The following is a 54371-nucleotide window of genomic DNA, read 5'->3' as shown; positions in this document are numbered from 1 at the left end:
GTCGGTTGGGTCGGTCGGTTGGGTCGGTCGGTTGGGTCGGTCGGTTGGGTCGGTCGGTTGGGTCGGTCGGTTGGGTCGGTCGGTTGGGTCGGTCGGTTGGGTCGGTCGGATGGTCGATGGACGGGAAGGGTCCTCGGTCAGGGCGGGTCAGCCCGCGTCGCGCGGGTCCTTCGGCACCAGGGCGTCGTTGAGCAGCTCGGCGATGCGCCGGGCGCAGCGACGGGCCTCCAGGTGGAGCCGGCCGACGTTGACGTCCGGGAGCGCCAGCAGGGTCAGCACGCAGCTGCCGCCGGCCGCGTAGGTGGCGACGTAGCCGTGTTCGCCGCGCACCACCGACTCGCGGAACTCGCCCTGGCCGGTGGTGTCCGCCAGCCGCTGGGCCAGCGAGAGCGAGGCCGCCGTCATCGCGGCCAGACCGGTGGGTTCCGTCCCGTGGGTGTCGTGCGCGACCAGCAGGCCGTCCACGCTGGCCACCAGGCCGCCCGCGAGGTGCGGGACGCGGCGTTTGACGGCGCGGAGTTCGGCGAGCAGCTCGGTCTCCAAGGCGATCAGTTGTCTCCTTCCGACACGCTGCTTGAGCGCCCGCCTCATGGCCGGGACGGCGGGGTCGCGGGCGGAGAGTGGCTCAAAGTCGGGCCTCCAGAAGGTCTCGGACCCGGGTCAGCAGCGCGATGTCCGGGTCGGGGACGGTCAGCGGGTGGGCCGCTGCCGGGGTGGGTGGTCGGTCGGAGCGCGTGGGGGCGGGCGCGGGGGCTGCGGGGCCGGGGGGCGGGGAGCTGGTGACCGGGGGGCTGGTGGCCGGGGTGCCGCGGAGGGTCGCGCCGGGGACCCTGCGGTGCAGTCCGCCGCCGGGGCGGACGGGGGCGGCGGACGGGCGGGCGGGGGCGGCTCCGGGTTGTCCGGGTGCGGCCGGACCGGGGGCGGCGGCCGGGGGCGTGGCGGCCGGCGCGGCGTGGCGGGGGGCGTCGAGCAGTCCCGCGGCGGCCAGCCGGCGGACGTCCGCCGTCACACCGAAGCCGGAGCGGCCGAGCAGCCGGGCCAGGTCCGCCGGGGTTCTTCGGCCGTCGGCGTGGTCAAGCAGGTCGCGTCGGCGTCGGCCGGGCGGGCGGTGCGAGGGGCGTCGGCCGTGCTCGACCGGACGCACCGGCGCGGTGTCGAGCTGCGGCCAGGGCCAGATCCGGTCGAGGAGCTGGCGACGGCGCTCGACCTCGCGGCCGAGCCGCGCCGGGTCGACCAGTGCCACCGGGCCGAGCCAGTGCCGGGTGGCGGACTCGAACCGCCAGGTGCCTCCGGCCCGGTCGGCGAGGACGAAGTAGGAGGCGTCGAACAGCGTGCCCAGGTGGCCGAGTTCGAGCTCACCGTGGGTGAGCAGCCGCCGTTCGACCAGGACTTCGCCGACCCGCCCCTGCGGGCCGTGGCGGTCCAGCAGCTCGGCCCAGTCCTCGGAGGTGATCCGGCCGCAGCCGGTGAGCAGGTCGGCCAGCCCGGGCGCGCGCGGCGACTCGGCGGCGGCCACCTGGCCGTCGACCAGGTGGAGGATGCCGAGCGGACCGTGCAGGGCGCCGGTGGCCCGGCGGGCGGCGAGCAGGGCGACGGCCTCGCCCGGGGTCCTGGGCGAGGCGGACTCGGCCCGGTCGGTCCGCTCCGCCGGCGGCGCTTCGGCGACCAGCGGAGCGGCGGTCAGCGGTCCGGCCGTCAGCGGTCCGGCCGTCAGCGGTCCGGCCGTCAGCGGTCCGGCCGTCAGCGGTCCGGCGGTCAGAGGTCCGGCGGTCATGCGGGCCACCGCCGGGCGGTCGGGGGTGTCGGGGACATCGGGGGTGTCGGGATCGCCGGGGCCATCAGGGACGTCGGGGCCATCGGGGACGTCGGGGCCATCGGGGTCATCGACGCGGCAACGGCGGGCGAGGTGGCGCAGCCGGCTGGCCGGAATGCGACGGTCGGTACGGGCGCCGCGCTCACCCCAGCACCAGCTCCTCGGCGAGGGCCTGGAGGCGGAAGCGGGCGACGGCGAGGTTGCCCGACTCCCGGTCCAGCCAGAGGTGCAGGACGAGCCGGCTGTCGAAGACGGTGTCGATGAAGCGGATCAGGTGGTAGCTGCGGCCCGCGGTGACGATGATGTCCTCCAAGGGCGAGCGCCGGTCCTCCGCCACGGTGAAGGTCTGGCTCTCAACTGCCGCGCGCACCAAATCGGTTGCCTCGGCCGCCGCGGTCTCGTGTTCGCCGACCGGGCTGTCCCCGAGGCTGCCGAGGGCAAGTCCGCTGCTCCAGTCGACCAGGCTCGCCGAGCGGGCTCCGGCGATCGCCATCGCTCCGGAGAGGCATTCGTCGATACCCGGCACACCGGCTCCTTCGAGGGGGTCTGGGTGGCCGGGCGCAGCGCGACTCCGGCCGGGTCGCCACCAGCAGTGGCGGGTTCGACACGGAAGGCTACTGCCGGATTCCGTATGACGAACATTCCAATGGCATATTCACACCAGATGCGACGGGTTTCAGCCAAGGTGTGATGGAGCGCCAGGCCTGCCTGAGGGGCAAACCCGCTGGCCGGTCGACCGTCGCGACGGATGGCCCACCAGCCACCTGGTGCGAGACCTTGGCTGATACCGGATCGCTGGCGAGGGTTTCGAGGACCAAAGTGCGATAAGAGGACCCACCGTTCGCCAACCGGGCGCGCACGGCCACGCCGACGGGCGGACGGCGGCTCGGGCTCCGGCGGACGGGCGGACGGGCGGAGCGCCCCGGCGGACGAGTGGAGGGCCCCGCGGACGGCCGGGCATGACGAAGGGGCCCGTTCCGCTGGACGGAACGGGCCCCTTCGGGTGGAGCGCCAGGCCCGGATCGCACGGACTCTTCCTACTGAAAGTAGGACGTGCTCTGGTAGCACCGCTGACGCATGTTCGAGAAGTCTTCGTTGCGGAAGATCATTTCCCCTCGACGAGAAAAACAATAGCAGGTCATCACGCCTGGTCAGAAATCCGGCCCGGGGGGCCGGGTCGACCCGGCCCAGGTCGACCACGCCTCAGGCCTGGCCGACGGCCTCGGCGAGCAGACGGTAGGAGTCCAGGAGTGCGGTGCGGTCGTAGGTGCTGGTCGCCACCAGGAACTCGTCCGCGCCGCTGCGCGCCACCAGGGCGGCCAGCTCGGCGGCGGTCTGCTCCGGGGTGCCAGCGATGTGGCCCTTGAGCGACTGTTCGAACGCGGCCCGCTCGCGCCCGCTCATCGCCCGCGCCCGGATCTCGGCGGCCGGGGCCAGCGGCGGGAACTCCCCGTGGGTGCGGGAGTACGCGCCGGCCCAGGCCTCCGGGACGAGTAGTTCGCGCGCCCGTTCCTCGGTCTCGGCCACCGCGACCGTGCCCGAGACCACCACGTACGGCTCGTCGGCCTGCTCGGAGGGGCGGAAGCGGCTGCGATAGGCGTCGATCGCGGCGAGCATCCGGTCCTCCCCGCGCGCGGCGGCGATCACCAGCGGCAGCCCAGCCTCGGCGGCCAGCTCGGCGCCCGCACCGGTGGCCAGGACGAAGGCCGGCACGTGCAGGCCCTCGGCCGGACGGGCGTGGACGTCCCGGTGCACCTGCTGCGAGCCGTCGAAGTAGCCGAGCAGCTCGCTCAGCTGGCCTCCGAAGTCGTCCGCGGCGTCCTTCTCCCGCCCGAGCGCCCGCCGGACGCCGTCGGTGAAGCCCACCGAGCGGCCGAGCCCCATGTCGATCCGCCCCGGGAACAGTGCCGCCAGCACCCCGAACTGCTCGGCCACCACCATGGGCTGGTGGTTGGGCAGCATCACCCCGCCGGTGCCGACCCGGATCCGGCTGGTGGCCGCCGCGACCGCCGCGGCGAGCACCGTCGGCGCCGATCCGGCCACCCCGGGCACGCCGTGGTGCTCGGAGACCCAGAACCGGTGGTAGCCCAGCCGCTCGACCTCGCGGGCGAGGGCCACCGTGTTGCGCAGCGCCTGCGCCGGTTCCTCGCCCTGTCTGGTCCGGGAGCGGTCGAGGACGGAGAGCCTGGTCGCGGGCGTAGCGCTGGTCACGTGGGTGGACAACGCCCGCCCGCCGGGTGGGCATTCCCCCGGCCGGCGCCGATGGGTGCGGCCGTCATCGCCCCTCGGGCCCGGGCCCGGCCTCGGTCCGGGCCTCGGTCCGGTCACCCGCCCGCGGTATTCGGCCCGGGCGCTCGCCCGCGGCCGTGCGGCGCCCCCAGGGCTTGTACACCGACAGGATGACGTTGAACAGGTAGAGCGCGAGCGCGACCGCCGGGACGATCACCGTGTTGTAGCGGACGAAGCCGAGCTCCGCCACCGGGATCGGCCCGGCCGGGTGAGCGTCCGCGACGCGGGCCGCGTCGTGAAGCCGGTCGGTGAGGGCGAACACCGAGGCGGCCATCGCGCCGAGCGTCAGCCAGAACTTGGTGCTCACCCAGTAGTACCGGAACAGGCCCCAGGACGTGCCGAGCCCCAGCACCACCCCGCTCAGCAGGGTGAGCAGGCTCAGCGGCAGGATGAGCGGGTCGCCCAGCAGAGCCATCGCCCGGTAGGCGGTTCTCAACCGGTCGGCGTCGTCGGTGGTCAGCGCCGTCACCGCCAGGGTGAGCAGGCAGAGCATCAGCGCCAGCCAGCTCACCGAGACGACGACGTGCAGCACCACCAGCCGCTTGCGCGCCCGCGGCGACAGGCGGCGGCCGGTGGGCCGCCGCCGCGCGCCGGGGGCCGCGACGGCTCCGGTGGACGAGCGCACGGGTACCTCCTTCGAGTCGGGGTCACGAGGACGCGCCCAGACTCCCCCGCCCGCTCCTCATCGGGCATCTGACGGTGGAACTAACTTGGCCTACTCCCGGGCGAGTACGCGCCGGGAGCAACCGCGACCGATCAACTTCCCCGGGAGTACGCCCGCCGGAGCAGACGCAGTCGGCCCGCCAGCCCGGTCAGCCCCGCCTGCCCGGTCAGCCCGTAGGCCCGCCAGCCCGTCGGCATCGGCGCGTCAGTCCGTCACCGCGAAGCCGTGGGCCGCGCCCAGCCGGTGCAGCGAGTCCGATCCGGGGATCCCGTCCGCGGCCCCCGCCGTGTAGCCGCACCGCCGCTGCCAGCCCGCGTACGCCGTGACCGTGAGGCTGCCGAAGGAGCCGTCCACCCAGCGCTGTTCGAGCAACCCCTCGTCCACCAGCGCCTGTTCGACGATCGCCACCTCGGCCCCGTACGTCCGGTGCCCCTGCTCGGCACCCGGGTCGGTGTGCGCCGCCGCGACGACGTGGGCGAGCGAGACGGTGCGCGGCCCGGGCAGGTAGCCGAGCAGCCGGCGCAGCGAGCCCTCGCCGGGTACGCCGTCGGCGGCCTGCCCGGAGTAGCCCAGGCTCGTCTGGTAGTCGGCGTAGTTCTCGGTGTCGGCGTCCGTCCAGTCCGGTCCGGGCCCGGAGTGGTAGTGGGCGCCGAAGCCGGCCGCGACCAGCGCCCGGCCGACCGTGGTGACCTGGTAGCCGTGGGCGCCGTAGCCGTACGCCAGGCCGTTGATGCTGACCTGGTAGCGGGCCGGGGTGGGGCCGGCGGGCGGCACCGGGGGCGGCTGGGAGGGCGGCCCGGACGGCGAGCCGGAGCCGGCGGTGAAGGCGGGCCAGGAGCCGGGGTCGACGTGGTCGTTGAAGGGCACGTGGGCGTGGGCGTACCAGCCGCCGACGGTCTCCCAGACCCGCTCGTCGCGGTGCGCGGAGAGGTCGGTGGGCCGCCCCATCGGCCACACGTCGGGCACGCCCCAGGAGGAGATCCAGGCGTGGATCCGGTCCCAGCCCGCGCAGGGGGTGTCGACCAGCCGCGGGTAGACCGTGCCCTGGTGGCGGCAGTACGGGAAGAAGACCGCCTCGATCTGGATCACCACCCGCCCGGCCCGGTTGGTGCGGGTGGGGCTCTGGTCGGGGCTGAGCAGGCTCTTGGAGCGGGAGTCGGCGGGGAACAGCTGGGCGGCGCGGCCGCTGAACGGGTCCCAGACCAGGTGCGGGGCGTCACCGGCGCCGGGGCCGGTGAAGTACCCGACCAGGTCCTCGTAGGAGCACCAGTCCTGCGGTGCGGAGGCGGTGGCGTTGCGGTCCCAGGTGATGTGGGCGATGGCCTTCGGCGGGTACTGGTGGTCGGTCGGTGCGTGGTCGCCGAGGTCGTGGATCTCGGCACCGGGCAGCCACGGCTCGGGCATGCTGGCTCCTCCGAACGGCGTAGTGGCGTCATTGCCGGTATCGGCAGGTCCCGGCCGGGGGTTGACCCCGACGGCAGGATCGGTGGCGTTGAACCTCCTGCGCCCGCACGGCCGTTCGGATCATCGAGGGGAGTTCGTCCTGGCGTGCGGGCCGGGGCCCGCGGCGCGTGCCGCCGGCTCCGTACTCCTCCTGCCCGAAAAGGGGCCCGGGGAAGCCCCGGAAGCGGCCGGGCGGGGGCGCATTCCACCTCGCCGCAGCCGCCTTGTCAATCGTTGACTTGGGAAGTGGTCTAGTCCACGGTGGTGCGCCTCGAAGCACTCATGTCGCCGTTGCCGCAACGTTTCTGACGAAAAGACGGAGAACCACCGCCATGCAGAGAATCTGCCTCGCCCTGCCGACCATGCGTCCCTGCCCCGAGACCATCGCGGAACTCGCCGAGGAGGCGGCCTACGCCGTCGCCAACTTCGGGGTCGAGGCGCACCTCCTCATCCTCGACACCACCGGTGCCGCCGAGTTCGCGCAGAACGCGCGCGCCGTGGCCGCGCTGGAGCCGACCCCCGGCGTGGTCGTCCACCACCTGGGCGAGGAGCGGCAGCGGGACTTCCTGCGCCGGGTGGCCGAGCGCTCCGGCGCCGCCGACCCCGAGCTGCTGCTCGACCTGATGCTCCCGCCGGCCGTCGCGTACGGCTCCTGCGTCAACCGGCTGTTCCTGGGCGCAGCCGCCCTGGGCTGCACCTCGGCGCACCTGCGCAACGACGACGCCGACTTCCAGGTCGTCGACGGCGAGAAGGTCTTCCCGATCCACCACGAGCTGCTCTCGATCGGCCGGCCGGCCGGCGAGGCGGTGGCCGGCGTGTCCCGCTCCGAGCTCGACCCGGCCGACGCGGACAAGCCGGTGATGCTGGTCAGCGGCTCCTTCATCGGCGAACTCAACGTGGACATCAGCGAGATCCACGAGCTGGACCCGGCCGTCTACCGCGACGTGGTGCGCCTGTGGACCCCGCCGGTGTGGCCGGAGGAGGACCGCGACGCGATGGTGGAGGTCTCCTTCAAGGGCTCCGACTCCGGGCCGTTCAGCTCCGACGACTCCGTCCTCGGCGTGCCCGACATCTGGGACGTCTACATGTGCAACATCGCCCTGGACCACCGGGCCTACGAGGTGCTGCCGCTCCTGCCCTCGATCGAGACCATCGGCAGCGACTACGCCCTGCTGCACGCCCTGGTCCACTCCCGGCTGCCCGGCGTCGTCCACAACCGCCACATCGTCAACTACTACACGCCCGAACGCCGCACTGGCGCCGGCTTCATCGCCTACCAGCTGCGGTTCGTCAAGTTCCTGCTCTCGATGCTGTACCTGTACCCGGTCTACGGCGGGATGATCGACCTCGGCCGCGAGCTGCTGGACGAGCGGCACGGGCTGAAGGTCGAGCCCGTCCTCGACCTGATCCGGGGCAGCGTCGACTGGGACCGGGCCGGGAACGAGCACTGCCTGGACGTCCTGGACCGCTCCTACCGCAAGCTGGGCGGCAAGTACGCCGAACTCGCGGACGTGGTGGCCGAGCGGCGCCCGCAGCTCCTGGACGAGGCCCGGCAGGACGCCGAGCGCTGGGCGGTGCTGGTGGAGGCCTGGGCAGCGCTGGTGACCGCCGCCCGCGCCCAGGGCCTGGACGCCGGCCCCCAGGGTCCGGAAGCCGACGCAGCGGGCCCGGACGCCGACGCGGAGGTGCCGGCCCGGTGAGCGGGGACCTCCGGATCCGACGACTGGCCGACGACGACTGGGACGCCGTGGTCGCACTGGAACACGACGCCTACGCGGCCGACGGCCTGTCGGAAGGTCGGGAGGCCCTGCAGTCCCGGGCCCGCAGCTCGCCGGCCACCTGCTTCGTGCTGGAACACCGGGGCGTCGTCCGCGGCTACCTGCTCAGCCTGCCGTACCCGCCCCTGCGCTGCCCGGACCTCACCCGGCCGGAGGAGAGCACGTACGCCTCCACCAACCTGCACGTGCACGACCTGGTGATCGCCGAGGACCTGCGCGGCCGGGACGTCGCGCTCGGGTTCATGCGGCACTTCCGGACGCAGGCCGAGGAGTCGGGCTTCGAGCGGATCTCGATGGTCGCGGTGCGCGGCGCCGACATCCTGCTGCGGCTGCTCGGCTACCGGGCGCACCGGGAGGTGGCGGTGCCGGACTGCTACGGGCGCCGCGCGGTCTACATGTCGACGCCGGTGCGCTGACCGCCGCCGCGTCCTGCACGCGGCGGCCCGGCGGCCCGGCGGCCGCGCACCCTCGCGCCGGTACGCCTGGAGGAGCCGTCGGGTGCCCGGTGCGTCCGGGCGCGGTTGCAGTTCAGTCTCCGTTCGGTCCGGTGGGGGTGCGTCCCGGCCACCGGTCCGGGAGCCTGGTGGCAAGGACTCATGCGGCGGGGGGAGTTGCCATGGGGGACGGCCAGGAGCTGGTACCGGGCGTGGTGCGGGCGCTGGTCCGGCTGGCCCGGGGTGCGACGGGCGGGGCGGGGCAGCCGGTGGCCGAGGTGGTGCGGGCCCGGCTGCGGCTGATGCCGGAGGGGGCGCGGGCCCTGGCGGCGATCGAGGGCGGGCCGGACGATCCGCGGGCGCGCGCCGCGCTGGCCACGGCCGTCAGCCAACTGCTGTCCACCGACCAGGGGTTCGCCCAGTACCTGGGCACCACCACGCTCGGCACACCGACCGGTCCGAGCACCGTCCGGCTACGGACCGGTCAAGCGGCCGACCCGCGCACCGTCCAGCTACGGACCGACCCCGAAGCGGACCCCCGCACCGTCCAGCTACGCGGCAATCCGGAGGCCGACCCCCGCACCGTCCAACTACGCGGCAATCCGGAGGCCGACCCCCGCACCGTCCAACTACGGACCGGCCCGACCACCGGCCCGACCACCGTCCAGCTCCGGGTCGACCCGGCCGCCGCCGGCGCCCGGGCCCTGGCCGCCCGGCGCGGCAACCTCGCGATCATCGTCGCCCTGGCCCTGGTCCTGATCGCCGCGCTGGTCTCACTGGGCATCAACCTCGGCTCGCGCCCGCTACTGCACCCCACCGGGCCGGACTTCGCCCACGCCGCCCGGACCGTCCGCGACCCCGCGCAGGCGCAGGGCGTGCTGCCGGACGTGGCGGCGATGCCGGCCGGCTGGCAGGTGGAGAGCGGGCCGCGCTCCGGGACCGGCGGCGGGCCGGACGTGCCGTGTCTGCTCCCGGACGCCTGCGACCAGCAACTCGCTTACGCCACCGTGGCGTTCCACGCCGTTCCGGCCCAGACCGTACGGTTCACCGTGGTCGGCTTCAGCTCCGCCGAGGCGGCCGGCCGGGCCTTCGGCAGCATGCTCGGCCCGGGCGACGGCCAGGAGGCCGCCACCACCGTGACCATCCCGTCGATCGGCGACCAGAGCGCCGCCCGCACCCGGGGCGCGTCGGCGACGGAGGCCGTGGTGCGGGTCGGCTCGACCCTGCTGTCCGTGCAGGACGACGGGCCGGGCGCGGCCGCCACCACGCCCGCCCTGGTCCTGTTCACCCGGCTGCTCGCCGAGCGGGCCCAGCAGTCCCAGGACGACCGCGCGCCGGACGCGACCTTCCAGTCCGCCGCCTGAACGCCCGAACACCTGAACCCCGGGAACCACGCCGCACCCAACCCGGAATCCCCTCACGCCCCGCAGGCCCCACCGGCCCGCGGGGCGTTCCGTCTGCCCGGCCGCACCTCCCACCGCGGTAGCCCGAATGCATGTATCGCTCTCTTGACTGGCGTCACGAGAGCGCCATACTGGCTTCACTCCCGCTCGCACAACGAGGTGCCCGCCCATGGAGCTCTCCCCCTCGGCGCACGTGGACACGTTCTGCCGAGACCATCTTCCGCCCTTCGACCAGTGGCCGGAACTCCTCTTCGAACTCCCGGAGTTGGCCTACCCCGACCGCCTGAACTGCGCCGCGGCCCTGCTCGACGACACCATCGCCCGCCTCGGACCGGACCGCCGCTGCCTGCTCACCCCGACCGAGCGGTGGAGCTACGGCGACCTGCGCGACCACGCCGACCGGATCGCCGGACTGCTCACCGAGGAGCTGGGCCTGGCCACCGGCAACCGGGTCCTGCTGCGCGGCCCCAACACGCCCTGGCTGGCCGCCTGTTGGCTCGGCGTCCTGAAGGCCGGCGGAGTGGTGGTCACCACCATGCCGCTGCTGCGCGCGGCCGAGCTGACCGAACTGACCCGGATCGCCCGCCCCACCATCGCCCTGTGCGACCACCGCTTCCTCGCCGAACTCGACCGGGCCGCCACCCCCGGCCTGCGCGTCCTGCCCTTCGGCGGCCCCGGCCCGGAAGACCTCACCGCCCGCTGCGCCGACCGGCGCCCCGGCTTCACCGCCGTACCGACCGCCGCCGACGACGTCGCACTGATCGCCTTCACGTCCGGCACCACCGGCCGCCCCAAGGCCACCCTGCACTTCCACCGCGACGTGCTGGCCAACGCCGACACCTTCTCCCGCCACCTGCTCCGCCCCACCCCCGACGACCTGTTCACCGGCACCCCGCCGCTCGGCTTCACCTTCGGCCTCGGCGGCCTGCTGGTCTTCCCGCTGCGGGCCGGCGCCGCCAGCCTGCTGCTGGAGCAGGCCGCCCCCGAGCAACTCGCCGAGCTGGTCCGGCGGCACGGCGTGAGCGTGCTGTTCACCGCCCCGACCGCCTACCGGGCGATCCTCGCCGCCGGGCTGGCCGACCGGCTGGCGGGCGTGCGGCGCTGCGTGTCGGCCGGAGAGCCACTGCCCGCAGCCGTCTGGGAGGCCTTCCACGCCGCCACCGGCCGACGCCTGATCGACGGCATCGGCGCCACCGAGCTGCTGCACGTGTTCATCGCGGCCGCCGACGGCGACATCCGGCCCGGCGCCACCGGCCGCCCCGTCCCCGGCTACCGGGCCGCGATACTCGACGACCAGGGCAACCCCCTGCCGGACGGCGAACCCGGGCTGCTCGCCGTCAAGGGCCCGACCGGCTGCCGCTACCTGAACGACGAACGCCAGCACGACTACGTCCGCAACGGCTGGAACCTCACCGGCGACACCTACCTCCGCGACCGGGACGGCTACTTCTGGTACCAGGCCCGCAACGACGACATGATCGTCTCGGCCGGCTACAACATCGCCGGCCCCGAGGTGGAACAGGCGCTCGCCGCCCACCCGGCGGTGGCCGACTGCGCCGTGGTGGCCGCCCCGGACGAGCGGCGCGGCACGGTGGTCAAGGCTTACGTGGTGCTGCGCGAGGGCGCCACGGCCGGCCCGGAGACCGTCAAGGAGCTCCAGGAACACGTCAAGCGCACCATCGCCCCGTACAAGTACCCGCGCGCCGTCGAGTTCGTCACCGGACTGCCGCGCACCGCGACCGGCAAGCTGCTGCGCGCCGAACTCCGCCGGAGGGCCGCCCTGGAACCGCGACCGAACCCCGCCAGTGTCACCATCGAGCGCCGGGTCGAGTGGTCCGACACCGACGCCGCCGGGCACTACCACTTCTCCGCCGTGCAACGCTGGGCCGAGGCGGCGGAGGCGGCGCTGCTGCGCCGGCTCGGGCTGGCCGAGCTGTTCGGGCGGATCCCCCGGGTGCACTTCGAGGCGGACTACCGCGAGCGGCTCTGGTTCGGGGACGTCGTCCGCACCGAGCTGCGGGTGGTCCGGGTCGGCGGCTCCTCGCTGCACTACGCCTTCGAGGTGCACGGGCCGCAGGGCCTGGCCGCCAGCGGCCGGATGTCGGTGGTGCACGCGGCCCCGCACACCAAGGGCGCCGAGCCCTGGCCCGCGCCGGTCCGCCGGGCGCTCGCCGAGGCCGGGCCGCAGCAGGCGGAGGTGCTCGCATGACGGCGGGTGCACCGCGCACCGGCCCACCGCGCCCGGGCCCGGGCCCGGAGGCCCGCCGGATCGCCGTCATCGGCGCCGGCCCGGGCGGGCTCTACTTCGCCGCCCTGGCCAAGCGGTTGGCCCCCGAGCGCGAGATCACCGTGTTCGAACGGGACGGCCGGGAGGACGAATTCGGCTTCGGCGTGGTCTTCTCCGACGAGACCCTGGACGGCATCGCCCAGGCCGACCCCGAGGTCTTCGCCGCGATCAGCGCCGAGTTCGCCCACTGGAGCGACATCGACATCCGCTACGCCGGCCAGGTCCGCACCAGCGGCGGCCACGGCTTCGCCGCCCTGGACCGCAACCGGCTGCGCGCCGTGCTGCAACGGCGCTGCGCCGACCTGGCGGTGGACGTCCGCTACCGCACGCCCGCCCCAGCGGTCGACCGGCTCGCCGCCGAGTACGACCTGGTGGTGGCCGCCGACGGCATCCACTCGGCCACCCGGGCCGCCCACCCCGAGGCGTTCCGCACCGAACTGGACGAGCGGCACTGCCGCTACATCTGGCTCGCCACCGACCGGGTCTTCGAGGCCTTCACCTTCATCGTCGAGGAGTTCGACTTCGGCACCGTCCAGGTGCACGCCTACCCGTACAGCGCCACCCGCTCGACCTTCATCGTCGAGATCGCCGAGGACGCCTGGCGCCGCGCGGGCTTCGAGGCCCTCGCCGCCCGGGAGTCGACCCGCGGCGAGAGCGACACCGCGAGCGTGGCACGCTGCGCCGAACTGCTCGCCGGGCACCTGGACGGCCACCGGCTGATCCCCAACGCCTCCCGCTGGATCCGCTTCACCACGGTACGGAACGCCAGTTGGCGCCACCGCAACACCGTGCTGCTCGGCGACGCCGCGCACTCCGCGCACTTCTCGATCGGCTCGGGCACCAAGCTGGCGCTGGAGGACGCCCTCGCCCTGGCCGCAGCACTGAGCGAACAGCCCACCCTGGACGGCGCGTTGGCCGCCTACGAGGCCGAGCGGCGGCCGGTGGTGGAGTCCACCCAGCGCGCCGCGCAGGCCAGCCTGGAGTGGTTCGAGACGATCGGCCGCCGCACCGGACAGGACGCCGACCGGTTCGCCTTCAACCTGCTCACCCGCAGCCGCCGGGTCACCTACGGCAATCTGCGCGCCCGCGACCCGGAGTTCGTCGCCGCCGTGGACACCGCCGCCGGCGGCGCACCCGGGGTGCCGCCGATGTTCCGGCCGCTGAAGCTGGGCGCACTGGAGCTGCGCAACCGGATCGTCGTCCCCCCGCTGGCCACCTTCACCTCCCCCGACGCCCTGCCCAGCGCCTTCGACCGGGCCCAGCTGACCGCCCACGCACTCGGCGGCGCCGGCCTGGTGATCGCCGGGATGACCGCCGTCAGCCCCGAGGGCCGGACCACCGACCGCTGCCCCGGGCTGTGGACCGACCGCCAGCAGGCCGCCTGGACCGAACTCCGGCGCGCCGTCGCGGCGGTGAGCGACACCCCGGTGGGCATCCAGCTCACCCACGCCGGCCGCCGGGGCGCCACCGCCGCGCCCGGACCGGACGGCATCGGCCGCCCGCTCGCCGAGGGCTGGCCGCTGCTCGCCCCCTCGCCGCTGCCCTGGGACGCCGACAGCCCGACCCCGCACGAGGCCAATGACGTCCAACTGGCCGCCGTCACCGCCGACTTCGCCGACTCCGCCGAACGCGCCGCCCGGGCCGGGTTCGACGTGCTGGAGCTGCAGTTCGGCCACGGACACCTGCTCTCCGCCTTCCTCTCCCCGCTCGCCAACCGCCGCACCGACCGCTACGGCGGCCCGCTCGCCCACCGACTGCGACTGCCGGTCGAGGTGCTGGCCGCCGTCCGCGCCGCCTGGCCCGCCGGGCGGCCGCTGCTGGTGCGGATCTCGGCCGCGGACTGGGCACCCGGCGGCACCACCGAGGCCGAGGCGGTGGCGATCTGCCGGGCGCTGGCCGACGCCGGGGCGGACGCGGTGGACGTGTCCACCGGCGAGGTGGTGGCGCACCAGCGGCCGCCGTACGGGCGCGGCTACCAGACGCCGTTCGCCGAGCTGGTGCGCACCGCCACCGGCCTGCCGACCGTCGCGGTGGGCGCGATCTCCGGCCACGACGACGCCAACTCCGTCCTGCTGGCCGGCCGCGCCGACCTGGTCGCGATCGGCCGGGCCCACCTGCACGACCCCTTCTGGACCCTGCACGCCGCCGCCGACCAGGGCTACACCGGCCCCGGCGCGCCCTGGCCCGAGCCCTGGCTGGCCGGGCGCCGCAAGCCGCCGGGCCCGGGCGCCGACAAGGTCGCCCCGCGCCTGAACCTGCTGCGCGAAGCCGCCCCGCCCGTCCACCGCCGCTGGCTGCCGCCCCCGACCGAGGGCGAGGAGTGAGGAGTGAGGAGAAGCATGGACCTGCCCCGCTTCACCGCCGCCGCCGTCCAGGCCGCCCCGGTCTACCTGGACCCGGCCGCCACAGTGGACAAGGCCGTCGCCCTGATCCAGGAGGCGGCCGGACGCGGCGCCGAACTGGTGGTCTTCCCCGAGGTGTTCGTGCCCGGCTACCCGTACTGGAACTGGACGATGACGCCCGTCCAGGGCTCGCCCTGGTACGAACGGCTGTACCGCGCCGCCGTGGACGTCCCCGGGCCGTACGTCGACACCCTGCGCGCCGCCGCCCGACAGGCCGGGGTGGTGCTGGTGATCGGCGTCAACGAGCGCGGCCGACACAGCCTCGGGGTGCTGTACAACACCCTGCTGATCATCGGCTCGGACGGCGAACTCCTCGGCGTTCACCGCAAGTTGGTCCCGACCTGGGCCGAGAAGCTGACCTGGACCCAGGGTGACGGCAGCTCGCTGAAGGTGCACCGCACGGCCGTCGGTCCGCTCGGCGCGCTGGCCTGCGGCGAGAACACCAACACCCTGGCCCGCTTCACCCTGCTGGCGCAGGGCGAACTCGTCCACGCCGCCAGCTACATCGCCCTGCCGGTGGCCCCCGAGGACTACGACATGGCGGAGGCGATCGCGCTGCGCGCCGCTGCCCACTGCTTCGAGGGCAAGCTGTTCACCGTGGTCTCCTGCTCCACCATCTCGCCCGAGATGGTCGACCTGATCGCCGGCGAGGACCAGCAGGTGCGCAAACAGCTCGCCCGCCCGCGCAACGCGCTGTCCGGGATCTTCGGACCGGACGGCCGGGCGGTCACCGAACCACTGGTGGACGAGGAGGGCATCGTCTACGCCGAGATCGACCTCGGCCGGTGCATCCAGCCCAAGCAGATGCACGACATCATCGGCCACTACAACCGCTTCGACGTCTTCCGGCTGCACGTGGAGGACCGCCCGCTGCGGCCGCTGGCACACCCTCACGACTGCCCCGACCCCACGACTGACCCGCCCGCACGACCGACCCACTCCCGCGACGAGATCTGACCGAGGAGGAGGCATGACCGCCGAAGGCACCTACGACGACGCCCGGATCGGCCGGGCCCGCGTCCAGGACAGCCCCGAACTGCGCGCCTACTACGAGGAGTTGGCCAAGCACGAGGCCGGCGCCCTGTGGACGGTGGCGAACGAGATCGAACCCTGGTACCCCCAGCCGAAGTCCGTCCCGGTGCTCTGGCGCTACGCCGACCTGCGCCCGCTGGTCCGCAAGGCCCTGCCGCTGGTGCAGGCCGACGACGCGGGCCGCCGGGTGGTGATGCTGGTCAACCCAGGACGCCGCGAACTCAGCGCCGCCGTCGGCCTGTTGTACACCGGACTGCAGATCATGGGCCCCGGCGAGGCGATGACCGCCCACCGCCACCAGGCCGCCGCCCTGCGCTTCGTCCACGAGGGCACCGGCGCCTGGACGATCGTCGACGGGCAGAAGCTCAGGGTCGGCCCGCGCGACTTCGCGATCACCCCCAACGGCACCTGGCACGAGCACGGCAACGAGTCCGAGTCCGACCCGGTGATCTGGCAGGACGGCCTGGACATCCCGCTGGTCAACACCCTGGACGCCAACTTCTACGAAGTCCACCCCGACCTCCACCAGCGGCCCGACCCGGTACCGAACTCCTCGCTGCTCAGCTACGGCGGAAACCTGCTCCCGTACGGCGTCGAGAAGTGGACCCGCCCGTACTCGCCGCTGCTCGGCTGGCCCTGGGAGCCCAGCCACCACGCGCTGTGCCGACTCGCCCGCGCCACCGAGGGATCGCCCTACGACGGCGTGATCATGGAGTACACCAACCCGGCCACCGGCGGCTCGGTGATGCCCACCATGGCCGCCCACCTCCAGCTGCTCCGCCCCGGCCAGGCCACCCGCGCCCACCGGCACACCGGCTCGGTGGTCTACACCGCCGCCAAGGGGCGCGGCGTCTCGGTGATCGCCGGGCAGCGCTTCGCGTGGCAGCAGGGCGACGTCTTCGTGGTGCCGTCCTGGGCCTGGCACGAGCACGCGAACCTCGACCAGGGCGAGGACGCCTGCCTGTTCTCCTTCAACGACTTCCCGGTGATGCACTCGCTCGGCCTGTACCGCGAAGAGGCCTTCCCGGACCACGACGGGCACCAGCCCACGACCCCGTAACAGGAGTTCACCGCGATGCAGCTGCTGACCTACCGCGCCGACGGCGACGACACCCCCCGCCTGGGCGCCCGGACCGGCACCGACCGGGTCGCCGACCTGACCGCCCTGGCCGCCGCCGCCGGTGTCGAACTCCCCGGCACCCTCCTGGAGTTGATCAGGGTCGGCGAGCCCGCCCTGGCCACCGCCCGCCGGCTGCTCGACGACCCGGGGCGGACCCGGCCGCTCGCCGAGGTCTCGCTGTGCGCCCCGCTGCGCCCCGGCAAGATCGTCGGCGTCGGCCTCAACTACGTGGAGCACGTGGCCGAGTCCCACCGCAGCCTGGAGACCGAGCGCGAACTCCCGGACCGTCCGGTGCTGTTCGGCAAGCCCGCCACCGCCGTGACCGGCCCCGGCCAGCCGATCCTGCACAACGCCGACCTCACCAAGCAGCTCGACTGGGAGTGCGAACTCGCCGTGGTGATCGGCGAACCCGCCCGCCGGGTGAGCGAACGGGACGCCTGGCGGCACGTGTTCGGCTACAGCATCGTCAACGACATCAGCGCCCGCGACCAGCGCCGCTCCGGCCAGTGGTTCTTCTCCAAGGGCCAGGACAGCTACGCGCCGTTCGGGCCGGTGGTGGTCACCGCCGACGAGATCCCCGACCCCCAGCGGCTCGACCTCTCGCTGCGGGTCAACGGCGAGCTGCGACAGGACTCCAACACCCGCCACATGCTGTTCGGCATCGCCCGGCTGATCGCCGACATCTCGGCCGGCATGACCCTGGAGCCCGGGGACGTGATCGCCACCGGCTCCCCCTCCGGAGTGGGCGCCGGGATGGTCCCGCCGCAGTTCCTGCAGCCCGGCGACCTGGTCGAGGCCACCATCGAGCGGATCGGCACCCTCGCCAACCCCGTGATCGACGCCCGCTGAGAGGAGTCCGGCGCAGATGACCACCTACCGGATCGGCCAGATCGTCCCCAGCTCCAACGTCACCATGGAGACCGAAGTCCCGGCCCTGCTGCGGGCCCGCGAGGCGATCGCCCCCGAGCGGTTCACCTTCCACTCCAGCCGGATGCGGATGACCAGGGTCACCCCCGAGCAACTGCGGGCCATGGACGGCGAGTCCGACCGCTGCGCCGCCGAACTCTCGGACGCCCGGGTCGACGTGATCGGCTACGCCTGTCTGGTGGCGGTGATGGCCACCGGCCCCGGCTACCACCGCGAGGCCGAGCGGCGGCTGCACCGCCGGACCGTCGAGAACGGCGCGCCCGCGCCCGTGGTCACCAGCGCCGGCGCCCTGGTCGCCGGGCTCCAGGTGCTCGGAGCGAAGAAGGTCGCGATGGTCACCCCGTACCTGCGCCCACTGGCCCGGACGGTGGTCGACTACCTCGGCCAGGAGGGCATCGAGGTGCTCGACCACGCCGCCCTGGAGATCGCCGACAACCTGGAGGTGGCCGCCCACGACCCGGCCCGGCTGCCCGCGATCGCCAAGGGCCTCTCGTACGCCGGAGCGGACGCCGTGGTGCTCTCCGCCTGCGTGCAGCTGCCCTCGCTGTCCGCCGTCGAGGAGGCCGAACAGCAGCTCGGCATGCCGGTGGTCTCGGCGGCGATCTGCACCACCCACCAACTGCTGCGGGCGCTCGGCCTGCCCGCCGTCGCCCCCGGCGCCGGGCACCTGCTCTCCGGGGCGTACGGCTGACGTTCTATGATCACCACCAGCCGTCGGGGAGGAGGGCCGGGCATGCCGGAGAGCACGCAGAGCAGCACCCGGCCCAGCTCCCTGATCAACACCGTCTACGGCGAGTTCGTCCGCCGCCTCGGCGGCTGGATATCGATCGCCGACCTGATCGCGCTGATGGCCGAGCTGGACGTCGACGGCCCGGCCGTCCGCTCGGCGATCTCCCGGCTGAAGAAGGCCGGCACCCTGCTCCAGGAGCGCCGCGCGGGCACCGGCTACCGGCTGGCCCCCGCGATGGGCCCGGTGTTCGACGAGGGCGACCGCCGGATCTTCCACAGCCTGGAGCCCGCCGAACTCGCCGACGGCTGGGTGGTGGCGGTCTTCTCGGTGCCCGAGTCCGAGCGCGCCCACCGCCACCAGCTGCGCTCCCGGCTCAGCTGGCTCGGCTTCGGCAACGCCGCCCCCGGCGTCTGGCTGGCCCCCGCCCGGCTGCTGCCGGACGCCCGCCGCCTGCTGGAGCGCCTCGGTCTGAGCGCCTACGTACACCTCTTCCTCTCCGCCGAGTACGCCGGCTTCGCCGAACTCCGTACGGCGGTGGCGAGTTGGTGGGACCTCCCGGCGATCGAGGCGCAGTACGCGGCCTTCACCGACACCTGGCGGCCGGTCGCCGAGGAGCTGCGCGGGCGCGCCCCGGTCGAGGCGGTCGAAGCGGTCGCCACGGTCGAGGCAGTCGGACCGGTCAAGGCGGTCGAGCCGGTCGAGGCGTTCCGCGCCTATGTGCCGATGCTCACCCAGTGGCGCCGGCTGCCGTACCTCGACCCCGGGCTGCCCGAGCCGCTGCTGCCCGCCGACTGGAACGCCCGCCCGGCCCGGGCCGTGTTCACCGAGGTGCACGGGCGGCTCGCCGAGCCGAGCCTGCGGTACGTCGAGAAGGTCACCGGACTGTCCCACCCCGCCGGAGCGCCCCACCCCCAGGAGCAGCCATGACCGCCCCAGCCCCAGCCGACCTGCTGATCCGCGCCGGCGCCGTGCACACCCTGGTGCCGGGCGAGCCGCCGCAGCGGGCGGTGGCCGTCACCGGCGGCCGGATCACGGCGCTCTCCGCCGCGCCGGACGGCCTGGACGCCCTGGTCGGACCGGACACCGAGGTGGTGGACGACCCGTCGGCGACGGTGCTGCCCGCCTTCGACGACACCCACACCCACCTGATCCTGGCCGGGCACAGCGTCCATGGCGTCCCGGTGCACCGGGCCCGGGACCTCGCCGGGTTCCTGGAGCTGATCCGCGAGCGCGCCGCCCGCACCCCGGCCGGGCAGTGGATCGTCACCACGGTCAACTGGCAGGAGGTGCTGCTCGCCGAGCAGCGGATGCCGACCACCGCGGAGCTGGACGGCGCCACCGGCGAGCACCCGGTGCTGGTGCGCCGGGGCGCGTACAACATGGTGCTCAACTCGGCCGCGCTGCGGCTGGCCGGGATCGACGAGTCCACCGAGTCGCCGGACGGCGGCGTGGTCGAGCGCGACGAGCACGGGCGGCTGACCGGCCGGCTGATCAACCGGGCGACCGAGCCGGTCGAGCGGGTGCTGCCGCGCCCGACCCTCGCCGAGCGGATCGAGGGGCTGCGCGCGGCCTCCGCCGACTACGCGGCCACCGGGATCGGCACCGTGCGGGACTGCCTCGTCCCGGTGGAGGACCTCGACGTGCTGGACGCGGCCCGGGCCGGGGGCGCGCTCGCCGTCCGGGTCCGGGCGCTGGTGTCCGGCTTCGCGGCCCGCACCCCCGAGCAGGTGGACGCCCTGCTGGACCGGATGGACGACTGGCGCGCGGACGGCCGGGACGACGATCGACTGAGCCTGTGGGGCGTCAAGTTCGGCATCGACGGCGGCTTCGAGGCGGGCGCCCTGGAACAGCCCTACCAGGGGCAGCCCTGCTACCACGGCCGACTGCTCTGGGAGCCGGAGGAACTGCTCGCGGCGGTGGAGCGGGTGGTCGAACGGGGCTGGCGGGCGGGCGTGCACGCCTGGGGCGACCGCGGGCTGCGGGTGCTGCTGGACGTCTTCGAGCAGGTGCTGAAGCGCCGCCCGGGCCTGCCGCCGGGGACGCTGGTGGTTGAGCACGGCGGACTGGCCCGGCCCGACCAGCGGGCCCGGGCGATCGCCCTCGGCATCCCGGTCACGGTGCAGCACCCGCTGCTGCACGACGGCGCGCTCACCCAGCAGCGCGCCTGGGGCGAGGAGCGCACCGCCGCCCTGTTCCCGCTGCGCGAGTGGCTGGACGAGGGAGCACAGCTCTCGGCCGGCTCGGACTTCCCGGTCGGCCCGTACGGCGCGATGGTGTCGGTGTGGGGCATGACGACCCGCGGCACCACGGCCGGGGTGGTCGGCCCCGAGCACGCGATCGGACGGGCCGAGGCGATCGCGCTGCACACCGTGAACGCCGCCCGGCTGACCGGCGAGAGCGCCGACCGCGGCAGCCTGCGGCCGGGGGCGCTCGCCGACCTCACGCTCTGGCCGGTCGACCCGCTGGACTGCCCGACGGCGGCGCTGCGCGATCTGCTGCCGGCCCGGACGGTGGTCGGCGGCCGGACCGTGCACGAGAACTGACCGGTCGTCAAAATCTCTCAGGCCGCGATGAGTTCCCGCAGGTCGATGCCCCGGTGCAGGGCCCGCAGGTCGTCGTGCAGGTCGGACGGCGGGACGACCAGCACGCCGCCGCGGGCGTGGTCCAGGCAGTAGCGGGCGACCGAGCCGCGCAGCAGTCGACGCACTCGGCCGCGCAGCGAGCCGTGCCGGCCGGCGCTGATCACCAGCAGGTCGCCGGGCCGGCCGGCCGTGGCGGTCAGCACCGGCCCGGCCTCGCCCCGCATCACCAGCGGCTGCACCGGCAGGCCGATCGGCAGCCCGCCGAAGGCCTGGCCGAGCGCGCTCTCCAGCCGGGCCCCGGCGGCGTCCTGCCAGGCGCGCAGCAGCGGCGGGCAGGGCCGGGCCCGGTAGCTGCGCTCGCCGCCGACCGGGGTCCAGGCGAGCACCGGGACCAGGACGGCCTGCCGGGCCCGGGCCTCCTCCGCCGCCCGGTGCAGGGCGGTCAGGCTGTGCAGTGAGCCACTGACTCCGACGATGACGCGGGCGCCGTCCGACATGATCCTTCGCTTTCCGATGTGAAGCCTATCCAGGGTCTGCGATTATGCTGCCACATCGACGCTACGACCTACAAATCTAAGGCATTCACTGAATATCGCCTTACATCTCGCCTTGAAGATCGCGCAGGGTCAGCGCGTCCGGGGCCTCTCGGGCGCCTCGTCCGGCCGGACCTCCTGGAGCAGCCCCCAGGTGAAGTCCGCCGTCCAGGAGCCCACCCGCCCGTCCGCGCCCGGCGCCGCGAAGTCCAGCCGGAAACGGGTCGGCGCACTCCCCTCGCGCGGCAGGGCCCCCGGGAAGGCCGCCCCCACGTCGCCGACCACACAGCCCCACGGCTCCAGGTCGTCGACGGTGCGCAGCACCGGCCCCGGGGCGCCGACCGCCCGGACCAGCCACTCGTTCAGCGCCGGCGCGCCGGCGCCGGCCGGCCCGAGCAGCACCTCGAAGCGCAGCTCGGGCCAGAGAGGCAGCGCCCACTGCCGGGCCGTGCACTCCAGGTCCCCGATCCGGCGCGGCAGACTCACCTCCGCCGGCCCGAGCACGGCGGCGTACCGGGCGGCGCCACGCGGGAACCGGGGCGCCCGGACCATCGCCTGCCAGCGCTTGTTCGCCTCCCGCATCGCGGCCCGGGTGGCGCCGAGCCGCCGCACCGCATCCTCGACCAGCTCGGGGTGGTAGTCGGCCATCCGGCGCAGCAGGAAGAGCTGGAACTCGGTGACGCCGAACCCGTTGATCGCCATACCGGCAGACTAGGGCCCGCCTTCAGACTCCGGTCCGCGGAGCGACGCCGGGGGCGACGCCGGGAGCTTGAAGACAGGCCCTAGCGTCCGGACTTTTGTTCGAGCAGGTGTTCGAACAACGGCGTAGGCTGGGCCCATGCCCGCGACCGTCCACCTCCAGCCGTCACTGTTCGAAGAAGCCACCGACCCCCGGCTCGGCCCGCTCGACGGGCTACGGCGCCTGCCGCTCGGCGACGGCGCATGGCTGGACGTCCTGCCCGGCTGGCTGCACGGCGCGGACCAACTGTTCGAACAGCTGGCCGCGACCGTGACGTGGCGGGCCGAACGGCGCGAGATGTACGAACGCACCGTCGACGTCCCCCGGCTGCTCGCCTCCTACGCCGCCGAGGACGAGCCGCCGCACCCCGTCCTCGGCGAGGCCCGGGCGGCACTGAGCCGGCACTACGCCCCCGAACTGGGCGAGCCCTTCCGCACCCTCGGGCTCTGCTACTACCGGGACGGCCGGGACAGCGTGGCCTGGCACGGCGACCGGATCGGCCGCGGCGCCCGCGAGGACACCATGGTGGCGATCCTCTCCGTCGGCGAGCCCCGGGTCCTCGCACTGCGGCCGCGCTCCGGCGGCGGGGCGGTGGTCCGCCGGCCGCTCGGCCACGGCGACCTCGTGGTGATGGGCGGCTCCTGCCAGCGCACCTGGGAGCACGCGATCCCGAAGACCGCCCGCCCGGTCGGCCCGCGGATCAGCATCCAGTTCCGCCCGCGCGGGGTCGCCTGAGCCAGCACCTCCACCCCCGCCCCTCCCCTACCCCCGCCCCCGTTTGCCGCGCACCGGCCGGGCGCGCAACCTGACGGGGTGGGGCGCGGGGATGACCAGGAGGCCGGCATGCCGAAGGCTGGCAGGTACCACGAGGGCGTCCCCTGCTGGACCGTCCTGACCACCCCGGACCTCCCCCGGGCGCAGCACTTCTACGGCACGCTGTTCGGCTGGGAGTTCGTGCCGACCGGCCCCGCCGAGGCGGTCGCCACCCGCAACGGCGCGCAGGTCGCCGCGCTCGGCGTCGCCCCCGGGCCGACCGGCTGGACCACCCACCTCGCCTGCCGGGACCTGCCCCGTACCGCGGCCGCCGTCCGGGCCGCCGGCGGCCGGATCTCCCGCGAGCCGTACCCGGTGCCCGACCAGGGCCGGGCCGCGCTCGCCGTCGACCCGCTCGGCGCGCCGTTCGGGCTCTGGCAGGGCGACCCGGTCGAGGGCGCCGGGCTGGTCGACGAGCCCGGCACCCTGACCTGGAACGAGCACCTCTCCGCCGACCCGGATGCCGCCCGGGCGTTCTACCACCGGGTCTTCGGCTACGGCTACGACCGCCCGAGGTCGGGCCACACCCTCGCCCGGGTCGCCGGGCTGCCCGCCTGCAGCATCGGCCCCACCACCCCGGGCGCGAGCGCCCCCGGCTGGCTCACCCACTTCGGGACGGCCGACACCGACCGCGCCGCCGCCGCCCTGCGCGCCCTCGGCGGCACCGTCCGCGCCGGACCCGCACCGACACCGTTCGGCCGCTCGGCGCTCGTCCGGGACGCCACCGGCGCGGAGTTCGTGCTGGTCGCCGTCCCGGGCCCGGAGGCCGAGGCGGCCTGAGTCGACTGTCCGTCACGGCCGATACGGTGATCCCATGAGTTCCTTCCTGACGGCGTACCTGACCGACATCGACGACAAGCACACCCTGGCCGGCTGCGCCGACGAGGCCGTACTCCAGGACGTCCTCGGCCACACGGGCGCCGAACTGGACTACGCCGACCAGGAGTTCGCCGACCAGATCGAGGACGGCGCCCCGACCGCCCGCGAGGCGCTGCGCGCGGTGGTGTACGGTGGACCGTACGACGAGGAGCACGCCTTCCAGTACCGCTACGCGTACCGGCACCTGTGCGGCACGGACGCCGCACTCCTGGACAACCGCTCCTTCGGCCCCTTCCGCGGCCTGTGGCTGGACGAGGTCGACGACGGCCTGCGCGCCCACGGCGTCACCGCGGTCTCGCTCTCGGACTTCCACTACGGCAGCGACTTCCCGGCCGGCCTGCCCTACTGCCCCGAAGTGTCCTGCGGCGAGTGGTCGTCCGAGCAGTGCGGGGAGGCACTGCGCCAGTTCGAGCAGGCCGAACGCGATGGCCTGGCACCGGAGTTGGACCGTACGGTGGCCGAGGCCGTCCAGGAGGTCGCCGGCTGGCTGCGCACGGCACGGGAGTTCGAGGGGCACGGAGTCATCGGCTTCGTGTCCTGAACCGGCCCCGGCCGCACGAGGTCGCAGCCGCACGAGGCCCCGGCGCCGAGCCGCCGGGGCCGGTCGGTGGGCCCGGTCGGTGGGCCCGGTCGGTGGGCCCCGTTGGGCGTCAGTCCTTGACCGCGCCCGCCAGCCCCGACACCAGCCGCCGCTGCACCGCGATGAAGAACACCAGCACCGGCACCGTCATCAGCGTGGACGCCGCCATGATCCCGCCCCAGTCGTTCTCGTCCGGCTTGAAGAACACCAGCAGCGCCGAGGGCAGCGTCTGGTTCTGGGTGGCGCTGATGATGAAGGTCTTGGCGAAGACGAAGTCGTTCCACGCCGCGATGAAGGAGAACACGCTGGTCGCGGCCAGGCCCGGAGCCACCAGCGGCAGCAGGATCCGCCACAGGATGCGGGTCCGGCTCGCGCCGTCGATCTGCGCGGCCTCCTCGATCGAGACCGGGACGGCCGCGACGAAGCCGCGCATCATCCAGATCCCGAACGGCAGCGAGAACGCCAACTGCACCAGCACCAGCGAGGCCAGGGTGTTCAGCCCGACGCCCGGGGCGAACCGGCCGGCGTCGCGGAACATGAAGAACAGCGGGATGGTCAGCGCCTCGACCGGGATCATCTGGGCGATCAGGAACAGCACCATGATCGTGGTGCGGAAGCGGAACCTGAACCTGGTCACCGCCACGGCCGCCAGGAACACCACCACCGCCGAGAGCACCACCACCGACAGCGCGACCACCAGGCTGTTCACGAAGTACCGGCCGAAGCCGTCCACGCTGAGCACCTGACGGAAGCTCTCCAGCGTGGGGTGCGCCGTCCACGGCCTCGGATCCAGCGACTGCACCTCGCCCTTGGGCTTGAAGGCCGAGAGCACCATCCAGAAGACCGGGAAGGCGGTGACCGCCGCCAGCAGGATCGCGCCGGCGTCGGCGGCCAGCCGCCACCGCGTACGGGAGTTCACAGTTCGTTCCCCGTCCGTCGCAGGGTGCGGATGTACAGGACCGTCGGGACCACCAGGATCAGCAGCATGATCACGCCGATCGCCGCGCCCAACCCGTACTGCGAGGAGGCGAACGCCTTCTGGTACGCGTACACGTTGAGCACCAGGTTCTGGCCGGCGATGCCGCCGCCCTCGGTCATCACGTAGATCTGGGTGAATACCTTGAAGTCCCAGATCACCGACTGGATCACCACGATGGTCAGGATCGGCCGCAGCATCGGCGCGGTGATCCGGCGGAACGTGGTCCAAGTGCCGGCGCCGTCCAGGGCGGCGGCCTCCATGACCTCCTCCGGGATGGCTCGGATGCCCGCGTAGAGGGTGACCATCACGAACGGGTAGGAGTGCCACACCACCACCGCGCCGACGATCAGGAACGCCGTCCACCTGTCGTAGAACCAGTTGAACTCGTGGAAGCCGCTCAGCCCGAGCTTCACCAGAGTGTGGTTGACCAGCCCGAGATTGGTGTCGAACAGGAAGCTCCACACCGTCGAACCGGTCATCGCGGGCGCCGCCCAGGCGGCCATCGCCGCCGTGGTCAGCACCAGCCGCGGCCAGCGGCCGACCCTGGTCAGCAGCACCGCGAGGGTGGCGCCGACGGCCAGGGTGGCGACCACGCAGAAGGCGGCGAAACCGACGGTCTGCAGCAGCACCGTCCAGAACTGGCCGTCCTCCAGGATCTTCGAGTAGTTGCCGAAGCCGACGAAGGAGGTCGGGGCGCCGCCGGAAGCCTGGGCCTGACCGAAGTCCAGCACGGACAGCAGCCCGAGCTGGTAGATCGGGTAGGCGACCAGCGGGATCAGGATCACCGCGGCCGGCAGCAGCAACAACAACGGGGGCCTGCGACGCCGGCCGCCCGGGGGTGCGGCTGACGCCCTGGCCCCACGGCGCCGCGGGGAGGGCGGCGCCGACGGGGCGGTCGTGGTGGTTGCGGACACGTACGGACCTGCTCTCTGCTCGGCGGGGCTCTGCGTCGGCGGGGTCGGCGGGTCAGTGCGCGGCGAAGGCCGAGTTGATCTGCGCCGCCGCGTCGGCCGAGGCCTTGGCCACGTCCGCCTTGCCGGTGACGACCTGCTGCAGCATGGTCGGGATCACCGACTGGGCGTCGATCTGCGCCCACGCCTGGTCGAGCGGCACGAAGCGGGTGCCGGCCGCGATGGTGTCGGTGAACGGCTTCAGGAAAGGGTCCTTCGCCCCGACCTTGCCGCTGACGGACTTGAGCGTCGGCAGGTTGCCCATCGCGTCGTACATCTGCTCCTGGTAGGCCGGGTTCGCCAGCAGCTCGGCGAACTCGACGGCCAGGGTGCGGTGTTCGGCCGCCTTCATCACCCCGAGGTTGTTGCCGCCCGCGAAGGCCGGGGCGATCGAGCCGGGCTTCTCCCCCGGCAGCGGAACCACCCCGTACTTGCCCTTGACCGCGCCCGCGTCCACCTTGCTGCGATTGGAGTTGACCAGGATCGCCATCGCCGACTTGCCGGCCGCGAACAGGTCGACGGTCTTGCCGCCGGTCAGGTCCGCGCACTGCTGGGCGGGGCAGCCGTCCGCGCCGAACAGGTCGGTGTAGCGCTTGATCCCGGCCTGCGCGGCGGGCGAGTCGATGGCGGACTTGAAGGCCGAGCCGTTCTTCGCGGCGATGTCGCCGCCCGCGTCCCAGACGAAGGGCAGCGCCGCGAAGGTGTACTTGCCGCCGACCGCGATGCCGAAGGTGTCCGGGTGCGCGGCGTGGATCTTCTGCCCGGCGGCGACCAGTTCGGCGTACGAGGCCGGCGGGTTGAGCCCGGCCTCGGTGAACAGGTCGGTGCGGTAGTACAGGGCGCGCACGCCGACCCACCACGGCAGGCCGTAGGTCTTGCCGTCGACCACCGCCGTCTTCGCGATCGCCGGGTCGAGGTCGCCCTTGTCCTGCCACGTGTCCAACTCGGCGCCGATGTCGGCCAGGCCGCCGGCGGCGACGTAGCCGGGCAGGTCGGTGTTGCCGAACTCGACCAGGTCGGGGGCGCTGTTGGGGTCGTTGAAGGCGCCCTTCATCTTGGCGGCGCGGGCCGAGGCGTCGGTGTCGATGTAGCTGACCTTGACGGTGACGCCCTGGTGGGCGGCCTGGAACTCGTTGACGGCCTTGGTGACCACGGCCTCCTTGGCCGCGTTGCCCGCCTCGTTGTACAGCCACACCTGCAGGGTGCCGGTCCGGTCGTCGGCGGCCTTGTCGCCGGCCGGTGCGGCGGTGCCCGGGGCGCAGGCGGTGGCGGCGAGGCAGCCGGCGGCGAGCACGGCCGCGGCGGCGGCCCGACTGGTGAGTCGCATGGGTGGAGACCTCCCCTCCCGACAGCTGCCGCCGAGACGCGGGCCGCTGCGGACGGGCGCGTCGAAGCAGGCCCTGACCGGGGCCGATGGTGGGTGAGTGGTGGGGGTGACGGCAGGGCGCAGCGCCTCGGGTGGGCGACGCCGCCTGTTCGATGGCAGGGACGTTAGGCGTGGCCGATCGGCCCCAACAAGAGGCGGTTCACGAAGTTTTGCACTGCACAACGTTGTATCGAAGACGCGGTGATCCGGGCCCGAAGGGGTACGTTCTGACAACCGCCGCCGACCAGCGGGGGGACCCCAGCAGAACCCGGACCAGGGAACGGACCCATGACGGAGACGTCGCCCAAGACGCCCGCGCCGGCGACCCCAACGCCCGCGCCGGCGCCTCCAACGCCCGCCCAGGCGACCCAAACCCCCGCACCGGCGCCTCCAACGCCCGCGGCCGCGCCCGCGGCGAAACCCACGACCGAACGCAACCAGTCCTCCTCGCTGCGCCGCGCGCTCGCCGTCCTCGGCCACGTCCGGGACCACGGCGACGGGCGTGGCGTCCCGCTCGCCCAACTCGCCGATGCCCTGGGCCTCAACAAGAGCACCGTGCTCCGGTTGGCCGGCCCGCTGCTCGACGAGCACCTGCTCGAACGGGACCGCGAGACAGGCTGGTTCCGCCTCGGCCACGGCGCGCTCCGGCTCGGCCAGGCCTACCTGACCACCCTCGACCTGCGCAGCGTCGCCGCCGAACACCTCCGCCGGCTCCAGCGCGAGGCCGGCGAGACCGTCCACCTGACCGTCTGGCAGTCGCCCGGCATCGTCTACCTGGACAAGGTCGAGGACGAGACCAACGTCCGGATGGCCTCCCGGGTCGGCAGCCGGGCACCCGCCTACTGCACCGCCACCGGAAAGGCGATCCTCGCCTGGCTGCCCGAGGAGGCGGTCACCGAGGTGGTCGCGGCCGGACTGCGCCCGGTCACCGCCTGGACCATCGCGGACGAGACCCGGCTGCGCGCCGACCTCGCCCGGATCCGGGCCCGCGGCTACTCGATCGACGACCGGGAGAACGAACCCGAAGTGCGGTGCGTGGCCGCGCCGATCTTCGACCACACCGGCGAGGTGACGGCCGCGCTGTCCGTCTCCGGCCTCACCTCCCGGATGACCGCGGCCAGGGTCCGCGCCCTCGGCCCGGTCGTCGCCCAGGCCGGCCTGCGGATCTCCCGCGAACTGGGCTCCGACCGCCAGCCGTCCTGAACTCCCCGGCCCCGCTTCGGAAACGCGGACGGGGCCCGGCACCGTGAAGGTGCCGGACCCCGTCCGACCTTGGAGCGCCAGGCCCGGATCGCACGGACTCTTCCTACTGAAAGTAGGACGTGCTCTGGTAGCACCGCTGACGCCTGACGAGGGATCGTCTCCCTCGCGACAGGAAGTACAGTACCAGCTCGGTGATCATGCATCGAACCGGAGGGGGACCCGGCATGACGAACGCTCGACCCGAGACCGTTCCGTACGCGGACGGACGGCTGTTGGACGTCCACCGCCCGACCTCCGCCGCCGGGACCGGGCCCGCCCCGGTCGTCCTGCTCTGGCACGGCTCGGGCCCCGACGAGCGCGACGTGCTGCACACCGTCGCCCAGGAGGCCGCCGGGCTGGGCCTGTTGGTGCTCGTCCCGGACTGGCGCTCCGACCGGGAGGACGGGGGCCGCGCCGAACTGCTCGCCTCGCTGGTCTTCGCCCGCCGCAACGCCGCCGCGTACGGCGGGGATCCGAAGCGCTTCGTGCTGGCCGGCTGGTCGCTCGGCGGCCGGGAGGCCGTCGCGGTGGCCACCCACCCGGACACTCCGGCCGAGCTGCGCCCCACCGCCGCCGTCGGCATCGCCTCCGCCTACGGCCGCCCGGCCGCCACCACCGGCGACAGCCCGCTCGACCTGCTGACGGCGGGGCCCTGTCCGGTGCCGATCCGGCTGGTGCTGGGCACCGCGGACGAGGTGGTGCCCGCCGTCCTCACCCGTGAACTGCACGCGGCCGTCCCGACCGCCGAGCTGCTCGAACTCCCCACCGACCACGCCGGCGTGGTGATGACCAGCTACAGCCCGGAGGTCGGCCGCTGCCTGCCCGCCACCGACCCGGCCACCCTGGCGGCCGGTCGGCAGACCGCCGCCGCGCTCGCCCGGGCGGCCGGGATCTGGTAGCACCGTCTCCCCAACCGGCCTGCCCCGCCGGTCAGTTCCCCACAACCAGATCGCTCTGCCGGCACCCGCGCTCCAGCGCGTCCAGGTCCCGCTGCAGCGGCGGGCGCGGCACGCTGAGCACGGGGCAGGTCGCGTGCCGGACGCAGTAGGCGGTGATCGACGGCCGGATCAGCCGGGAGAGGCGGCCGCGTTCGCGGCCGGCGCCGAGCACCAGGACGTCGCCGGGCCGGTCCGCGCAGCGCAGCAGGGTGTGGGCGGTCTCCCCGCGCATGGCCTGGCAGCGCAGCCGGGCTCCCGCGTACCGCCCGGCGAAGGCCTCGTCGAGCGCCTGCCGCAGCCGGGCGACGGCGGCGTCGCGGCCGGCGTCGACCACCGGCGGACAGACCGTGCGGCGGTACCCGAGTTCCTCGCCCGGCGGCGTCCAGCACAGCACCGCGAGCACCTCGACGTCCGTCCGCCGGGCTTCGGCCACCGCGTGGTGCAGGGCGGCCAGGCTGCCGAGCGAGCCGCTGACACCGACCACGATCCGGCCCTCGTCGGTCCCCGTGTCCGCCATGGCTCGTCCCGCCTCTCCGTCCGCGCCGCCGCGTCGTGGCGGGTCACCCCAGCAAAGCGGGCCGCCGCCGTCCGCTCCGGCCCGTTGACGCCGCCCTGACGCGCCGCCCGGCGTTCCGTACGCGTCCCTGATGCGGGCGGGCGAGGAGGACCGGGTCAGGCCTCGGGCGGCTCCGGCGGCTCCGGCGGCTCCGGCGGCTGCGCATCCCACAGGTCGGCGAACATCCGGTCCAGGTGCTCCTCGCCGATCGGCGGAACGGGCAGCGGATGGGTGGCCCGGGCGCGGAAGCCGTCCAGCAGCAGGGCGAGGTAGCGGCGCCAGAGGTCGGGGCGCAGTTCGGTGGCGGCGGGCAGGGCGCGGCAGAGCGGGCCGAGCAGGAACAGCAGGTCCATGGTGACCACGTCGGGCCGCATGGTGCCCTGCTGCTGGGCACGGGCGATGAGGGCGCCGACGGTGACGGCGTGGCCGCGGCTGATCTCGATCATGCCGGGGATGCTCGGGATGGCCTGGGTGACCAGGTCGTTGATGCCCCGGTCGGCGGCGACGAGTTCGAAGATCCGCTCGAAGTACCGTTCCAGGCCGGTCCAGGCGTCCTCGGCGGCGAGCGCCTCCTGCCCGGCGGTGGCCAGTCCGGCCCCGGCGTCCGCGAAGACCTCGGCGATCAGGGCCTCGCGGGTCGGGAAGTGCCGGTAGAGGGTGGCGTTGCCGACGCCGGCCTCCTTGGCGATCTGGTCCAGCGGGACGTCCAGGCCGTGCCGGGAGAACATCTCGCGGGCGGCGGCGAGCAGCAGGTCGCGGTTGCGCTGCGCGTCGCGCCGGAGCCGTCCCGGGGGGTTCGCGCTGCTCGGTGCCATGCGCAGACCCTAGCAACGGCACGGCCGCCGGGTGTTCACCGGCCCGACGGCCGGGCCGCACCGGTCCTGGTCAACTGCCCTACGGGGCCCTGGAGAAGAGCGGCCCCGGGCGGCCCGTCTCCGGCCGTACGGCCGTGGCCCCGGCGGGCGTTACCCCCCGGGGCCACGGCCGCCGCGGCGGCGCTTCAGCAGGTCTGGTCGATGAGGTAGAACGTGGCGTAGTGGTCGCCGGTGTAGTAGTCCTCCTGCGCGGCCTCGCCGGTGATGATCCGGCGGGCACCGCGGGTCGGGGCGCCCGGGGTGATGACGGTGTACTCGTGGTAGTACCCGTACGACTGGCTGGGCAGGACGCCCTCTCTGTTCTGGAAGACCACGCCGTCCTGCGAGTACGGGAACGGCCCGTCCGAGGCGATCAGGTTCAGGGTGTCGGTGGCCTGCGCCGGCAGCGCGGACAGGCACACCGAGCCGCTCACGTCGGCGTGCGCCTCGGTGGCGACGGCGACGGGGGCGAGGGTCATCAGGGCGACGGCGGTGATGGCGGCGGCGCGGGTCTTCCACGCGCGTAGAGTGCGAGTCATGTCCACCAGTGTGGCGAGACACCGACAACTCCGGAAGGCCCTCGGCGAACTGTTTACCCGCGGGTAACTTCCCTTTTCCATCTGCGACTTGGCCCGTGCGGCAGCCCGCCGGGAGGCAGCGCCGAGACCGTCCACGAACCACCGGCGTCACCCTTGGGTCGACCGCCGTCGAACAACTGCACGCCGCACTGTAGACCCGCTCACACCTTCACAGCACTCCCACAACGGTCCGCCCGTGCCGCATAGAGTGACGGATCGTCTCGGACCGGAACGATCTCTGACGGGGTGGACATGAACACGGGCACTGACAAGGGCGCGGGCGCCGTCACGGATGCGGGCGGCGGCACGAACAGCGCCACCGGCACCGGCACCGGCACCGGCACCGGCACCGGCACGACGAGCGGCGCTCCCGTCGGCAACGGCACCGCACTGACCGCCCGCCAGCTGATCGGACTGCTGGTCGACCCGGGCGGCTTCCACAGCTGGGACGAACCGACGCCCGCGCCGCCCACCGACCCCGGCTACCGCGCCTCGCTCGACCGGGCCCGCGAGCGCACCGGCCTGGACGAGGCCGTGCTCACCGGCCTCGGCCTGATCGACGGCCGGCCGGTCGCCCTGATCGCCTCCGAGTTCGGCTTCCTCGGCGGCTCGATCGGCGTCGCCACCGCGGAACGGATCACCCGGGCCGTCGAACGCGCCACCGCCGAGCGCCTCCCCCTGCTCGCCCTGCCGGTCTCCGGCGGCACCAGGATGCAGGAGGGCTCGGCAGCCTTCCTCTGCATGCTCCGCATCACCGCCGCCGTCCAGGCCCACCGCGCGGCCGGCCTCCCCTACCTCAGCTACCTGCGCAACCCGACCATGGGCGGGGTCTTCGCCTCCTGGGGCACCCTCGGCCAGCTGGTCCTCGCCGAGCCGGGCGCCCGGCTCGGCTTCCTCGGCCCCCGGGTGTACGAGGAGCTGCGCGGCGTGGAGCTGCCGGCCGACGTCCAGCGGGCGGAGACACTGGCCGGGCACGGCCTGGTGGACGCCGTGGTGCCGCCGCAGGAACTGCGCGAGCTGCTCCGCCGCATCCTCACCGTGCTCGGCGCCACTCCTCCTTCTTATAGGGGCAGCCCGGCTTGCCGGGGCACCACGGAACGCGACGCCCCGGACGCCGGCCCCCAGGGCACCGGAGCCCCCGACGTCCAGGACGCCTGGGACTCCGTCCGCCGCACCCGGCGCCCCGACCGCCCCGGCACCCGCGAGCTGCTGCGCCGCACCGCCGAGGAGCTGGTGCTGCTCGACGCCCCCGGGGGCCGCGACGGTGCCCTGGTCCGCGCGCTCGCCGTGCTCGGCGGCCACCCCGCCCTGGTCGTCGGCCAGCAGCGGCAGGACGCGCAGCACGAGCACCCCTTCACCGCCGCCGACCTGCGGGCCGTCCGGCGCAGCGCCCGGCTGGCCGAGCAGCTGGGCCTGCCGCTGGTGACCGTGGTGGACACCGCCGGGGCGGAGCTGTCCGCCGGGGCCGAGCTGGACGGCATCGCGATCGAGATCGCGCACTGCCTGACCACCCTGCTCGCCCTGCGCACCCCCGTCCTCGCCGTACTGCTCGGCCAGGGCTCCGGCGGCGGCGCACTGGCGCTGCTCCCGGCCGACCGGGTGCTCGCGGCCGGGCACGCCTGGCTGGCGCCGCTGCCGCCGGAGGGCGCCTCGGCGATCGTGCACCGGGACGGCACCCACGCCGCCGAGCTGGCCCGGACCCAGGGCATCGGCGCCCGGCAGCTGGCGGAGGTCGGGCTGGTGGACGAGGTGGTCCCCGAGCTGCCGGACGCCGCCGAGGAGCCGGCGGCCTTCTGCGCCCGGCTGGGAGCGGCGGTCGTCACGGCACTCGGTGAGCTGTCGGCCACCGCCGAGGCGGACCGGCTCGCGGCCCGAGCCCTCCGGCACCGGCGCCTGGGCGACCTCCGGTGACCCTCGGCGAGCGCTTCACCGCCCGAGCCCTCCGGCACCGGCGCCTGGGCGACCTCCGGTGACCCTCGGCGAGCGCTTCACCGCCCGGGGTCACCGCATCCTGTGGCGCCGGGCACAGATCGTCAGTACCCAAAGTGTCGCGACCGGACCGCCGGGTGACAGCAGCGGCTCCCAAACGGTGAGTGCGCTCACAGGCGAATCGAGCCTACGACGAACGGTAGTGGTGGCTGCGGACCCCCGACCGCACCCCCGGGGTCACCCCCGACAACCCGGCGTCCGCCCGGCTCGGAGCCCGTCCGGCGGCCTGCTCGCGGCGCCCCTTCGAATCCACGGCCACCGCCGCGCGTACGACGGTGCGTCGTAACGAGGGGGTCTTGGCGGGGGCCGATCCGGTCTGGCAACAATGGCTCTCGTCGCCAGCCGCTCCGGCTCCTGTCCCGCCGGTGGACGGCCTGCCGCCGAGTTCGCGCCCCACAACCGCAACGGCCCCTGTCCGGCCCGTGGTCCTGGGTGGGGCGCGACCCGGCCCAACCTGATTGAGGTCCTGTTCTACATGCCCGCTTTCAAGCTCCGTATGCGCACTTCCGCCGCGATTCTCGCCGGCACCGCTGGTCTGACCGCCCTGGGCGCCGGTGTGCTGCCCGCCACCGCCAACGCCGCCACCGCCTCCCCGCAGGCCATCGCCGCCCAGATCGTCCCGGCGAACCAGCTGGCCTCGTTCAGCCAGATCATCAGCCACGAGTCCGGCTGGAACGTGACCGCGACCAACCCGAGCTCGGGCTCCTACGGCCTGGGCCAGGCCCTGCCGGCCTCCAAGATGGCCTCCGCGGGCGCCGACTGGAAGACCAACCCGGCCACCCAGATCAAGTGGGCGCTGGACTACATGAACACCCGCTACGGCAGCCCGAACGCCGCCTGGAACTTCTGGCAGAGCCACCACTGGTACTAAGCCGACCGACCACCGGCTGAGCTGCCTGCCACCCGTCTCCTGACCACTTCCCCCCTCACCCCGGGGGTCGGACAGGGACCACCGGGGTGACCCGAGAGGGCCCGGGCCCGCGCGATCCGCGTGGCCCGGGCCCTCTCGTGCCTTCCCCTGCTTTCCGCTGCGTTCCCCTGTTTTCCCCTGCCGCGCCCGGGCGGCCGCGCGGCTCAGAGCTCCCCTGCGTTTCTTGCCGCGCCCCGGGCCGCCGCGCGGCTCAGAGCTCCCCGGTGAGCCCCAGCAGCTCCCGCATCCGCGCGTACTTGGCGGCCAGCCGCTCGGCGGTCGCCCGGTCCAGCGTGGCCAGCCGGCCGGGATCGGAGTTGTGCGCCAGGTCGGCGCGCTTGACCACCAGCGCGCCGGGCGTGGCCAGGATGCGCGCCGTGTACGCCTCGACCGGCTCCTCGGGGCGGCGGGTGAGCGCGTCCACGATCGCCTTGGTCTCCTCCGGCAGCGCGGCCCCCGCCAGCCACTCCCGGCTCAGCCGATCGTCCTCGACGGTGTCGTGCAGCCAGCCCGCCGCGATCTGCGCCTCGCTGCCGCCGCGCGCCGCCGTTCCGCCGGCGACCGCCGCGATGTGCTCGGCGTACGGGTGCCCGTTCTTGTCCACTTGCCCCTGGTGGGCGCGGCGCGCGATGGCCTCCACCTCGGACAGGCTCAGGTACTGGTCCTCCATCGGCTCATCGTAGGCCCCGCTCGGCACGCCGCACCCGGACCGCCTGCCCGGCCCGCTCCGCGTGCCTCCTCGGCAGGCGGGGCTCCCGGCCCCTCCCCCCGTTGATCAACGCCCCGACGGCCACTGGTTTACTCCCCCGGGGGTTCACAGCGTCACCGGTGCTCCAGGGCCCCCGCCGACAGGCCCCAGGGCGGGCGACCCCCGCCGCCACCCGGCAGACCCTTCCGAGCGATCCGAGGAACCATGCCCGCGCTCCACCCGCTGCTGTCCGCCTTCGCCCCGATCTGGGCGCTCACCGCGGTCGGCTACGTCGTCGCCCGCGCCGGGCTGCTCGGGCCGCAGGCCGAGCTGGTGCTGACCCGCTTCGTCTTCCACGTCGCGATGCCGGCCGCGCTCTTCCTGATGATCGCCCGCACCCCGGTCCGGCACTTCGCCAACGCGTCGATGCTCGCCTTCGTGGCCGGCGCCACCGCCGCGACCGGCCTCGGACTGTTCGCGGGGCGCCTGCTGTTCCGCCGCAAGCGCGGCGAACTGGCGATCGGCGCGATGGCCTCCGGCTACGTGAACTCCGCGAACCTCGGCATCCCGGTGACCATGCAGGTGGTCGGCGACGCCTCGTTCGTCGGACCGGTGATCCTGTTCCAGATCCTGCTGGTCACCCCGACCGTGCTGGCCGTCTTGGACAGCGGCGCGGCCGGTCGCCGGGCCCTGCTCACCCTGCCGCTGCGCAACCCGGTGCTGCTCGCCACCGCGCTCGGCGCCGTCGCCTCCGCGACCGGGCTGCACCTGCCCGCCGAGCTCAACCACTCCGCCGAACTGCTCGGCGGCGCCGGGGTGCCGACCGCCCTGGTCGCCCTCGGCATGTCGCTGCGCAACCGCCCGCCCGCCGACGGACCCTCGCGCCGGGTCGAAGTCGGGCTGACCGTCACGATCAAGACCGTGGTCCAGCCACTGGTCACCCTGGTCGTGGCGGGCCCCGTACTCCACCTGCCCACGCACCAGTTGCTCACCGTAGTGCTCTTCTCCGCCCTGCCGACGGCGCAGAACGTCTACACCTACGCGCGCGAGTACGGGCAGGGCACCGAACTCGCCAGGGACACCGTGCTCTGGTCGACGCTGGCGTCGATGGCGACGCTCTCCCTGATCGCCTGGGCCCTCGGCCCCGCGTAGCGCCCGCGCCCCCATCAGTCACCGGTCTCACTCGTGCCGGTCTCACCACTGCCGGTCTCACTCGTGCCGGTCTCACTCCTGCCGGCCTCACTCCTGCCGGGCGGCGGCCACCACCGAGGTCATCGCCTCCAGGAAGCGCCGGGCCGTGGCCAGTTCCGCCGGGTCGAACCGGCGCATGGCCGCGAGCAGGTCCCCGATCAGCCCACCGAAGAAGCCCTGCCCCAGTTCCATCGCCCGCTCCTCCACCACCAACCGCACCTTCCGCCGGTCCTGCGGATCGCGCTCACGGCGGATCAGCCCGAGCCGCTCCAGCCGGTCCACCAGGCCGGTGGTACCGGCCGAGTTGAGCCGGAGCGCCTCCCCGAGCCGGCCCGGGGTGACCACCTCCCCGGCCCGGGCAGCGTCCAGCAGGTGGATCAACGCCCGCAGATCGGTCGGATGCAGACCGCTGCGGGCCGCGAACTCGGCTCCGAACAGGTCCAGTTCGACCGTCAGACCGCGCAACAGGTGGACCAGCCGCATCGGCTCCTCGACCTCGGACACCCTCTCGTCCTTCCTTGGGCACACGTGTGCCACTATTCTCTCGCTCAGCGAGATACTTGTTCAACGAGCGATCCAGCGATGATCCCAGCAGCGGTCCAGTGCCGATCCCGCACCCGACCCGGAGCCGATCACACCACACCCCGCGGAGGCCCATCATGTCTGCCCGCACCACCCCCAACCCCGCACCGCGCCTCGCCCCGTTCTTCGCCGCCTACGACCGGCTGCTCGCCCGCTGGCCCGTCCCGGTCGAACCGCTCACCGTCCGCACCGCCCACGGCACCACCCGGATCAACGCCTGCGGCCCCGCCGACGGCCGCCCCCTCGTCCTCCTCCACGGCGGCGGCGCCACCTCCACCATGTGGTTCGCCAACGCCGGCGCCTTCGCCGAGGCCGGCCACCGAGTCCTCGCCGTCGACCTCATCGGCGACCCCGGGCGCAGCGTCCACGACGGCGCCCCCCTCGGCGACGTCCCCGGCCTGCTCGGCTGGTTGGACGCCGTGCTCGACGAACTCGGCGTCCCCGCAGTCGACTTCTGCGCCCACTCGTACGGCGCCTGGATCGCCCTCCAGTACGCCCTGCACGCCCCCGCCCGGGTCGGCCGCCTCGCCCTGCTCGACCCCACCCAGTGCTTCACCGGCTTCCGCCCCGGCTACCTGCTGCGCGCCCTCCCCCTCTTCCTCCCCCGCCGCACCCCGGCCCGCGCCCGCTCCTACCTCGACTGGGAGTCCGCCCCCGGCCCCGCGGTCGACCCCGACTGGCGCGAGCTCTACGCCCTCGGCTACGCCGACTTCCCCGCCTCCCCCGTCGTCACCGGCCCCCGCCCCACCCCCACCCGGCTCCGCACCCTCACCACCCCCCTCCTCGCCCTCTACGCCGCCGACTCCCGCGCCCACGACCTCCGCCGCACCGCCGAAGCCACCCGCCGCGCCGTCCCCCACGCCACCGTCACCACCCTCCCCGACGCCACCCACCACACCCTCCCCCACGCCGCCGCCCCGCAGGTCAACCACCACGCCCTCACCTTCCTCACCCCACCCGGCCGCTGACCTCCCCCACCCGGCCGTCACCCACGGAACGGCGACCCCATACGCTTGCGGATCATGTGGACACGGACGGCCGCCGACGCGTTCCCGGGCACCGGCTTCAGGGAGCCCGCCCAGGAGTCGGCACTGGCCGGGGCAGAAAGCCGACTCGGGGACGAACTGCCCGGCGAACTCAGGCAGTTGCTCCTGGAGAGCAACGGGATCGTGGGCCGGACCAGCGTCGACACGGTCTGGCCCATCGAGCGGATCGTCGAACAGAACCGCTACCTCCGGGCGGACGTCTCCATCGCCCGTTGTACATGCCCTTCGACGCCCTCCTGTTCTTCGGGGACAACGGTGGCGGCGACCAGTTCGCCTTCGTACGGAAGCCCCGCAGGCCGGACATCTTCGTCTGGGACCACGAGAGCGACAGTCGCTCCTGGGTCGCCCGCGACCTGCGGGACTACCTGGGGCGCTCGCTCGCCACGGGCGGAGACGACTGGTACCGGTAGCCGAATGGTCAGCCGCGATCGGCGGCCCGCCGCAGCAGCTCCGCCGGCGAGGCCAGAACGGCGAACCAGGTGTTCGCGGTCTCGTCCGCGACCGGAGCCCAGGCGGCCACCACCGGGAGTTCGCAGTGCTCGCCGGCCTCCAACGGGGGCAGCGTCCAGGTCAAGCCGTGCCGGTCGCCGAAGTCCACGCCCCACGTGCTGTGCGAGCGCTCGTAGACCTCGTCGATCAACCCACCCCACCGACCAGGGACCTCCCCGCCCGCGGCCAGGCAGATCGCCTCCTCGTCCATGCCGCCGACGGTGAGCCTGGTGCTGTCGTCGTCGACCGTGATCGCGGCCAGCGACTGCCCGCCGTCCCACCCCGCGTCGGCACCCTCCGGCAGCCGGTCCGGCAGGCTCGCCGAGAACCGCACCCGCCCGAGCGGCGCGCGGGCGTCGATCCGCCAGACCGCCGCCCGGCAATCGGTCAGCGGCCCCCGGTTCTCCGGGTCGAGCCCGGGGTCGTACGGGGTCAGCAGCAGCTCGACCCGGGCGCCGGGCCGGCTCCAGCGAGCCACCGTACAGCCGCCGGACAGCCCGAACAGCTCATCGGGCAGCAGCGGAAGGGCCGTACTCCCGATCGTCGTGGTGAACACCAGCGGGCCGAACGGCGTGTCGACGGCGGGCCGCCCGCCGAGGCGGAGGCGGGCACGCGGAACAGTGGGGAGCAGCACCCGCGCCAGCGTAGCGGGGGCCGTTCCGCCGGCGACGGGAGGGCGGGCTCGCCGATCCGGTGCGGGACGTCCGCTGGAACCGTCGCCCGTCCGGAGCGGGCCGGGGGCCGGCCCGCTGTTGCCGATTGGTGTTTCCGCCCCGGAAACAGGGGCGCAACGGTGCCCGGACTCCCCATGCTGTGACGCACCGTCAGACCGGTCCGGCTGGCGGGCAGGGCGTGGCCGGCGAAGGCCGCCACGGATCGAGGAGGTTCACGGTGCAGCGTTCGCTGCTGTCGACCAGGGCGACTCTGGTGCTGCTGATCGGCGTGCTCACGGGAATCGGCGCGGGCGTCCTGGCCGCCGCCGGGGGCGGGCACCTGGTCCGGTGCGTCCTGTACGGCGCCGGCGCCTTCGGCGTCAGCGTGCCGTTCGTCAACCGGCTCGTCGGCGATCCCGCGCAGGAGCCGGCCGAGAACGAGCCCGCCTCCTGATGCCCGCGCGGCCCGGGCCCTCCGGCTTCCCGGTCCCCGGGCCGCGACCGCGACCGCGACCGCGCTGACACTGCAAGGATGGTGGCCTCCGTGGAGGCCCATGAGACACCGGGGGTGACCGGGTGGGAAGCCTGCAACCGCTGAACGCCGACCTGAACAAGGAGTGCCGCGCCTTCGCCGAGGCCCTGCGCAGCCTGTTCGCGGGGCTGCGGCCCACGGTGTCGGTGCGCCGCTACAGCTCGCGCCGCCACCTGAGCCCAGGGGCGCTCTCCCGCTACCTGTCCGGGCAGCGGATCCCGTCCTGGCAGTTCGTGCAGGACCTGCTCACCGACGTCGGCGCCGACCGGGGCAACGTCGCCACCCCGGAAACCGTCGAACTCCTCCGCTGCCTGCACGCGGCCGCGCAGCAGACCAGCGCCTCGGTCGGCCACGCCGTACAGCAGTTGCAGTCCCAACTGGCCGAGGCCGACCGGCTCTCGCGGCGCTCCGCGGCGCACAGCGACGTCCTGGGAGACGCCTTGCTCGACAAGAACCACCGCATCGCCGACCTGGAGCTGCGTCTCAACCAGCTGGAGACCGACTGGGCGCGGGAGCGCGCCCGCGCGGACGAGCTCGCCCGGTACGGCGGTGACCGCGCAGACCTGCTCCTCGAGAAGCAGGCCCTGGAGACGGACGTCGCGCGACTGGAGACCGAGCTGGCGGAGGCGCTGCGGCGTCAACTCGCCGCCGAGGCCCGCTGCGAGCTGCTGGAGCGCCAACTGATCGTCGCCGAGCAGCAGGCCGGCGAGGACCCGCTGCGGATCGAGGCACCCGCGCCCGCCACCACCCCGGCCGCCACCGGCAGACCCAGGGTCCTCGTCGTCGACGACCAGCCCGCGAACCTGGTCGCCCTCGAAGCCGTCCTCGCCGCCGCCGACTGGGACGTCCTCGCCGTCGCCTCCGGCCCCGAGGCCCTGAAGGCACTGCTCCAGCACAACGACATCGCCGTCATCGTCCTGGACGTCCAGATGCCCGGCATGGACGGCTACGCGACCGCCGCCCAGATCAAGAGCCGCGCACAGACCCGCGACATCCCGATCATCTTCGTCACCGCGATCGGGTCCGACCCGGAGAACACCCTGCGCGGCTACGACGCCGGAGCGGTCGACTTCATCGTCAAGCCCTTCGACCCCTGGCTCCTGCGCGCCAAGGTCACCGTCCTGACCGGCATGTACCTCAACTACCGCGGCACCCCACGCGCCATGCCCCCACACCAACCCGCCCACACCGCCACCCCCTGGCTCCTCCCCACCACCCACGCCGCCTCGTCGCCGGCCACCCGCCCCCGGTGACGGGCGATCCGGTCCGTTGCCCTGCAACAGCCTCCTGCTCCACCTGAACCGGTCGTTCGATGAGCGCCAAGTCGCGGACCGATAAATGGGAGCCGCATGTCCTCCGTGGCCTCCGCCCCCAGTCCACCGGGGTCGAGCACGGATTCGGCGACGCTGACGCTGCCGATCGCCGTGAGCCGGCCGTGATCCCCAATGCCGGGGTGGTCGAGGTAGACCGTGCAGGCCAGGCGTCGCGGCGCCACCACAGGTCCAACGGCTTCCGAAGTGCCGCACAAGCCGCCGTATCAACACACCGTCAAAAAGAGATTGCCCGCCCACGATTCGGCAACGACCGCGAATCCTGAGAATTCAATCTCCACACCGACGAGCCGACCAATCTCATCGAATCGCTCTTGCACCGAATAGACCCCTACGCCGTCCTCCGGAACTTCTCGTCCGATCGCAGTCCGGACCCGCCCTTCTGTCGGCCGGACGTGAGGAGGGAGAGGGCAGGCCCGTATGGCTCCCGATCCGGCGTCAGGCCGAGTCGGCGGTCCTCGCAGCCCGGGCTGAAGAGTCGCGGTGCGGGGCGTCAGCGGCGGACCAGGCCCGCCTTCCGAGTGAGGTCGGGGTCGTCCGGGGTGCCGAGGACGAGGATCCGGAGGGCCGCACCGGTGTAGACGGCCAGGAGGCGGGCGATCCTGCGGGTCTTGTGCATGGTGGGGTGTCCGTTTCTCTCGGGCCGGCGGGGTGGTTCGGGTGGTGGCTACCAGGAGGTGGCGTCGTCCATGGACTGCTGCCAGTAGGTGGTCCTGAGGGAGTCGTCGAGGTAGACGCCCTTGGTGGGCAGGGCGGGGTGGGCGGCGGGGCCGTCGCTCTCGTTGCCCGAGGGGCCGTGGAAGTAGAGGTCGAGGGTGGTGGAGGTGTAGCCGTTGGTGTTGTCGGTGCCGTCGGCGGAGGAGAGGTTGACGGAGGCGTAGCCGGACTGCCCGGGCTGGAGGGTGACGACGGCCTGGGGCTTGGAGTCGGCGATGACCGGGGGGACGGACTGGGACTGGCCGAACTGGAGGGCCGGGTAGTCGTAGAGGTAGCAGGTGGCGGTGCCGGTGTTGGTGACGGTGAGCAGCAGGTGGTTGACGGGGCGGTTGAGCGGGGCGGCGGTGGTCTTGGTGGTGGCGGCGGTGCAGGTGACGGGCTCGGCCGCCTCCGGGGCGTGAGGGGCGGGGGCCTTCGTGGCGGGCTTGGGGGCGGCGGGCGTCTTGGGGGCTGTGCCGGGGTCAGCGGCAGCACTGGCGCCGGTAGAGGTGGTGCCGGCAGCGGTGCCGGTGGTCGAGGCGGAGGCCGCAGCGGTGGCCTCCTGGGTAGGGCGGGCCGTGGCCGACGGGGTGGCAGTGCCCGAGGGGGCGGCCGCGGCCTTGCCGTCCGCGCTGCCGTCGTCGTTGCCGCAGGCGGTCAGCGAGAGGGTGGCGAGAGCGATGCTCGCGGCAGCGGTGATCAGTCGGGTGCGGGAAGTGCGGACGGACATGTGGTCGGGCCCCTTTCGGCGTTCGGTCGAGCGGTTCGTCGACTCGATGGCCAGAGCTTGCTTACCGATCCGTCCCGGCCGGAAGATCTACCGGCACGATGGGGAAGGTGGAACGCCGAAACGGGCACTGACCAGCGGGAACGCAACGAGCCTGGAACGCTGGAACGGGACGCGGAACCCTGGCGACCGACGGCGGACCGGGACGGCGCCACCTCCCGGATCCCGAACGCCTCCGTGTCACCGGGTGCGGCGAGGCCCGCAGGTCGACGGGCGCCGCGAGGGGGCGGCGGGGTGTCGTGGGAGCGGGGGTGGGGGTGGCGGCCGGGGTGCTGGGTGGTCTGCTGCGGCTCGGGGTGGTGGCCGAGCACCGGACGGGCGGGCGGTCCAGGTGCCCTTCGAGGTCTTCCGCGAGGAGCTGAAGGAACTCGAGGAACTCGGCACGACCTGCCGGCCGAGCGGACGGCCGACCGCTGCCTGCTCCACCACCTGGAGGGCCGGCTCCCGGCCGGGGAGATCACGCCGGCTGCGGTGGCGGGCCGGATCTGGTACCTCGCCATGACGGGTGACACCGAGGCCGAGAACGCGTTCCCGGACGACGGCCATCGACCACCGGCCCGCCAACCCCCGGGGCTGGCACCGGCCGAAGACGCCCGGGGAGGGGCGTGCTCACACGGCCATCCCACCCGGGCGCCCCGGGCGGCCGGATGCGTCGGCGCCGTCAGTGGACGGCGCCGTCAGTAGATCAGGTAGCCCGGGCGGTGCCCCTCGTCCTCGATCTCGCCGGTGGCCTGGGCCCGCAGCTTGCGGGACAGTTCCTCCAGGGCCCGCGAGGCCGCGACCTCCTCGCCGATCCTGGCGAGCGGGCGGTCCTCCGCACTCTTCTCGGCCTCACCGTGCGCGCTCAGGCCCGGTGCCCTCGCACCCGTCAACCTGGCGTCGCACACCGTGTGCACACCGTCTTCGTCGAAGCTGAGCTCCACGTCCCACTGGTTGTGCATGCCACACCTCCTGGCGGCGGCCCCCGTCGCCGATCCCGGCCGACCCGGGCGGTGGGCCCGTGGCGGCCGCTCACACCAGCGTGCGCCCGCCCCACCCGTGGCGGCAAGCGCGGCTTTCGCGGCGGTGGCCGGTACGGATCCGCCGCGTCCGATCGGCCCGGCCGCCGCCCCGGCGGTACGCTGGCGGAAGCGTGCCGCGACCGCCGAACCCTCCCCCGGAACCGCCGGCGCGGCGCGGGGCAGCGACAACCTGGTGGTCCCTCCGTGGCGGTCTTCCTCCTCGCTCTGAGCGCGGCCTGCTGTCTGGGACTCGGCTTCGTCCTCCAGCAGCACGCGGCGCAACGGGCTCCCCGTGCCGACCTGCTGCGCTGGCGTCTGCTGCTGGACCTGATGCGGATGCCCGAGTGGCTGCTCGGCACCGGGTTCATGGTCAGCGGTCTGCTCCTCTCCGCGCTCGCGCTCAACCAGGGCGAGGTGTCCTTGGTCGAGCCGCTGCTGGCGACCAACCTGATCTTCGCCATGGCACTCTCCCGGGTGCTCACCCGTCAGACCCTCGGGCGTTCCGGCTGGGCCGGGGTGCTGCTGCTGGGCCTCGGGGTGACGGCCTTCATCGTGGCCGGGCAGCCGACCGGCGGCGGTCCGCCCGCCGGGGAGCTGCGGCACTGGCTGGTGGTCGGCACGGTGGTCGGGCTGACCCTGCTGCTGGTCACCCTCGCCCGCCGGCTGCCGCTGTTCGAGGAGGCCACCCTGCTGGCTCTCGCCGCTGGACTGCTCTACGGCCTCCAGGACGCGCTCACCCGCACCACCACCCAGCGCCTCGACCACGCCGGGCTGACGGTGGTGCTGCGCACCTGGCAGCCGTACGCCGTGGTGGTGGCGGGCGTAGTCGGACTGCTGCTGGTGCAGAGCGCCTTCGAGGCCGCCCCGCTGCGGATGTCGCTGCCGGCGCTGACCGCCGCCCAGCCGCTGTCCGGGATCGCCTGCGCGGTCGGCTTCCTCGGTGACCGGCTGCGGGTCACCCCCGGCGCGCTGGCCTGGCAGGCGGCCGGGCTGGTGGCGATCGTGATCGGGGTGATCGTGATCGGCCGACATCCGGCGATGCCCGGCAGTGTCCGCGACACCTTGGAAAGCATCGGGGTTCCGCCGGAGGACCGGCCCGGTGACGGAAGTGGCAACGGCAACGGCGGCCGGGAGCCGGGCGGTCGCGGCGACACCGGCGTGAACCGTAAGCGCGAGTAGCACGGGCAGGCGGACCGATGTGCTGGAGCGCCCAGGCGGACGCCGTGGCCGGCTCGGCGGTCGCGGGCGTCGGCGTGGCGTGTCTGGTGCGCGCCCGGCGGTCCGGGAGGCCGCAGCGGCTGCCGCTCGCCGCGCTCCCGCTGGTACTCGGCGTGCACCAGCTCGTCGAGGCACTGGTGTGGCTCGGTACGGACGGTGAACTGCCGTCCGCCCTCGCCGGGGCGGCCCGCACCACCTGGGCGGTGATCGCCCTGCCGCTGCTGCCCGTCCTGGTCCCGGTCGGGGTCTGGTGCGCAGCCCACGAACCCGGGCACCCGGCCGGCCCCGGCCGACGCCGCGCACTCGCGCTGCTGGCGCTGCTGGGCGCGGCAGTGGCGGCCCCGCTCGCGGCCGCCGTCGCCGCTCACCCGGTGACGGCCACCCGGCACGGCCACACCCTCGGCTACGCCATCGGCATCCCGCACCCGGGCCTTCTGGTCACCGGCTACCTCCTCACCACGGTCGGCTCCCTCCTGGTCAGCGGCGATCGTCTGCTCCGCCGCCTCGGTCTGCTCACCGGAGTGGGCGCGGTGCTCTGCGCCCTGCTCTGGCGGCTCGCGTTCGTCTCCACCTGGTGCACCCTCGCTGCCTTGGCCAGTCTCCTGCTCCTCCACTGGGCGGGACACCCACCCACGGGCCGTCGGCGACCGGTGAACTCCGGGCGGGCCCGCCCCGCCTAGGCCGCCCCGCCTAGGACCGCCCCGCCTAGGACCGCGCCGCCTCTGCCGCGCCCTCTTCAGCTTGTGCCTGCCCACCGGCCCTGGCTCCCCTGTGCCCCCGCAGCCGGTCCATCTCCCGCCATTCCGGCCGCAGGCCGGTCAGCGTGGTGGTGGCGAAGTACAGGGTGCCGGCCGTGAGCAGGCCGGGTATCAGGCCGACCAGGGCGACGGCCGCGCCCGCGAGGAGGCCACCGAGGGGGATGCCGGCCCAGGCGAGGGAGTCGCCGAGGGCGTGGACGCGACCGAGGAGGTGGCGGGGCACCCGTTCGAAGAGGACCGCGCCGAGGATCGGGTTGAGGAAGCCTCCCCCGAAGCCGCCCAACGCGAAGACCGTAACGACCACCCACATCGGCGCGTCCAGCGCGAGCACCAGGTAGCGCGGTGCCCCGGCGATCAGGAAGCCGGCGAAGAAGACCGTACGGCGGGGCAGCCGGTGGGCCAGCGCCGCCGCGATCAGGCTGCCGATCACCGCCGTGACGCCCAGGACGCTGCCGAGCAGGCCGATCGCGGCCGGTCCGCCACCGGACTCCCGGGCCCAGACCGGCAGCAGGACGGTCGTGAACCCGGCGTCGAGCAGATTGGTGATGCCGACCATGACTATCACCGTGAGCAGCAGCGGCTCGGTCCGCAGGAAGTAGAAGCCCTCCCGGAACATCCGCCAGTAACCGTCGCCGTTCGGCTCGCCTTCGCCCGGGGCCTCGGTGGGCACCGTGCCCGGAGCCGCCGAGCGGCCCATGCCCGGCGGCAGCGCCAGGGCGATGATCAGTGACCCGAGCGCGAAGGTGCCCGCGTTGACCGCCAGCCCGGCAAGTGGCCCCACCAGTGCGACCAGCCCGCCGCCGACCGCCGGGCCGATCGTGGAGGCCAGTCGTTCGGTGACCCCCGAGAGCCCGGTGGCCCGCTCCATCGGTACCCGGGCGTGGTCGGCCGCCTCCGGGACCATGACCGACTTGGCCAAGTCCCCCGGCCCGCGCATCGCACCGATCACCGCGACCATCGCCAGCAGCAGCCCGAACGGCAGCATCCCCCGGGCGTGCAGCAGCGGGACCAGCCCGGCGGCGACGGCACTCACCGCGTCCGTCGTCCAGGACACCACGCGCGGCCCGAGCCGGTCGACCAGCGGCCCGGTCAGCGCCTTGACCAGCACGTACGGCGTCATCTCGGCGAAGGCGACCAGCCCGGTCAGGGTGGCGCTGCCGGTGGTGGCCAGGACGAACCAGGGCAAGGCGATGGCAGAGATCCGCGTCCCGGTCAGGGAGACCGCCGTGGCGGCGAGCACCCCGGCCAGCGGCCGTAAGGTGCGGGCCGGCGGATCGGCGATGCTGCTGGTCATTCGGCGCTCCCCTCCTCCGGCTCCGGCTGTCCCTGCGGATCGGGCAGCACGTGGACCGCGACGGACACCTGCTCGCTGCCCTCCGGCACCGGCCCGTCGGCGCCGACCCGGCGGTAGCGCCGGAGCACCGCGAACAGTTCGGCCGTCAGCTGCTCCGCTTCGGCCGGCGTGAGCTGGAGCAGCACGTCGCTGAAGTCGACCGTTCTGCGCCACTCCCTGGGCATCGTCTCGAACGCGTCGAGCGCCCGCTGGGCGGTCAGGGTGTGGCTGGCCAGCACGGAGCGCAGGAAGCCGACGGCCGCCCCGGGCTCCTCGTCCGCCATGTCCTCCCCCGTCCAGACCGTCATCCGGTGCGCCGAACGCCACCACCGCTCCCGGGCGTTGCCGCGCTCGGTGTCCTCCTCGACGAAGCCCGCAGCGGCGAGCTGGCGCAGGTGATAGCTGGTGGCTCCGGAGTTGAGCCCCAGTCGCTCGGCGAGCCTGGTCGCCGTGGACGGGCCGTGCTTGCGCAGCAGCCCGACCAGTTGCATCCGCACGGGGTGGGCCATCGCTCTCATGCCCTTGGCAGTGAGGACGACGTGCGGGTCGTCGCTGTGCTTCCAGCCGCGGTCTTCGGTCATGGCCCGGAGCCTAGGACTGCAAAGAGGTGTTTGCAAAGGATTTTTTGCGAACACTTCTTTGCGGTCGCCCGGTTGCCCGTCGCCCGGTTGCCCGTCGCCCGGTTGCCCTGCCGCCCGTCGCCCGTCGCCCGGTGGCGCGGTTTTCCGTCGCCCGCTCGCTCGGACACCGCACCGGTCCCGCCCCGCCGGTCGGCGGACCGCTCACCCGCCGGTCGGCGGGGGCCCCGCCCCGCTTCGCGCCCCGGGGCCGGATTGTCACCCGGGCGGCGGAAGGGCAGGCTGTCATCTAGGGCCCGGGAGAATGGCCCGCCCCGGTCGGCCGCGGAATCGATGACGGCCACCGGTCAGGCACGAGGGGCAGGGCAATGACACGCGGGAAGCTCTGGGGCTACGTCGCTTCGGGGGCCCGAGCGCTCGGCGCGCTCGGCGGCGTGGGCGGCGCTGGTGCCGTCGATCGCCAGGACGACGGGGGCGCCCCGGACGGCCTCGGGCCGTTCCCGCCGACGGCGATGGCCGGCCCCCGGACACTGTCCCGCACGGAGCTCGACCGGCTGAGCTGGACCGACCGGCAGGCCGGGTGCGAGCCGCAGGCACGACACGTGCAGGTCGCCGAGGTGGTGCGCCGGGTGGTGCGCGGCGGCGGCCGGGCGGCGGCCGTCACGGTCCGGCTCGCGCCCGGGCTGCCGGTGGTGGCCGGGGACGCCCGCCGGATGGAGGCCGCGGTAGCCGGGCTGCTCGACCACGCGATCCGGCGCAGCCCGCTGGGCAGCCGGGTGCTGGTCCGGGCGGACGTCACCCGCCCCGGTCCGGCGGCGCCCCGCACCGCTGCCGAGCGGGACACCACCGGACAGGTCTCGACAGGGCACGGCACGAGCGGGCGCGGCACGGCGGGCCGAAGCCGGGAACGGGTCGAGATACGAATATCCGACCGCGGAACGTACGAGCCCCCCGAGGCCCGCGAATGGCTGCTGGCGGGCGTCCGGGCCAGCGGACCGGTGGGCCCCGCCCTGCACAGCCTGGTGGTGGCGGCGGGCGGACGCCTCGCGGTCGAGCCGACCCCCGGCGGCGGCCTCACCGTGGTGCTGCTGCTCGCGGTCGCCTACGACTAGGGAGCAGGCGCAGGCGTAGCCGCAGGCGCAGGCGCAGGCGCACGAAGCCCTACGCGTGGGCGCAGGCGTAGGAGGCAGACGGCGCCGCTGGTGCGCACCGCGCGGCGAACGGCGGGCTCCGACCCTAGACTTGCCCCATGCCCCGGCTCAACGACCAGGTCAGGGAACTGCTCCAGGAGTACGCCGACCTGATCAACATCACCGGCGGGGACGCCTTCCGGGCCCGAGCCTACGAGAAGGCCGCCCGGGCCGTCGGTGGCCACCCCGAGGACGTGGCCGGTCTGGACGTCAAGGGACTGCAGCAGATCCCCGGCGTCGGGAAGTCCACGGCCGAGAAGATCGCCGAGTACCTCGCCACCGGCGAGATCCCGGCGCTGGAGGCCCTGCGCGCCGAGATCCCGTCCGGTGTACGGGAGATGATGGCCGTCCCCAGTGTCGGGCCCAAGCGCGCCCTCGCCCTCTACCGCGACCTCGGCATCGCCTCGGTGGACGAACTCGCCGGTGCGATCCGCGCCGACAAGCTGACCGGTGTGGCCGGATTCGGCGAGCGCAGCGGGGAGAAGATCCTGCACGGCATCGTGCTGATGCGGCAGTCCGGCGGCCGGACCCTCCTCGACGCCGCCACCGAGCTGGCCGAGCAGCTGGTCGCGGCGCTGTCCGCCGTCCCCGGCTGCACCCGCTGCGCGTACGCCGGTTCGCTGCGCCGGATGCGCGAGACGGTCGGCGACATCGACGTGCTGGCGACCGCCGCCGACTCCGCCCCGCTGATGGCCGCGCTCACCGAACTCCCGTACGTGACCGAGGTGATCGGCAGCGGGCCGACCAAGACCTCGGTCCGCACCACCCAGGGGATCCAGGTCGACCTGCGGGTCGTGCCCGAGGAGGACTGGGGCGCCGCGCTGGTCTACTTCACCGGGTCGAAGGCGCACAACATCAAGCTGCGCACGATGGCGGTGCGTGCCGGTCTGAAGCTCTCCGAGTACGGGCTGTTCGAGGTCGGCGGCGACGCCGGAGCCGGCAAGGGCAAGGGCAAGGCGGAGGAGGGCGCCAAAGTGGTGTCCGCCTCCGAGGACGAGGTGTACGCGGCGCTCGGCCTGCCCTGGATCCCGCCGACGCTGCGCGAGGACCGCGGCGAGATCGAGGCCGCGCTGAACGGCGAACTCCCGGAGCTGATCCGGGAGCCGGACCTGCGTGGCGACCTCCACACCCACACCGACCTGACCGACGGCCTGGCCACCCTCACCGAGATGATCGACACGGCGGCGGCTCGCGGCTATTCCTACTACGCCGTCACCGACCACGCGCCGGACCTGGTGATGCAGCGGATGACCGACGAGAAGATGCTCGCCCAGCGCGAGGAACTGCGCCGACTCGCCGACCGCCACAAGAAGTTGCGCCTGCTGCACGGCACCGAACTGAACATCGGACCGGACGGCGGCGTGGACTGGCCGCCGGAGTTCCTGGCCGGCTTCGACGTCTGCGTGGCCTCCGTGCACTCGCACTTCAACCTCGACCGCGCCGCCCAGACCCGCCGGTTGATCCGCGCCTGCGAGAACCCGCACGTCCACGTCATCGGCCACCTCACCACCCGCCGGATCGGCCGGCGCGGGCCGATCGACGTCGACCTGGACGCGGTGTTCGCGGCCGCCGCGCGCACCGGCACCGCGATCGAGATCAACAGCTCCCCGCAGCGACTCGACCTGCGCGACGAGGACGTCCTCCGGGCCAAACGGCACGGGGTGCGCTTCGCGATCGACAGCGACGCCCACGCCACCGGCCACCTCGCCTACCCGCGCTTCGGCATCGGTACGGCGCAGCGTGGTTGGCTCACCACCGAGGACGTGATCAACGCCTGGACGTGGCAGCGGCTGAAGCACTTCCTGCGCAAGGACGCACTGCAGAAGTAGTCCACCCCACTGCCGATGTCGTCACTGCAGCCGCCCGCAGGTACCGCACCTGCAGTAACAGCACCCGTAGTGGCCCGCCCTACCCCTCCCCCGGCTCCCCCAGCGAAACCCCCTGCGAAACCCCCAGCGAAGCCCCCGGCACGGCCAGCACCCGGGCGGCGCTGCGGTGCCCGAGCCCGGCCGCCAGGCGGAGGTCCCCGGAGTCCAGGAACCCGGCCAGGAAGCCCGCCGCGAAGGCGTCGCCGGCCCCGGTGAGGTCGCGCACCTCCGCCACCGGGGGTACCGGTACGGTGAACAGCCCCTCACCCGGCACGTCGACGGTTGTCGCCTCGGCCCCCGCCTTGGTGACCACCGTGGTGGCCGCCAGCCGGGCGCGCTCCGGCCCCGGCAGCCCGTCCAGCAGCAGCCCCAGGAAGGCCGACTCGGAGCGGTTGGCGAACACGAAGGTGGGCGCCAACTCGGCCAGCAGGCCCAGGAACCGCTCCCGTCCGAACTGTTCCAGCATGCCGGTGGAGGAGGCGTCCACCGAGGTGGTGCCGCCCGCCCGCCGGACCCGGGCGAGCGCGTCGAGCGCCGTGCGGCCGACCGGCTCGCCGTCGAAGGAGTACGCGGGCACGTGCAGGTGGCTCAGGCCGGTCAGCCAGTCGTCCGGGACGCGTTCCAGCAGTGTGGCGGCGCCGCGGTCGGGCAGCATGGTCCGCTCGCCGTCCTGGTCGATCAGCACCACGATGCTGCCGGTCTGCCCGTGCCGCTGCACCCGTACGTCCACGCCGTGGCCGCCGAGTTCGGCGACGACGCCGTCCCCGACCGGGTCCGCTCCGACGCAGCCGAGGAAACGGGCCGGGACCTGCCCGGCGGCGAAGCAGGCGACGTTGGCCGCGCTGCCGCCGCGCCGCCGGAAGACCCGGGCGTCGGAGTCGGTGCCGTGGCGCAGCGGGCCGTCGACCCAGACCACGATGTCCTCGACGAGGTCGCCGAGCACCCCGAGCACGGGTCAGGCCCCGGTGGACGCGACGGACCCGCCGGCCCGGGCGGCCAGGGCAATGGCGATCTCGCCGCCGAGGCGCACGTTGCCGCGGTACACCTCGACGTTGACCTCCAGGCTGCGGCCCCCGGTGTCGCGCTGGATGTGGTCGAGCAGGAACGGGGTGGAGGCGTTGCCGGTGATGCCCCGGCGCTCGGCCTCGGCCCAGGCGCGGGCCAGGATGCCGTCCAGTTCCTGCGGCGGCAGCTGCTTGGCCGGATCGACCGGGTTGGCGATCAGGACGGCCTGCGGCAGGTCGAGCCGGTCGCGGGCGTCGATGATCCCGGCGGCCTCCTCGGGCGACTGCACGGCGAAGTTGATCTCATGGCCGGAGTCGGTCACGTAGAAGCCGGGGTACTTGGTGGTGCGGTAGCCGATGACCGGGATGTTGAGGGTCTCGAAGCGCTCCAGGGTGGCCCGGATGTCGAGGATGGACTTCACCCCGGCGCTGATCACGGTGACCGGGGTGGCGGCCAGGGTGGTCATGTCGGCGGACTCGTCGAAGCTCTCCGAGGCGCCGAAGTGGACGCCGCCGAGGCCCCCGGTGGAGAACACCCGCACGCCCGCGCGGTGGGCGAGGAAGGCGGTGGCGGCGACGGTGGTGCCGCCGTGCCGGCCGAGCGCGGCGACCACCGGCAGGTCCCGCAGGCTGGCCTTGTCCAGGCCGTCGGCGGCGGCGAGTTCGGTGATCTGCTCGGTGCTCAGGCCGACCGTGGGGACGCCCGCGTGCACGCCGATGGTGGCCGGGACGACGCCCGCGCCGCGCAGCCGCTCCTCGGCCTCCAGCGCGACGGCGAGGTTGCGCGGTCGCGGCAGGCCGTGGGTGAAGATCGTCGATTCCAGGGCGACCACCGGACGGCCGGCGGCGACGGCCTGCGCGACCTCCTCGGAGATCCGGATGGCGGGGTTGCCGGCGGGAGTGCTGGCAGGGTTGCCGGCGGAGGTGCTGACGGGCAGTCCGGTCATGAGGCGAGCTTCCTGTGAGATGCCACTGCGATGGGGCAACGCGACGATCAGCGTATGGACGGTTCGGATCGGAAACCAGAATGAGTCCTGGGGTTTCCGATAGGTGATCAGCTATCAGTTCGCACTAGGATGATCCCCATGGGCTTCACCTTGCGGCAGCTGGAGGTCTTCCTGACCGTCGCCGAGACGCTGCACTTCGGGCGGGCCGCCGAACGCCTGCACATCTCCCAGCCGACGGTCAGCCAGGAGGTCGCCCGGCTGGAGCGGACCGTCGGCGTCGAGCTGTTCGACCGCAGCCGCCGCTCGGTCGCGCTGACCGAGGCGGGCGAGGTGATGGCGGCCGAGAGCGCGCGACTGCTCGAACAGGCGGGGGCCATGCTGACCCGGGTCCGGCTGCACGAGGAGTCCCGGCTCGGCACGGCCCGGATCGTCGCCTCGCCGAGCGTGGCCAACCGGCTGCTGCCCGCCGTGGTCAGCCGGGCCGAGCAGGAGCTGCCCGCGCTGGACACCGCCGAACTCGCCGTCGACACCGGGCAGGTCTCCACCACCCTGGCCGGCGAACTCGCCGACATCGGCCTCGGCCGCTTTCTGGAGGACGTCCCCGGCTACCGGCTGGAGCGGATCGCCGACGAGCCGGTCCGGGTCGCCCTCGGCCGGGACCACCCGCTGGCCGGCCGGGCGAGCCTGCGGCTGGGCGAACTGCGCGACCTGCCACTGCTGCTGTGGCCGCGCGAGCAGCACCCCCGGTACTACGACCACGTGCTCGGCCTGTGCGCGGAGCACGGCGTCGACCCGCCGGTGCTGGTCAGCCCGCCGCGGATCGTCGGCTCCCGGCTCTACCTGCTCGCCCGCAACCGCGCCTTCTCCCTGGTGCCCGGCTCGATGACCGGCCACCTCACCGAGGACGTGGCCACCGTACGGCTGGAGGGCCGGGCCACCCTGCCGCTGGAGATGCAGTGGCGCACGGACGACCGGCGGCCCCCACTGGCGATGCTGCGCAACCTGATCCGACAGGAGGCCGCGGAGCTGGAGGAGTGGTAGCGCCACCGCGCACGGCAGGAGCCGCCGGAACCGGAGGAGCCCCGGGAGCCCCGGAACCGGAGGAACCCCGGGAACCCCGGAAGCCGCACGAACCACAGCAACCGGAACGCCCGCGGCAGCACCCGACCCCACCCTTGACGCTCACATGCCAGCGCCGGAAGGATGCCCGGATCACCCACCCGGCCCGTCGCGAGCCGACGGGCCGCCCGACCCCGGGGATCCACCTTGGCCCTGCGCCCCCTGCCCTCCCCGCGCCCCCGCCGCCCGCTGCTGCGCCGCCTCGCCGGACTGCTCGGCGCCGCCGCCCTGACCCTGGCCGGCACCCTCACCGCCGCCGCGCCCGCCCACGCCGACTTCGGCCGCGGCTACCACGACCCGGTCACCGCCACCAAGCCGCTGACCCGCCCCGACACCCGCTCCTGCACCGCCGAGGTGATGCACGACCGCGAGTTCCGCAACGGCTACGGCAACCCGCCCGACACCCCGTACACCGCCACCGTCACCCCGCCCGCCGACTGCGCCGGGCCCTGGTCCGCCGTGGTCATGGACCTTCACGGGCAGGTCGCCGGGCGGCAGTTCGACCGCATCTTCAGCGTCCGCATCGGCGGCGTCCAGGTGCTGCTGTCCT

53 protein-coding genes and 1 pseudogene (1 of these 54 running past the window's edge) are annotated in these 54371 nt (G+C 74.0%); 30 read left to right on the top strand and 24 right to left on the bottom strand.

The window, feature by feature from the left end:
- Positions 1-147: 147 nt before the first annotated feature.
- From ACZ7BZ_RS28995 to ACZ7BZ_RS28970, 6 genes are all read right to left on the bottom strand, one after another.
- Positions 148-543, bottom strand: coding sequence for a roadblock/LC7 domain-containing protein (locus ACZ7BZ_RS28995; RefSeq protein ID WP_380462478.1), 396 nt, complete (start codon positions 541-543; stop codon positions 148-150).
- A gap of 82 nt (positions 544-625) precedes the next feature.
- A complete protein-coding gene (locus ACZ7BZ_RS28990; protein WP_470360905.1) occupies positions 626-1774 on the bottom strand; it encodes a hypothetical protein in 1149 nt (382 codons plus the stop codon).
- Positions 1775-1955: 181 nt separating this feature from the next.
- Entirely contained in the window at positions 1956-2339 is a 384-nt protein-coding gene (locus ACZ7BZ_RS28985; protein ID WP_188302932.1) for a hypothetical protein, read from the bottom strand.
- A 677-nt stretch (positions 2340-3016) separates the two neighbouring features.
- The gene (locus ACZ7BZ_RS28980; RefSeq protein WP_470360904.1) at positions 3017-4024 is read right to left on the bottom strand and encodes an LLM class flavin-dependent oxidoreductase; all 1008 of its coding nucleotides are present in this window, start codon (positions 4022-4024) and stop codon (positions 3017-3019) included.
- A gap of 64 nt (positions 4025-4088) precedes the next feature.
- Positions 4089-4727, bottom strand: a complete 639-nt coding sequence (locus ACZ7BZ_RS28975; RefSeq protein WP_470360903.1) for a DUF2269 domain-containing protein — start codon at positions 4725-4727, stop codon at positions 4089-4091.
- Between the two features lie 243 nt (positions 4728-4970).
- On the bottom strand, positions 4971-6170 hold the full coding sequence (locus tag ACZ7BZ_RS28970; RefSeq protein WP_470360902.1) for a peptidoglycan-binding protein: 1200 nt from the start codon (positions 6168-6170) through the stop codon (positions 4971-4973).
- Positions 6171-6541: 371 nt separating this feature from the next.
- Here ACZ7BZ_RS28970 and ACZ7BZ_RS28965 point away from each other — a divergent pair, with 371 nt between their 5' ends.
- From ACZ7BZ_RS28965 to ACZ7BZ_RS28910, 12 genes and pseudogenes are all read left to right on the top strand, one after another.
- Positions 6542-7909 (top strand): DUF6271 family protein, encoded by a 1368-nt coding sequence (locus ACZ7BZ_RS28965; RefSeq protein ID WP_470360901.1) that lies wholly within the window; start codon positions 6542-6544, stop codon positions 7907-7909.
- Positions 7906-8403 carry a GNAT family N-acetyltransferase gene (locus ACZ7BZ_RS28960; protein WP_470360900.1) on the top strand — a complete coding sequence of 166 codons (498 nt, stop codon included), beginning with the start codon at positions 7906-7908 and terminating at the stop codon, positions 8401-8403. Before ACZ7BZ_RS28965 ends, ACZ7BZ_RS28960 begins: the two co-directional genes overlap by 4 nt.
- Before the next feature lie 200 nt (positions 8404-8603).
- Entirely contained in the window at positions 8604-9785 is a 1182-nt protein-coding gene (locus tag ACZ7BZ_RS28955) for a hypothetical protein (protein ID WP_470360899.1), read from the top strand.
- A 208-nt stretch (positions 9786-9993) separates the two neighbouring features.
- A pseudogene (locus ACZ7BZ_RS28950) lies at positions 9994-11604 on the top strand (AMP-binding protein); the annotation flags it as partial.
- A 93-nt stretch (positions 11605-11697) separates the two neighbouring features.
- Positions 11698-12033: an acyl-CoA thioesterase gene (locus ACZ7BZ_RS28945; RefSeq protein WP_380463413.1), complete on the top strand. Its 336-nt coding sequence runs from the start codon at positions 11698-11700 to the stop codon at positions 12031-12033.
- Positions 12030-14435, top strand: a complete 2406-nt coding sequence (locus ACZ7BZ_RS28940; protein ID WP_470360898.1) for an oxidoreductase — start codon at positions 12030-12032, stop codon at positions 14433-14435. The genes ACZ7BZ_RS28945 and ACZ7BZ_RS28940 overlap by 4 nt, the downstream gene beginning before the upstream one ends.
- A gap of 15 nt (positions 14436-14450) precedes the next feature.
- The gene (locus ACZ7BZ_RS28935; protein ID WP_470360897.1) at positions 14451-15470 is read left to right on the top strand and encodes a carbon-nitrogen hydrolase family protein; all 1020 of its coding nucleotides are present in this window, start codon (positions 14451-14453) and stop codon (positions 15468-15470) included.
- Positions 15471-15483: 13 nt separating this feature from the next.
- On the top strand, positions 15484-16605 hold the full coding sequence (locus ACZ7BZ_RS28930) for a cupin domain-containing protein (protein ID WP_470360896.1): 1122 nt from the start codon (positions 15484-15486) through the stop codon (positions 16603-16605).
- A gap of 15 nt (positions 16606-16620) precedes the next feature.
- Entirely contained in the window at positions 16621-17514 is an 894-nt protein-coding gene (locus ACZ7BZ_RS28925; RefSeq protein ID WP_470360895.1) for a fumarylacetoacetate hydrolase family protein, read from the top strand.
- Positions 17515-17530: 16 nt separating this feature from the next.
- On the top strand, positions 17531-18283 hold the full coding sequence (locus ACZ7BZ_RS28920; RefSeq protein WP_470360894.1) for a maleate cis-trans isomerase family protein: 753 nt from the start codon (positions 17531-17533) through the stop codon (positions 18281-18283).
- A 42-nt stretch (positions 18284-18325) separates the two neighbouring features.
- On the top strand, positions 18326-19249 hold the full coding sequence (locus tag ACZ7BZ_RS28915; RefSeq protein ID WP_470360893.1) for a PaaX family transcriptional regulator: 924 nt from the start codon (positions 18326-18328) through the stop codon (positions 19247-19249).
- Positions 19246-20865, top strand: a complete 1620-nt coding sequence (locus ACZ7BZ_RS28910) for an amidohydrolase (RefSeq protein WP_470360892.1) — start codon at positions 19246-19248, stop codon at positions 20863-20865. The genes ACZ7BZ_RS28915 and ACZ7BZ_RS28910 overlap by 4 nt, the downstream gene beginning before the upstream one ends.
- 17 nt (positions 20866-20882) lie before the next feature.
- Here the strand turns inward: ACZ7BZ_RS28910 and ACZ7BZ_RS28905 are convergent, their stop codons facing one another.
- Positions 20883-21401, bottom strand: a complete 519-nt coding sequence (locus ACZ7BZ_RS28905; RefSeq protein ID WP_470360891.1) for a universal stress protein — start codon at positions 21399-21401, stop codon at positions 20883-20885.
- 129 nt (positions 21402-21530) lie between these two features.
- Positions 21531-22139, bottom strand: a complete 609-nt coding sequence (locus ACZ7BZ_RS28900) for a hypothetical protein (RefSeq protein WP_470360890.1) — start codon at positions 22137-22139, stop codon at positions 21531-21533.
- A gap of 136 nt (positions 22140-22275) precedes the next feature.
- Here ACZ7BZ_RS28900 and ACZ7BZ_RS28895 point away from each other — a divergent pair, with 136 nt between their 5' ends.
- The 3 genes from ACZ7BZ_RS28895 to ACZ7BZ_RS28885 all read left to right on the top strand — a co-directional run bounded on the left by ACZ7BZ_RS28895 (position 22276) and on the right by ACZ7BZ_RS28885 (position 24409).
- The gene (locus ACZ7BZ_RS28895) at positions 22276-22911 is read left to right on the top strand and encodes an alpha-ketoglutarate-dependent dioxygenase AlkB (protein WP_470360889.1); all 636 of its coding nucleotides are present in this window, start codon (positions 22276-22278) and stop codon (positions 22909-22911) included.
- A gap of 108 nt (positions 22912-23019) precedes the next feature.
- Positions 23020-23769 carry a VOC family protein gene (locus ACZ7BZ_RS28890; RefSeq protein ID WP_470360888.1) on the top strand — a complete coding sequence of 250 codons (750 nt, stop codon included), beginning with the start codon at positions 23020-23022 and terminating at the stop codon, positions 23767-23769.
- Positions 23770-23803: 34 nt separating this feature from the next.
- Positions 23804-24409, top strand: a complete 606-nt coding sequence (locus tag ACZ7BZ_RS28885; protein ID WP_470360887.1) for a DUF7691 family protein — start codon at positions 23804-23806, stop codon at positions 24407-24409.
- A gap of 109 nt (positions 24410-24518) precedes the next feature.
- Here the strand turns inward: ACZ7BZ_RS28885 and ACZ7BZ_RS28880 are convergent, their stop codons facing one another.
- From ACZ7BZ_RS28880 to ACZ7BZ_RS28870, 3 genes are read right to left on the bottom strand one after another with little or no spacing between them, the layout of a single operon-like run.
- Positions 24519-25367 (bottom strand): carbohydrate ABC transporter permease, encoded by an 849-nt coding sequence (locus ACZ7BZ_RS28880; protein ID WP_470360886.1) that lies wholly within the window; start codon positions 25365-25367, stop codon positions 24519-24521.
- Entirely contained in the window at positions 25364-26341 is a 978-nt protein-coding gene (locus ACZ7BZ_RS28875) for a carbohydrate ABC transporter permease (RefSeq protein WP_380461112.1), read from the bottom strand. Before ACZ7BZ_RS28875 ends, ACZ7BZ_RS28880 begins: the two co-directional genes overlap by 4 nt.
- 52 nt (positions 26342-26393) lie before the next feature.
- On the bottom strand, positions 26394-27704 hold the full coding sequence (locus tag ACZ7BZ_RS28870; RefSeq protein ID WP_380461111.1) for an extracellular solute-binding protein: 1311 nt from the start codon (positions 27702-27704) through the stop codon (positions 26394-26396).
- A 327-nt stretch (positions 27705-28031) separates the two neighbouring features.
- Here ACZ7BZ_RS28870 and ACZ7BZ_RS28865 point away from each other — a divergent pair, with 327 nt between their 5' ends.
- Both ACZ7BZ_RS28865 and ACZ7BZ_RS28860 read left to right on the top strand, forming a co-directional pair.
- Positions 28032-28946, top strand: a complete 915-nt coding sequence (locus ACZ7BZ_RS28865) for an IclR family transcriptional regulator (protein WP_470360885.1) — start codon at positions 28032-28034, stop codon at positions 28944-28946.
- A 224-nt stretch (positions 28947-29170) separates the two neighbouring features.
- Complete coding sequence (locus ACZ7BZ_RS28860) at positions 29171-29884, top strand: dienelactone hydrolase family protein (RefSeq protein ID WP_470360884.1); 714 nt, start codon at positions 29171-29173, stop codon at positions 29882-29884.
- A 31-nt stretch (positions 29885-29915) separates the two neighbouring features.
- Here ACZ7BZ_RS28860 and ACZ7BZ_RS28855 read toward each other — a convergent pair whose 3' ends face one another.
- From ACZ7BZ_RS28855 to ACZ7BZ_RS28845, 3 genes are all read right to left on the bottom strand, one after another.
- Entirely contained in the window at positions 29916-30440 is a 525-nt protein-coding gene (locus tag ACZ7BZ_RS28855; protein ID WP_470360883.1) for a universal stress protein, read from the bottom strand.
- Between the two features lie 155 nt (positions 30441-30595).
- Positions 30596-31294, bottom strand: a complete 699-nt coding sequence (locus ACZ7BZ_RS28850) for a TetR/AcrR family transcriptional regulator (RefSeq protein ID WP_470360882.1) — start codon at positions 31292-31294, stop codon at positions 30596-30598.
- 185 nt (positions 31295-31479) lie between these two features.
- The gene (locus ACZ7BZ_RS28845; RefSeq protein WP_470360920.1) at positions 31480-31812 is read right to left on the bottom strand and encodes a ribonuclease; all 333 of its coding nucleotides are present in this window, start codon (positions 31810-31812) and stop codon (positions 31480-31482) included.
- 351 nt (positions 31813-32163) lie between these two features.
- Here ACZ7BZ_RS28845 and ACZ7BZ_RS28840 point away from each other — a divergent pair, with 351 nt between their 5' ends.
- Together ACZ7BZ_RS28840 and ACZ7BZ_RS28835 are read left to right on the top strand one after the other, a co-directional pair.
- Positions 32164-33822: a carboxyl transferase domain-containing protein gene (locus ACZ7BZ_RS28840; protein WP_470360881.1), complete on the top strand. Its 1659-nt coding sequence runs from the start codon at positions 32164-32166 to the stop codon at positions 33820-33822.
- Between the two features lie 574 nt (positions 33823-34396).
- Positions 34397-34771 (top strand): aggregation-promoting factor C-terminal-like domain-containing protein, encoded by a 375-nt coding sequence (locus ACZ7BZ_RS28835; RefSeq protein WP_380461104.1) that lies wholly within the window; start codon positions 34397-34399, stop codon positions 34769-34771.
- 250 nt (positions 34772-35021) lie between these two features.
- On the opposite strand, the gene ACZ7BZ_RS28830 is transcribed toward ACZ7BZ_RS28835, so the two are convergent.
- Positions 35022-35480 carry an HD domain-containing protein gene (locus ACZ7BZ_RS28830; RefSeq protein ID WP_380461102.1) on the bottom strand — a complete coding sequence of 153 codons (459 nt, stop codon included), beginning with the start codon at positions 35478-35480 and terminating at the stop codon, positions 35022-35024.
- A 243-nt stretch (positions 35481-35723) separates the two neighbouring features.
- On the opposite strand from ACZ7BZ_RS28830, the gene ACZ7BZ_RS28825 reads away from it, so the two are divergent.
- Entirely contained in the window at positions 35724-36650 is a 927-nt protein-coding gene (locus tag ACZ7BZ_RS28825; RefSeq protein ID WP_470360880.1) for an AEC family transporter, read from the top strand.
- Positions 36651-36737: 87 nt separating this feature from the next.
- Here the strand turns inward: ACZ7BZ_RS28825 and ACZ7BZ_RS28820 are convergent, their stop codons facing one another.
- Entirely contained in the window at positions 36738-37172 is a 435-nt protein-coding gene (locus tag ACZ7BZ_RS28820; RefSeq protein WP_470360919.1) for a MarR family winged helix-turn-helix transcriptional regulator, read from the bottom strand.
- A 176-nt stretch (positions 37173-37348) separates the two neighbouring features.
- Between ACZ7BZ_RS28820 and ACZ7BZ_RS28815 the strand changes: the two genes are divergently transcribed.
- Positions 37349-38239 (top strand): alpha/beta fold hydrolase, encoded by an 891-nt coding sequence (locus ACZ7BZ_RS28815; protein ID WP_470360879.1) that lies wholly within the window; start codon positions 37349-37351, stop codon positions 38237-38239.
- Positions 38240-38535: 296 nt separating this feature from the next.
- Complete coding sequence (locus tag ACZ7BZ_RS28810) at positions 38536-38727, top strand: SMI1/KNR4 family protein (RefSeq protein WP_470360878.1); 192 nt, start codon at positions 38536-38538, stop codon at positions 38725-38727.
- 8 nt (positions 38728-38735) lie between these two features.
- Here the strand turns inward: ACZ7BZ_RS28810 and ACZ7BZ_RS28805 are convergent, their stop codons facing one another.
- Complete coding sequence (locus ACZ7BZ_RS28805; protein WP_470360877.1) at positions 38736-39440, bottom strand: hypothetical protein; 705 nt, start codon at positions 39438-39440, stop codon at positions 38736-38738.
- Positions 39441-39697: 257 nt separating this feature from the next.
- On the opposite strand from ACZ7BZ_RS28805, the gene ACZ7BZ_RS28800 reads away from it, so the two are divergent.
- Positions 39698-39913, top strand: coding sequence for a hypothetical protein (locus tag ACZ7BZ_RS28800; protein WP_470360876.1), 216 nt, complete (start codon positions 39698-39700; stop codon positions 39911-39913).
- 122 nt (positions 39914-40035) lie between these two features.
- Positions 40036-41244, top strand: a complete 1209-nt coding sequence (locus ACZ7BZ_RS28795) for a response regulator (protein ID WP_470360875.1) — start codon at positions 40036-40038, stop codon at positions 41242-41244.
- A gap of 571 nt (positions 41245-41815) precedes the next feature.
- Here ACZ7BZ_RS28795 and ACZ7BZ_RS28790 read toward each other — a convergent pair.
- The 3 genes from ACZ7BZ_RS28790 to ACZ7BZ_RS28780 all read right to left on the bottom strand — a co-directional run bounded on the left by ACZ7BZ_RS28790 (position 41816) and on the right by ACZ7BZ_RS28780 (position 43746).
- A complete protein-coding gene (locus ACZ7BZ_RS28790) occupies positions 41816-41941 on the bottom strand; it encodes a hypothetical protein (RefSeq protein WP_380461082.1) in 126 nt (41 codons plus the stop codon).
- Positions 41942-41989: 48 nt separating this feature from the next.
- On the bottom strand, positions 41990-42748 hold the full coding sequence (locus ACZ7BZ_RS28785) for a DUF4232 domain-containing protein (protein ID WP_470360874.1): 759 nt from the start codon (positions 42746-42748) through the stop codon (positions 41990-41992).
- 734 nt (positions 42749-43482) lie between these two features.
- Positions 43483-43746, bottom strand: a complete 264-nt coding sequence (locus ACZ7BZ_RS28780) for a dsRBD fold-containing protein (RefSeq protein ID WP_188302898.1) — start codon at positions 43744-43746, stop codon at positions 43483-43485.
- A 264-nt stretch (positions 43747-44010) separates the two neighbouring features.
- Between ACZ7BZ_RS28780 and ACZ7BZ_RS28775 the strand changes: the two genes are divergently transcribed.
- Together ACZ7BZ_RS28775 and ACZ7BZ_RS28770 are read left to right on the top strand one after the other, a co-directional pair.
- Positions 44011-44985: a DMT family transporter gene (locus tag ACZ7BZ_RS28775; RefSeq protein ID WP_470360873.1), complete on the top strand. Its 975-nt coding sequence runs from the start codon at positions 44011-44013 to the stop codon at positions 44983-44985.
- A gap of 17 nt (positions 44986-45002) precedes the next feature.
- On the top strand, positions 45003-45704 hold the full coding sequence (locus ACZ7BZ_RS28770) for a DUF6629 family protein (protein WP_470360872.1): 702 nt from the start codon (positions 45003-45005) through the stop codon (positions 45702-45704).
- 25 nt (positions 45705-45729) lie between these two features.
- Here the strand turns inward: ACZ7BZ_RS28770 and ACZ7BZ_RS28765 are convergent, their stop codons facing one another.
- Positions 45730-47076: an MFS transporter gene (locus ACZ7BZ_RS28765; RefSeq protein WP_470360871.1), complete on the bottom strand. Its 1347-nt coding sequence runs from the start codon at positions 47074-47076 to the stop codon at positions 45730-45732.
- A complete protein-coding gene (locus ACZ7BZ_RS28760; protein WP_470360870.1) occupies positions 47073-47696 on the bottom strand; it encodes an ArsR/SmtB family transcription factor in 624 nt (207 codons plus the stop codon). Before ACZ7BZ_RS28760 ends, ACZ7BZ_RS28765 begins: the two co-directional genes overlap by 4 nt.
- A 365-nt stretch (positions 47697-48061) precedes the next feature.
- On the opposite strand from ACZ7BZ_RS28760, the gene ACZ7BZ_RS28755 reads away from it, so the two are divergent.
- Together ACZ7BZ_RS28755 and polX are read left to right on the top strand one after the other, a co-directional pair.
- Positions 48062-48805, top strand: a complete 744-nt coding sequence (locus ACZ7BZ_RS28755; protein ID WP_470360869.1) for a histidine kinase — start codon at positions 48062-48064, stop codon at positions 48803-48805.
- Positions 48806-48942: 137 nt separating this feature from the next.
- The gene (polX, locus tag ACZ7BZ_RS28750; protein WP_470360868.1) at positions 48943-50712 is read left to right on the top strand and encodes a DNA polymerase/3'-5' exonuclease PolX; all 1770 of its coding nucleotides are present in this window, start codon (positions 48943-48945) and stop codon (positions 50710-50712) included.
- A gap of 79 nt (positions 50713-50791) precedes the next feature.
- On the opposite strand, the gene ACZ7BZ_RS28745 is transcribed toward polX, so the two are convergent.
- A complete protein-coding gene (locus ACZ7BZ_RS28745) occupies positions 50792-51703 on the bottom strand; it encodes a carbohydrate kinase family protein (RefSeq protein WP_470360867.1) in 912 nt (303 codons plus the stop codon).
- Between the two features lie 3 nt (positions 51704-51706).
- Complete coding sequence (locus tag ACZ7BZ_RS28740; protein ID WP_470360918.1) at positions 51707-52693, bottom strand: pseudouridine-5'-phosphate glycosidase; 987 nt, start codon at positions 52691-52693, stop codon at positions 51707-51709.
- A gap of 147 nt (positions 52694-52840) precedes the next feature.
- On the opposite strand from ACZ7BZ_RS28740, the gene ACZ7BZ_RS28735 reads away from it, so the two are divergent.
- The gene (locus ACZ7BZ_RS28735) at positions 52841-53743 is read left to right on the top strand and encodes a LysR family transcriptional regulator (protein ID WP_470360866.1); all 903 of its coding nucleotides are present in this window, start codon (positions 52841-52843) and stop codon (positions 53741-53743) included.
- Positions 53744-53968: 225 nt separating this feature from the next.
- Positions 53969-54371 carry the 5' end (the start) of a peptide-N4-asparagine amidase gene (locus ACZ7BZ_RS28730; RefSeq protein WP_470360865.1) on the top strand. It continues 1289 nt past the right edge of the window, so the window shows 403 of its 1692 coding nt (coding positions 1-403); the start codon lies at positions 53969-53971; the stop codon falls past the right edge of the window.

Source organism: Kitasatospora sp. NPDC036934 (genome assembly GCF_055608425.1).
Note: the sequence above shows the minus strand (reverse complement) of the source record. Positions and strands in the feature narration are given on the sequence as shown.

Bases quoted from the DNA above. Each gene is read 5' to 3' on its own strand.
- ACZ7BZ_RS28845 (WP_470360920.1), bottom strand. From the start codon at position 31,812: ATGACCCTCGCCCCCGTCGCCGTCGCCACCGAGGCGCACGCCGACGTG.
- ACZ7BZ_RS28760 (WP_470360870.1), bottom strand. From the start codon at position 47,696: ATGACCGAAGACCGCGGCTGGAAGCACAGCGACGACCCGCACGTCGTC.
- ACZ7BZ_RS28920 (WP_470360894.1), top strand. From the start codon at position 17,531: ATGACCACCTACCGGATCGGCCAGATCGTCCCCAGCTCCAACGTCACC.
- ACZ7BZ_RS28940 (WP_470360898.1), top strand. From the start codon at position 12,030: ATGACGGCGGGTGCACCGCGCACCGGCCCACCGCGCCCGGGCCCGGGC.
- ACZ7BZ_RS28935 (WP_470360897.1), top strand. From the start codon at position 14,451: ATGGACCTGCCCCGCTTCACCGCCGCCGCCGTCCAGGCCGCCCCGGTC.
- ACZ7BZ_RS28850 (WP_470360882.1), bottom strand. From the start codon at position 31,294: ATGGCACCGAGCAGCGCGAACCCCCCGGGACGGCTCCGGCGCGACGCG.
- ACZ7BZ_RS28925 (WP_470360895.1), top strand. From the start codon at position 16,621: ATGCAGCTGCTGACCTACCGCGCCGACGGCGACGACACCCCCCGCCTG.
- ACZ7BZ_RS28780 (WP_188302898.1), bottom strand. From the start codon at position 43,746: ATGCACAACCAGTGGGACGTGGAGCTCAGCTTCGACGAAGACGGTGTG.
- ACZ7BZ_RS28765 (WP_470360871.1), bottom strand. From the start codon at position 47,076: ATGACCAGCAGCATCGCCGATCCGCCGGCCCGCACCTTACGGCCGCTG.
- ACZ7BZ_RS28815 (WP_470360879.1), top strand. From the start codon at position 37,349: ATGTCTGCCCGCACCACCCCCAACCCCGCACCGCGCCTCGCCCCGTTC.
- ACZ7BZ_RS28895 (WP_470360889.1), top strand. From the start codon at position 22,276: ATGCCCGCGACCGTCCACCTCCAGCCGTCACTGTTCGAAGAAGCCACC.
- ACZ7BZ_RS28955 (WP_470360899.1), top strand. From the start codon at position 8,604: ATGGGGGACGGCCAGGAGCTGGTACCGGGCGTGGTGCGGGCGCTGGTC.
- ACZ7BZ_RS28825 (WP_470360880.1), top strand. From the start codon at position 35,724: ATGCCCGCGCTCCACCCGCTGCTGTCCGCCTTCGCCCCGATCTGGGCG.
- ACZ7BZ_RS28885 (WP_470360887.1), top strand. From the start codon at position 23,804: ATGAGTTCCTTCCTGACGGCGTACCTGACCGACATCGACGACAAGCAC.
- ACZ7BZ_RS28830 (WP_380461102.1), bottom strand. From the start codon at position 35,480: ATGGAGGACCAGTACCTGAGCCTGTCCGAGGTGGAGGCCATCGCGCGC.
- ACZ7BZ_RS28865 (WP_470360885.1), top strand. From the start codon at position 28,032: ATGACGGAGACGTCGCCCAAGACGCCCGCGCCGGCGACCCCAACGCCC.
- ACZ7BZ_RS28810 (WP_470360878.1), top strand. From the start codon at position 38,536: ATGCCCTTCGACGCCCTCCTGTTCTTCGGGGACAACGGTGGCGGCGAC.
- ACZ7BZ_RS28855 (WP_470360883.1), bottom strand. From the start codon at position 30,440: ATGGCGGACACGGGGACCGACGAGGGCCGGATCGTGGTCGGTGTCAGC.
- ACZ7BZ_RS28735 (WP_470360866.1), top strand. From the start codon at position 52,841: ATGGGCTTCACCTTGCGGCAGCTGGAGGTCTTCCTGACCGTCGCCGAG.
- ACZ7BZ_RS28835 (WP_380461104.1), top strand. From the start codon at position 34,397: ATGCGCACTTCCGCCGCGATTCTCGCCGGCACCGCTGGTCTGACCGCC.
- ACZ7BZ_RS28900 (WP_470360890.1), bottom strand. From the start codon at position 22,139: ATGGCGATCAACGGGTTCGGCGTCACCGAGTTCCAGCTCTTCCTGCTG.
- ACZ7BZ_RS28915 (WP_470360893.1), top strand. From the start codon at position 18,326: ATGCCGGAGAGCACGCAGAGCAGCACCCGGCCCAGCTCCCTGATCAAC.
- ACZ7BZ_RS28770 (WP_470360872.1), top strand. From the start codon at position 45,003: ATGTGCTGGAGCGCCCAGGCGGACGCCGTGGCCGGCTCGGCGGTCGCG.
- ACZ7BZ_RS28870 (WP_380461111.1), bottom strand. From the start codon at position 27,704: ATGCGACTCACCAGTCGGGCCGCCGCCGCGGCCGTGCTCGCCGCCGGC.
- ACZ7BZ_RS28965 (WP_470360901.1), top strand. From the start codon at position 6,542: ATGCAGAGAATCTGCCTCGCCCTGCCGACCATGCGTCCCTGCCCCGAG.
- ACZ7BZ_RS28840 (WP_470360881.1), top strand. From the start codon at position 32,164: ATGAACACGGGCACTGACAAGGGCGCGGGCGCCGTCACGGATGCGGGC.
- ACZ7BZ_RS28910 (WP_470360892.1), top strand. From the start codon at position 19,246: ATGACCGCCCCAGCCCCAGCCGACCTGCTGATCCGCGCCGGCGCCGTG.
- ACZ7BZ_RS28970 (WP_470360902.1), bottom strand. From the start codon at position 6,170: ATGCCCGAGCCGTGGCTGCCCGGTGCCGAGATCCACGACCTCGGCGAC.
- ACZ7BZ_RS28905 (WP_470360891.1), bottom strand. From the start codon at position 21,401: ATGTCGGACGGCGCCCGCGTCATCGTCGGAGTCAGTGGCTCACTGCAC.
- ACZ7BZ_RS28990 (WP_470360905.1), bottom strand. From the start codon at position 1,774: ATGACCGCCGGACCTCTGACCGCCGGACCGCTGACGGCCGGACCGCTG.
- ACZ7BZ_RS28785 (WP_470360874.1), bottom strand. From the start codon at position 42,748: ATGTCCGTCCGCACTTCCCGCACCCGACTGATCACCGCTGCCGCGAGC.
- ACZ7BZ_RS28890 (WP_470360888.1), top strand. From the start codon at position 23,020: ATGCCGAAGGCTGGCAGGTACCACGAGGGCGTCCCCTGCTGGACCGTC.
- ACZ7BZ_RS28930 (WP_470360896.1), top strand. From the start codon at position 15,484: ATGACCGCCGAAGGCACCTACGACGACGCCCGGATCGGCCGGGCCCGC.
- ACZ7BZ_RS28790 (WP_380461082.1), bottom strand. From the start codon at position 41,941: ATGCACAAGACCCGCAGGATCGCCCGCCTCCTGGCCGTCTACACCGGT.
- ACZ7BZ_RS28860 (WP_470360884.1), top strand. From the start codon at position 29,171: ATGACGAACGCTCGACCCGAGACCGTTCCGTACGCGGACGGACGGCTG.
- polX (WP_470360868.1), top strand. From the start codon at position 48,943: ATGCCCCGGCTCAACGACCAGGTCAGGGAACTGCTCCAGGAGTACGCC.
- ACZ7BZ_RS28820 (WP_470360919.1), bottom strand. From the start codon at position 37,172: ATGCGGCTGGTCCACCTGTTGCGCGGTCTGACGGTCGAACTGGACCTG.
- ACZ7BZ_RS28755 (WP_470360869.1), top strand. From the start codon at position 48,062: ATGACACGCGGGAAGCTCTGGGGCTACGTCGCTTCGGGGGCCCGAGCG.